Below are 57671 nucleotides of genomic sequence, written 5' to 3'. Positions count from 1 at the left end.
AGTTTTACTAAATTCAGTAAATTTCTTAAGTTTTGTTTTCATTAATCACTTTCTACAAATTCCTGTATGAGCAAGTTAACTTTTTCAGGCTTTTCAAACTGAGCAAAATGCCCACAATTTTCTACATACTTAACAGTAACATTTTTAATTTTATCTACAGCTATATTTCCCACATCTTGAATAGTTAATTCCGGATGTAAATACCTATTCGGAATTAACATATCTTTATTTCCAAAAACAACTAAAGTTTTTTGAGATATTTTCTCCAAATCTTTATGTACAGGATCATCTAACATTCCATACACACTTTTTACAATTGCTTCACAATGTGCATTAAAGTCTGACGCTTGTTTAATTCGAATACGATCTTCAATCATTTTTGAAACCTCTTTTGGTTGCTCATAAAAGTTTAGTGCATAATTTTTCGTTATCTGATCATCTGTCGTGTTTTTAACAACTTTAGCTGTATAAACACTTTTAAGAATATTCCCTTGCGCTTCTGAAAACTGCTCTAATCCTGCTGGGGCTATTAACACTAGTTTTTCAATAACCTCTGGATGCATTAATACTAACTTCATACTTGCTTGTCCTCCCATAGAATGACCAACTAAAATCACATTTTTCAACCTTTTCTTTTTAATAAATTTAAACACTACATCAGCAAAGAATGTAGGTGTATAAGCTTCTTCTGGTTTTGAAGATTTTCCATGACCTGGTAAATCAATAGCCACACAAGTGTAATTTTCTTTTAGAGTTTCTATGTTTTTAAACCAAGCATCAGCATTACTACTTAAGCCATGTAAAAAAAGTAAGGTTTTGTCTCCCTTACCTTCTTTAAGATAAGTCATTTCTATATCATCAACTTTTACACATCGAGTTTTAAATTCATATGCTGAAAGAAGCTTTTTCATTGATTTTTTTGGGTTTTGTGCAAGCACTATAGTACTTGTTAATATGAAAATTAGTGCTAAACCTAACTGTTTCATTTTTTTATATTTTTATTGAGTTATAATAGCGTAACAAGTCTTTTCTTGAAACTTTCCCCACACTGGTTAAAGGTATCTCATCTAAAAAGAAAATATACTTTGGGTGCTTATAAGATGCTAATGTTTTTTTTAGTTGAAGTCTCACTTTTTCTACTGTAATATTTTTATTTATAACAGTAACAAAAGCAATTCCTGTTTCACCCCATTTCTTATCTTTAACACTCAGAACTACTGCTTTTTTTATCTCATTTAAAGACTCTAAGTGCGCTTCTATTTCTTGCGGATAAATATTTTCTCCACCCGATATATACATATCGTTTTTTCTTCCCTTTACATATAAATACCCATCTTCATCCTTATAAACATAATCGCCTGTAAACAACCACCCTTTTTTAATATTATTACTTGTTTTCACTGAGTTATTCCAATAACCTGGGGTCACAATCTCTCCTCGAATACACAATTCACCAACTTCATTTACTCCTACTTCTTTTCCTTTCTCATCAACAATTTTTGTATCTAGGTAAAAATTAGGTTTTCCGATAGAATTAGGTTTTAATGCGGCCATTTTATGATGCAATGAGGTAATACTAGGACCAGCTTCAGTTAAACCATATCCTGGTCGAATATAAATATTCTTTTTTTGCTTCCAATATGACACTAATTCAGGTGGTACTTTTTCTCCTCCTGAAATAATATATCTTAGTTCCTGAAGTCCAACTTTTTTAAAAACAGCTGTTTTTTGCATCATTAACAGCATAGTGGGAAGTGCTAAAAATAGACTCATTTTATTCAACTCTAACAAACATAACACCTTTTCTGCATCAAACTTTTCTAACATACCTATATGTCCTCCTTTATGTAATAGTGGTGTTACAAAAACATTCCACCCTGAAGTATGGTAAGGAGGTAATGTGTTTAGCGTAGAATCTCTAAAAGTAATTCCTAATTGCATAGAGGTGTTCAAGCTATTCCAAAACAACATTTTATTAGTATATACAACACCTTTAGGGTCTCCTGTTGTTCCTGACGTATAAAATATAAAGAGTGGGCTATCTTCTTTAATTTTATATTCTCTTTTTAAAATTTTTATTGTCTTACTCTGATAAAAATATTTTACATCATTCATTAAAAGAGTAGAAGTTTCACCTAATTGCAACCCTTCTACCTTATCTGTAAAACTCTTACTATATATAAATAGACTTGGAGTACAGTCAGACACTAATCTTTGAAGTTCACTTATTGAAAGACGATAGTTTAAAGGCACTAAGACAACTCCCATTCGTTGACAAGCAACAAAAAGCACAATAAATGCTAAACCATGCTCTGCTAAAACAGCAACCCTATCTCCTTCTTCTAACCCCATTTTTGTAAACTTAACAACTAACTTATCAGCATATGTATCTAAGCTACTATATGTATAACTTTCATTAGTGTCATACGATGTCAGCGCCACCTTGTTAGGTGTATAATCTGCCCACTTAGCTATCCAGTTTAACATATTTAAGAGTTTTTTTCAAATCCAATTTATAAAAAATAAAACCAACAATAAGTGATGCTACTATGCCAAAAGCTGCAGATACTCCTGGGTTATTCACTGGTTCTTGCATGTAAGGAGTTATTCTTCCGTAATAAATACCAAAATGCACCACAATAGCAGTTATACTTGCTATAAAAACTGATCTTGTTGACACGTTTTTCAAAAAAGTTCCGAACAAAACAGGTACAAAGGCTGCTGCAAAATAAGCGTACACTCCATTTTGAGCAAAAATAGCTACACTTACATCTGGACTTTTTATTTGCTGCCAACTCAATAAAAAACTTACAACCCCTAAAAGAACAATTACAACCTTATTTATTGTTATTGTATTGTTGTTAATTTGATCTTTAAATATTGGTTTTAGTATATCTGATGTAATTGTTATTGACAACGATTGTATTAGACTCTCCAAAGTAGAAAGTCCTGCAGAAATAAGTCCCACAACTATAATTAGGCCTACTCCTACAGAAAACTTACTCACAACATACGTTGGTATAATTTCATCCATTTTTATTGCCCTCCCATCAACAGTTAAATCAGGGAAACTAATTCTCGCATATAGACCTACAATTACCACTAAAAAAAACACAACCATAAAAACAATTCCACTAAATAAGTATTTATTAACTTTTGAAGCATCTTTAAGTAAAAGTGATTTAGTTATGATATGAGGCTGACAAACAATTGCTACTCCAATAATTACTTGTGCTACTATAATTTCAAAATAATCACGAAATAGAAAACTCGTTGCGTTGGTTGTTTTGGTTAGATTTGGATCTATACTAGATAATTTATCCATAAACCCTCCTATTCCTTCATCAAAAAAATGATATCCCGAACCTATTAAAATCAGAGCTACTATAAACATAATAATAGCCTGAATTGTATTCGTATATACCATAGAGTTGGCTCCTCCAAACATCATATACCCAAAAACAAATATTGTGATTGCCATTAACACATAAAAAGGGTCAGTATTTAAAGCTTTTGAAATAACTTGTGTAAGCCCTACATTAATCAACACAATAAACGTAATTAACAACAGCGCTATAATTCCGAAGAAAAAAGCATAACTTTTACTATCATACCGCTTTCCTATCCATTGAGCCATGGTAGTTGCTTTTACCGTACTACCATATTTTGCAAATCCTTTTGTAAAAACAATTAACGAAATAAATGCTGCTATTGGCAGAACGATTGCAAAAGAAATTACCCCTGAAACACCATATAATGCAATAAACCCAGGATTAATAATAAAGGTGGCAGCACTCGTCATAGAAGCCGCTAATGACAACCCTACAACCCAAGATGGAAACCCTAAATTACCAACAGCATAATCTTTTATGTTCGTGTTTTTTCGCGCTCCTCTTATTACAAAATATAAAATTACAGCAGCATACACCGCCAACAAAACATACATGTAAGTTACTAACCTTTCTGATGCTATCATAAATTATAAGATCTGTTTAAAAACAAATAAAAAAACTTTAAACTAGTAATGTTGATAAATTTAACTTTATTCAAGTGAGACTTTTAGTTAAAAAACAACTTTAACATTTAATTTTTATTTAAAAATAAGTAAATAAAATAGTGAGACTATTAAAAATAAACATTCTAAGCACAAAACTTTTCTAGCTAAATAGATACAATATTAAAAAAGGCTTCTTTATTTTTACACTATGCAATTTCCTAAGAAACTACAGCAAAAAATTACACAACGAGTAGCACAAAACTCTCTAAGAAAACTTGATAAAGAAAACTCGCTTATCGATTTTTCTTCAAACGATTACTTAGGGTTTGCTAAATCTGAAGTTATTTTTAATAAAACACATCAATTTTTAGTTGATAATAACAGTAAAGTTAATGGTGCAACGGGTTCTCGCCTACTTTCAGGAAATCATAAACTCTATACTGAAGTTGAAAAACAACTAGAAAAACTTCATAATTCTGAAACAGCTTTAGTTTTTAACTCTGGCTATGATGCTAACATTGGCTTTTTTGCTTCGGTACCTCAACGTGGTGATATCATATTATATGATGAGTTTATTCATGCATCTATACGAGATGGCATACAACTGTCTAATGCGAAATCGTTTAAGTTTAAGCATAACGATTTAGTTCATTTAAATGAACTATTAAAAAAATTTCAGCAGAACGACTCAGAAGTTTATGTGGTTACCGAATCTGTTTTTTCAATGGATGGAGATTCTCCCGATTTAGTAACCATATCACAGATAACCAATAAACATACTAATGTACATTTAGTTGTAGACGAAGCACATGCTTTAGGGGTCTTTAATTTTGGATTGATTCAAAAACTACAGCTAGAAAACGACATTTTTGCTAGAATTGTCACCTTTGGAAAAGGCTTAGGTTGCCATGGTGCTGCTATTTTAGGAAGTGAACAACTACAACAATACCTTATTAATTTTGCCCGTAGTTTTATTTACACCACAGGATTATCACCTCACGCCTTAGCTACTATAAAAATTGCTTACGACGAATTATCTATCAGCAATTCCAAAGAACAACTGCAACAAAACATTCAGCATTTCATTTCAGAATCAAACAGACTACAATTAAGTTTTATTGAAAGTTCTTCTGCCATTCATTGTTGTATTATTTCAGGAAATGAACGCGTAAAAAACATTGCCTTACAATTACAAAAAAGCGGTTTTGAAGTAAAACCTATTTTATCGCCTACCATTCCTTTAAATCAAGAACGTTTACGTTTTTGTTTACACGCATATAATTCTAAAGAAGAAATTACCGATGTTTTAGAGAAGCTTGCTACTTTTGTTTAAAAAATTAAAATGCAAGATAATTACACCATTTTGGCAGTTTTCGAATACTCATCTGAAGCACAAGTAGCAAAGGCTAAATTAGATTCGGAAGATATTAGAACTATGTTAATGGATGAAAAAACAATAGATTCTGACCCATTGATTAGTCAAGCTATTGGTGGAGTAAAATTACTGGTACACAACAATGATTTAGAAAAAGCTGCTACTGTTTATAATGAAATAAGAGAATATACAAAGGATGAAAACGGAAATAACATTCATTGTCCTAAATGTAATTCAACAAAAATATTAGTTGCCGATTTACAACGTAAAAACATCTTTTTTATGCTCTTTCCTTTTTTTGAAAGCAAAAAATTAATCTGCAACGATTGTAAAACAATTTTCAAATGAAAAAAAAATATTTTATTACAGGAATTTCAACTGAAGTAGGAAAAACCGTGGCTTCTGCCATCATAACTGAAGCTCTAGAAGCTGATTATTGGAAACCTATTCAGTCGGGAGATTTAGAATTTTCTGACACTCATAAAGTTGAAAAACTCATTTCAAATTCAAAAACTGTTTTTCATCCAAACTCATATGCTTTACAAACACCTATGAGTCCACATGCAGCTGCAGAAATTGATGGAATTACCATTGATGTCGACAACATAAAAGAACCTTCAACAAAAAATCATTTAGTTATTGAAGGTGCGGGTGGACTATTGGTTCCTTTGAATGATAAAAACACCTTGTTAGATGTTATAAAACCAGGTTATAAAGTAATCGTTGTTTCTCGCCATTATTTAGGCAGCATCAATCATACTCTTTTAACAGTTAACTTGTTAAAGGAAAAAGGGTTTGATGTTGCTTTGATTTTTTCTGGAAACGAACACAAAACCACTGAAGATATTATCAAAAAAATGACTAAGGTTCCTGTAATTGGGCGTATTGAAGAAGAACCTTATTTTGATAAAAATGTGATTAAAGAATACGCTGAACTATTTAAAGATAAGCTATAAATGAAATCTGCTACTGCAAAACATCTTTGGTCTTTCCCTCTTATCTTTGGTTTTTTAGGAGCTATCATAGGATTGATTTTGCGGTATGCATTTACAGGTAGTATTACCAACTTTCCATTTAAATTTGTGCTACATTCCCACTCTCACATTATGTTGTTGGGATTTGTTTTCAATGCTTTAATTGTACTACTCTTCACTCGTTTTACTAAAGGAATAGACAAAACCTCGTACTTTCTTTACATTGCTTTACAAGTTTGTATTTCTATTTTATTAGTCGGTTTTATCATTCAAGGATATGCCTTGGTTACTATTACCTTTTCCACCATACATTTATGGATAAGCTATTGGTTACTTATACGATTATGGAAACGTTTACAGGGTAAAAAATCAGATGTAACATTAATTAAAACAGGAATTGTTTTTCATTTCATTTCATCAATTGGCCCTTATGCTTTAGGTCCGCTAATTGCTATGAAAATGCAAACTTCTCCTTGGTATCAACAAGCTATCTTTTTTTATTTACACTTCCAGTATTTTGGTTCATTCTTTCTTTGGATGCTTGCAGTACTTTTTCAAAAAACAACAATTAAGTTTTCAAAAAATCAAATCACCTTAATTATTACCTCTCTAGTACTATTATATACTCATTCATTAAAATACAGTTTCAATTATTTGACCATTCAAATTGCAGGAGGCATTGGTGCAGGAGTTTTAATCTTAACACTTTTCAAGCTTAAAAGTTCATTTTTACAGCAAAAACTACAATACCAACTGTTTTTTGGCATATTATTATTGGTTGGTATTTTAAACTGTTTCGGTAGCATTCCTTATTTTTCAAATTTGGTAATAACCAACAGATTTATGCTCATAGCTTGGTTACATTTCCTTTTTTTAGGAATGTACCTACCTTTTATTTGGATAGAATTAGGTCAGAGTATTCATAAAACCGTCTGGATTTTTTATACCCTTTTTATACTCACTTCAGAACTTTTCTTAGTTTTTCCAGCATTTTTCTCTGAGTTATTTTCAACCTCAATTATGTGGCTATTGTTTATTACCTATTTCGGAGTAGTTTTATGTATTTCTATTGTACATTTGACAGCTCTTTTTCAAAAGAACAAAACGTATGAACTTACAAGAACGTGATAAAAAACATTTGTGGCACCCGCTAAAACAACACCAAACACACCCTGATAGTTTAGGGATTGTAAAAGCAAAAGGCTGCATACTAACCGACGAGCACGGTAACGAGTATATCGATGCTATTTCCTCTTGGTACACTTGCATGTTTGGGCACTGTAACGATTTCATCACCAGTCGTGTTTACCAACAAATGCAAACCTTAGATCAGATTATGTTTAGCGATTTTACCCATGAACCTGCGGTAAAACTATCAGAAGAATTGATTAAAATTCTCCCTGAAAATCAAAATAGAATCTTTTTTAATGACAACGGATCTACTGCTGTAGAAGCAGGAATTAAAATGGCTTTGCAGTACTATTTTAATAAGGGTGAGAAACGTACAACATTCATTGCTTTTGAAGATGGATTTCATGGCGATACATTTGGAGCCATGTCTGTTTCTGGTTTATCTGTGTATAATGGACCTTTTGAAGATTTTTTGATGGATATTCAACGAATTCCTGTTCCTAATGGAGAGAATAATGAGGTTATCGCACAAAAATTACAAGAGATCATTTCAGAAAACAATGTTGCCGGATTCATTTACGAACCTTTAGTTCAAGGAGCAGCTGGGATGAAAGTTCATAAGGCCAAAGACCTAAACAACATCTTGGAAGTTTGCAAAAGCAATGATATTCTTACCATCGCTGATGAAGTAATGACAGGTTTTGGTAAAACAGGAAATAATTTTGCTTCTGATGAAATTACTACTAAACCAGATATTATATGTTTAAGTAAAGCCTTAACAGCTGGTTTAGTTCCAATGTCAATTACTTCTTGTACTGAAGAAATTTACACTGCTTTTTTGGATAATGATATTTCTAAAGGTTTTTTTCATTGCCATACTTATTCTGCAAATCCAATAGCTTGTAGTGCTGCACTAGCGAGTATTGAGCTATTGAAAACTCAAGAAATCCAAGACAATATTCAATTTATTGAAGAGTCTAATAAAACTTTTGCAAAAAAAATAGAAAGTCATCAAAAAGTAAATTCAACAAGAGGTAAAGGCGTTATTTTAGCTATTGATTTAAACACCAATTCTGGTCGCTATGGAACGTTGCGTGACCAGCTTTTAAAATCTTTTATGAATGAAGGAGTTTTTTTACGACCATTAGGAAACACCGTTTACATTCAACCTCCCTATGTTATCACAAAGGAACAACTTAACAAAATATATACAACTATAGAAAAGGTTCTAGATAGTCTCTAGAACTTTTTCCTTTTCTAATAAGTTAATTTCTTCTTGAGTTTCTTTAATGTGAACGTATAAATCTTCATAAATCCATTCACCATCTACTTTAATACCTCTAACAATTAAAGTACCTTCTCCTTTATCGCCTCTTATAGAAATAGAAAAATCTACATTTCCATCGTCGTTAGTAAGGGAAATGTTACCAGAGGGTATTCCATATTGTTCAATCGGTTCTCCTAAGTTCTCTATAACCAATTTGTTTTTAGATGCTTGTTCAATAGCATATTCAACAGGGGTTGAATTTGTCATTATTTTTGACACTCCAAAAAATGCCGCCCCTACACCTAAAACAATTAATAAAATAAAGCCTAAACATCCTGTTAATGGTATAAACCACAACCAATTTCTTCCAAACCAACTTTTTTGTCTTTGTTCACTCATAACCTTAATAATTTTATACCAAGATAAATATTTTTATTTTCTTTAGAATACTTGATTTTACCTTTATTTTTGCTGAAATTTTATCGTGTTGAAAGAACTCATCTCAATAACATCATTTGCTTCTGTTTCTGCCTTAGGAAGTACTCCTGAGAAAATTTGGGAGCACTATCTAAATAATCAACATTTTTTAAGTTTTAAAGACTTTGAAGATTCCAAAGCATGGGTAGCACAATTATCTGATGAAGATAAACGTGCTATTGAAGATGTTAGAAACTCTGACAATAAATATAAAAATTTAGATCCGTCTGTTTTGTACACCCTTTTTGTTGCTAGAAAAGCAATGGAAAAAACCGATTGGAAAGCTTCTGACAACTTCGGAATTAATATAGGTTCTTCTCGAGGGGCAACTTCTTTGTTTGAGAAATATCATAAGGAGTTTTTAGCTACAGGCAAATCATCTACCTTAAGCTCTCCAACAACTACTTTAGGTAATATTTCATCTTGGATAGCACACGATTTACAAACCAATGGTCCTGAAATTTCACATTCTATAACTTGCTCAACTGGACTGCATTCTTTATTAAATGGAGTCGCTTGGTTACAATCGGGAATGTCAGAAAAATTTATGATTGGTGCTAGCGAAGCTTCTCTAACTGATTTTACTATTGCCCAAATGCAGGCATTAAAAGTGTATTCTAAAGAAATTAATGAATACCCTTGTAAAGCTTTCGACCTTAACAAAACTAAAAACACTATGGTCTTGGGAGAAGGTGCTTCGGTATTTTGTTTAGAGAAAGGAACTAAAAAAAATGCTCTAGCTTTTATTGAAGGTGTAGGATATGCTACTGAAGTTTTGAAACATAATACTTCTGTAACAACAGATGCAGAATGTTTTCAAAAATCAATGAAAATGGCTTTAGGAACAACCTCTCCTGATGAAGTGGATGCTATCGTAATGCATGCCCCAGGAACCATTAAAGGAGATCAGTCAGAAATTAATGCGATTCAAAAAGTATTCTGTAACAAAACTCCTTTTTTAACTACTAATAAATGGAAACTTGGTCACACTTTTGGTGCTTCTGGCTTGTTAAGTTTAGAGTTAGCAATGTTAATGATACAACATCAACAAGTAATTGAAGTTCCTTTTGCTGAACCTCAACAAACTCCAAAAAAACTCAATAAAATACTAGTAAATGCTGTTGGTTTTGGAGGAAATGCAGTTTCTGTTTTAATAACAAAATAAAAATTGTCGATTTCAGGCAATTTACATACTTTTAGCACTCATTTAAATAATTGCTTTATGATGGAATGGTTTTCTGAATTAACCTCTTTTCAACAAGTTTATTGGGGAATAGCAGGTATTTTTACACTAATTTTTGTTTTTGTACTTATTGGTAGTTTTATAGGTGCCGATGCTGGTGATATTGGTGACATTGATACTGAAATAGAAGCTGATACTGGTGCTGGGTTTCAATTTTTCACGTTTAAAAATATGGTAGCCTTTTTTACCATCTTTGGATGGAGTGGTATTGCTAGTATGGATGCTGGTTATTCAAATATAGCTACACTTTCCATTTCTATTATATGTGGATTGTTAATGATGACTATAATGGCTACCCTATTCTACTACATTAGTAAACTAACAGATAGTGGTACCCTAAAAATGAAAAATGCACTGAATCAAATAGGTGAAGTATATTTAACCATAGGAGCTAATCGCTCTAAAATGGGTAAAGTACATATTAAAGTACAAAACTCGCTTCGTGAACTAGATGCCTTGACAGATAATGATACTGACTTGACACAAGGAACGGTTGTTAAAGTAATCGAAGTAACCTCAAATGGAATATTAATCGTTGAATCTCAAAAATAAAAATTGACTATGTTAAAATTTACATTATTACAAATTGATGGCTTTGGGTTTGCAGGTCCTATTGGACTTGTTATTGCCATTCTATTTATTTTTATCTTACTAATAACTTTAATAAAACGCTATAAAAGGTGTCCTTCTGACAGAATCTTAGTTGTATATGGTAAAGTTGGCGGCGGACAATCTGCTAAATGTATTCATGGTGGTGCTGCATTTATCTTTCCTGTAATTCAAGACTATGAATTTTTAGACTTAACACCAATTTCTATCGAAGTAAACTTGGTAAATGCACTTTCTAAACAAAATATTCGTGTAAACGTGCCTTCACGTTTTACCATTGGGGTTTCTACAGAGCCAGGAGTAATGCAAAATGCTGCAGAACGTTTACTTGGTTTAGCAATGAACGATGTTCAAGAATTAGCCAAAGAAATTATTTTTGGACAGTTACGTTTAGTGGTTGCTTCAATGGATATTGAAGAAATTAACTCTGATAGAGATAAGTTTTTAACTAACATTTCACAAAGTGTTGAGTCGGAATTAAAAAAGGTTGGTTTAAAATTAATCAACGTAAACATTACTGATATTGTTGACGAATCAGGGTATATCGAAGCATTAGGTAAAGAAGCTGCTGCTCATGCAATCAACGCCGCTCGTAAATCTGTTGCTGAAAAAAACAGAGATGGTTCTATTGGTGAAGCAAATGCTGTACAAGATGAAAGAACTCAAGTAGCTGCCGCTAATGCACAAGCTGTAGACGGAGAAAACACTGCAAAAATTGCTGTTGCAAACTCTGACTCATTACGTCGTCAAAGAGAGGCAGAAGCGGAAAGAGTAGCTATTGCTTCTGAAAAAGTACAGTCAGCAAAAGCTTTAGAAGAATCATATGCTGCCGAGAAAGAAGCTGAAATTGCCAGAGCTGAAAGAGAACGTTCTTCACAAATGGCAGATGTAATCGTTCCTGCTGAGATTGATAAACGAAAAGTAGAAATTGATGCAGAGGCAGAAGCTGAAAGAATTCGTAGAAAAGCAAAAGGAGAGGCAGACGCCATTTTATTCAAAGCACAAGCAGAAGCTAAAGGTTTATACGAAGTATTAACTAAGCAAGCAGCTGGTTTAGATCAAATAGTTCAAGCGGCTGGTAATGACTCTCAAAACGCTGCTTTATTATTAATTGCTGATAAATTACCTGAATTGGTAAAATTACAATCTGAAGCAATTAAAAATATTAAGATTGATAAAGTTACAGTTTGGGAAAATGGTGGAGGTAAAGATGGAAAAACATCTACTTCAAACTTTATTTCTGGAATGTACAATGCAGTACCTCCATTACAGGAAATGTTCAATATGGCAGGTATGCAATTACCCGATTATTTAAAGGGTAAAGAGCTTCCTAATGATGACTCAAAAATAATTGAAGAAGACAATTCTTCTTCCAAAGAAAAATAAGACTCATAAAATTCCGCTTTCGAAGCGGAATTTTTTATTTTTACCACCACAAACAACTCGAATTTATGACTGATATTAGACACGATTGGACGAAAGAGGAAATTCTAGAAGTATACAATAAGCCTTTAATGGAGCTTTTGTACGAGGCTTCAACTATGCATAGAAAATACCACGACCCAAATACAGTACAAGTAAGTACATTAATTTCTATAAAAACTGGTGGGTGTTCTGAAGACTGTGGATACTGTCCGCAAGCAGCACGTTATCACACCAATGTTGAAGGAAATGATTTGATGACTGTAAACCAAGTTAAGGCACAAGCTTTACGTGCTAAAGAAGGTGGATCATCAAGAGTTTGTATGGGTGCAGCTTGGAGAAATGTAAAAGACGGACCAGAATTTGACCAAGTGTTAGAAATGGTGCGCACTATTAACAAACTAGACATGGAAGTTTGTTGTACGTTAGGAATGGTAACTGAAAACCAAGCAAATCGTTTAGCTGAAGCTGGTTTATATGCTTACAACCACAATATTGATACTTCTGAAGATTATTACGATGATGTAATTTCTACACGTGCTTTTAAAGATAGAGTAGACACTATTGAAAACGTGCGTAAAACAAATGTAACTGTTTGTTCTGGAGGTATTATTGGTATGGGAGAATCGTTAGAAGATAGAGCTGGAATGCTTGAAACTTTAACTCGTTTTTCTCCACACCCTGAGTCTGTGCCTATTAACGCATTAGTGGCTGTAGAGGGTACTCCGTTAGAGGAGCAACCTCCTGTTAACATTTTTGAAATGGTTCGTATGGTAGCTACTGCTCGTATTGTATTGCCAGACTCACAAGTACGTTTATCTGCAGGTAGAACGCAAATGAGTAGAGAAGGTCAAGCAATGTGTTTCTTTGCTGGAGCTAACTCAATTTTTGCAGGTGATAAGTTATTAACTACTCCAAATCCTGACATCAACGAGGATATGAAAATGTTTGAAGATTTAGGTTTAAATACACAGAAGCCTTTCTTTAAACATCAACAAAGAGAGTCTGTTGAAGCTAAAGATTCTCAATATGAAGCTTTAGGTGAAAAACCAAAATGGACGAGACCAGATCATAAGATTGAGCGTAACGAACAAAAAAAGCAAGAGGCTAAAGAAGTAAGAGCCTAATTAGATAAAAATAACCGTCAAATTAATTTGACGGTTATTTTTTTATCATTTTAATAAATAGTTCCATTCCTTGTCGGCTTCCATAAGAATTGTGACAAATCTCCATACTTCCTTTAAAATACGGTGTAAAATATTCTTCATATTCTCTTTTACTCCCTCCAAAAGGTGGATGGTCTTCATTTAGTACTGCATCGAACAGCAAACCTATTAACTTTCCTCCATCATTTAGTAATTCATTTACTTTTTGCGCATATTTTGGTCTCAATTCTGGATTGATGGCACAGAAAAAAGTTTGCTCAATTATCACATCAAAAGTTCCCTTTAAATCGAAAAAATCAGCGTGAATTAAATTTTCTTTCGGAAAGTTAGGAACTCTATTTTGTATTCTTTTTAAAGGTTCTTCAGCAATATCAACTACAAAAACATTCTTAAATCCTTTGTTGAATAAATATTCCGCTTCGTATGAATTACCTCCCCCAGGTATTAAAATTCGAAGATTTTTATCTTCTAATTGATTAAAATATTCTTTTAACGGATTTGAAATCTCTCCTAAATCCCATCCTGTTTTATTATGTAGGTACTTATTGTTCCAAAATACTTCTGATAGCTCTATCATTTCTTCTTACTTTCATTTTCACAAATTTAGAAATAATATCATGTTTTATGACAAAAGAGCTTGATTGTAGAAAAAAAGCGATGTTTAAAACATCGCTTTTTATTAGAAGTCAAACCCTATGTAAAACTGCCAGACTCTATTTTTGGGTTTATCTTCATCATAAATATCATTTAATCCTAAATGGTATCTTACTCCTAAACTTACTCCACTATTTGTTTTAAAACCTCCACCAAAATTCAATCCCCAATCAAAATTCCTAGGATCAAACTCTTTTGAAGTATCATACAGAATAAAGCCACTATCAAAAGTTTCTTTGTGTGCTATTGAAAGTCCTATTTGAGGTCCTGCTTCTAAAAAAAAGTTTTCGGAAGGATATAGTTTCATCATTAATGGAAAATTAATATAGTCTAACTCTTGCTTATAAGTACCACTTCCATCTATAATTTTATACCCTTGTTGTGAATACAGTAATTCTAATTGTAGTGAAACATTACTCCCTATGAATGATTCTCCATAAAAACCTATATGGAACCCGTGTAGCTGTTCCGTTTCAGAATCTCCATTAAAACTCACTGCAGACAAGTTATACCCTCCTTTAATACCTGCTTTGGACTTTTTACTACTATCTTGTGCAACTACTGATGCACTAATCATTGCTATAAATAATATTACTAACTGATTTTTTTTCATCTTTAATCGATTTAATTTTACAATCTATCTTCCTCCATTAGCTTGTAAATCTGCTATACATTGACTATCTAGTTTTGGGATTTGATTTGATGAGAATAAGTTTCCAATACCTTGACTAGTTTCTGCTGCCCAATACATTAAACAGCTTTCTTCATTACAATGTTTTGGATGGTCTGCATCTTCATGGTCTGTTTGTAAAGGAGTTCCTAAATTTGTAAGCCCTAAAATATGTCCAAATTCATGATGAATTACACTAGATTCTAATAAGCTTCTTTCTGGTTCAAATGTACCATTACTTAGTTCTCTTATAGTTTCTTCAAAAATTACAAATGACGTATTATAATATGCAGTACCTAAAATAAAAGAAGAATCAGAATCTTTTGAAGATTTACCATTTACAAACAATACCCAAACTGCTATAGTATTTTGTGTATTATAATAAGTTCTGTACTGGTTTTCTATAGCTACAATGTCATTAATTGTATACACCTCTTTTCCTGTTACAGGTATTGATTTTACATGTAACTCTACTCCATTTGATTTAAAAGTTCTTTCTTCAATAAAACTCTTAAAATTGTTCTTTGCTTCCTCTGTAGGTTCAAAGCCTTCTACATAAGCTAGCTCTACAATCGTTTTTTTATAAGTGTTATCTGATAACAAATCATTTGCTGAAGCTCCCGTAGACTTCCTGTTCTCTTTTACAACCTCAACATCATTATTAATTATTGATTCACTTTCTGTAGAACATGCCCAAAATAGAACACTTAATAGTAAAACTGTAAAAAGCTCTTTTCTCATTATTATTCCTTTATCTTACTTACGTAATTTTAATATCAATGGTTTTTAAAACCTTAGGCCACTACTAGAGCAGCCATAAAGTTTCAAAATCAACGAATTTAAGAGGTCTTTATATCTTTTTAAATGTTAACGTTACTGAACTGTCTGTTTTACTTTGTAGTATTAGTAAAGTACTTGTATAAGTGGTTACTACCCACTCATTATTTAAAGCACTTATAGCTGTTCCGGTTCCAAACTGAACCTCTAAAAGAACTCTTGTATCTGATTCTACATCATACTCCCCTTCAATGTTTTCTAAAGTTGTGTTTACAATATTTCTTGCTATTAATTTCCCTTCATTTGTAAACTCTATAGTATATGCAGCGTATTCTTCTGCCTTTTCTACTCCAGCTTCAACAAAGCTTTCTACCTTAAATTTAGCTTTACTGATAATGGTTTCTAATTCGTCAGCTGCTTCTTCTGCTGCTTCCTCTTCCTCTTCATAAGTAGTACACTCTTCAACAGCATCTTCAAATTCAGAATCACTATTTATTTCAATAGAACTACCGTTGCTTAGAGTTACAATTATTGGGTATTTCACAGAGAATAACTCATTTGAGTCTAAATCATCTACAAAATTGTACAATTGTTTTTCTGATTCAATTACAACAGTACCTGTTTGCTCTAAACTAATATCGTAGGTTAACATTGATATTGGAAATTCGATTTTTGCACAAGAAATAGCATCTTCCATTTCATCTGAGGCTTCATCACATTTTTTATTTAATTCTTCCAATTCTGTTTGAGAAGTAATAGTTACTTCTGTATAATTATTCAACTTTACTGTAATTGGAAAATTAAAAACTACTGTATCATCATCATCATTAAATTCGTCCATTATTTCAAGAACCAAATTATAATCTAGTTCATTTATTATAGTTACCTCTTTTCCGTTTATGGTTGCTGTTATAGGAAACAATAACTCAGCACATGAATTTCCATCTAAAAAATCATCTTCTGATCCATCATTCATACCTGTTCTTTTATACTTCTTTGCGGTTTCAGAAGTTGGGGTATTTGCATTTGGATTTGTACCTATTTGTTCGTTTTCTTCAGATTGACATGAAGTAAAAATTGTCAAAGTAGTTAATGCTATTATGGTTAATATTTTTATCGTTTTCATCTTAATTAGTTTTAATTTTTTAAACATTTATTTTTTGAGCTCTTTCTGTCCTTTAGAAAACTATAAATCGTTTTACCCTACCTTTGTTTTCGATTTTTTTTCTATTTTAACTCTATAAAAGCATTCATATGACTAAAAAATCACTGTGTAACGAGGAAGACTTTAACGAGTTTTACAAATCTAATATTCAATTCGTTACCAACTTCTCATCTTATAAATCTAACGATAAAGATACTGCCCTAGATTTAATACAAGAAGCTTTTTTAAAAATGTGGGAAAAATGTTCAGAAATATCATATGAAAAAGCAAAATCGTACTTATTTACCAGTGTAAACAACCTTTTTTTAAATAAATTAAAGCATGAAAAAGTTGTTTTAAACTATGCTAAAAACTCTCCTTATTTAGATATAAATAATCAAAACCCGGAATACTTACTAGAAGAGGAAGAATTTAAAAATAAACTAAAAAATGCTATTGAAAATTTAACAGAGGCTGAACGAGAGGTTTTTTTAATGAATAGAATAGACGGTAAAAAATATAGAGAAATTGCTGAGTTACTAAATATCTCACAAAAAGCCGTTGAAAAAAGGATGTCTTCAGCTTTAAAAAAATTAAGGTCAAAAATAGAATTATTGTAAGGGTAGGGAAATTTACTTCTTTATTGTCTAAAAGTTAGTTAAGCATAAAATGAAAGATGAACAATACATATTAAAATGGTTAAACGGAGAAATCTCTGATGAAGAGCTGTCTCTATTAAAACAAGATAAAAGTTTTAAAAATCTTGAAAAAATAGCACATTATTCTTCTCACATAAAAACTCCTAAAGTAGATATTGATAAAGCTCTTAAAGAGTTTGAACTAAAAAAAGCTACTTCTAAAAAAAGCAAGGTTATTCCATTAAGTTATAAGAATTTTTATAAGTATGCAGCAGCTATTATTGTTTTATTGGTTTCTTCTTATTTTTTATTCTTTAATAACGCAGTGAACTTTAGTACGCAATATGCGGAAACAAAAACCTTTAATTTACCAGATGATTCTGAAGTTGTTTTAAACGCTAACTCTACCATATCTTTCAACAAAAAGGATTGGAAAAGTAGTAGAAATTTACAACTTAAAGGAGAAGCATTTTTTAAAGTTAAAAAAGGAGAGTCTTTTACCGTAAACACTTCTGTTGGAAAAGTTACAGTTTTAGGAACTCAATTTAACGTTAAAGAAAGAAAGAATTATTTTGAAGTAAAAACCTACGAAGGTTTAGTTAGTGTAAACTATAACAACTCACTTATTAAATTAGCTAAAGGAAAAATATTTAAAGTTACAAATGGTAAAATTGACACTGTAAACACCTTTAACATTAATAATAAATCTTGGTTACAAGATGAGTCTAATTTTAAAAGTACTCCTTTACAATTTGTGCTAAACGACATACAAAACCAATATGGTTATGTTATAAAAACTAAAGATGTTAATTTAGAGCAGCTTTATACTGGTGGTTTTACTCATAAAGACATAAATGTAGCTCTGCAAGCAGTTACAATTCCTTTGCAATTATCGTATAAAATAGAAGGAAAAAACATTACTATATACAAGAATGGTCAATAAAAAAACTACTTTTTTATTTCTTTTCCTATTTACCTTTGCTATCAAAGCACAGGATGTTATTACCAAAACTTTATTGAAAGACGTCTTAATTGAAATTGAAAAAAAACATCGGGTAACTTTTACTTATTCCGATAAGGATTTAGAAAGTGTATACATTACAAAACCTGATAATGCTTTATCATTATCTGAAACTATAAGTTACTTAGAGTCTGTTACCATCTTTAATTTTAAAATTTTAGATAATCGGTTTATTACTATATCATACTTAGAAAAGAAAATTCCTATTTGTGGAACAATAGTAGACAGTAACACACTTGAACCATTAGTTTTAGCAACTATTTTAGTTAATAATACTCATAATGGAACTACATCTAATAGTAACGGAAAATTCAATATCAACTCAGTTTCTGTAAATGCAAATGTTTCTATTTCTTACGTTGGATACAAATCTATTATACTACCAGCAAAAGATTTATTCTCTCAAAACTTATGTAAAGAAATACACCTAGAAAGTTTGTCAGAAGAGTTATCAGAAGTAATTATTCCTAACTTTTTAACCACTGGTCTCCAAAAAAACATTGATGGAAGTACTGTTTTAAAAACTAAAAAATTCGGAATTCTTCCAGGTTTAATAGAACCTGATATTTTAAAAACGATTAAAGTACTTCCTGGTGTGGAAAGTGTTAATGAAAGTGTATCGAACATTAATGTTCGAGGTGGAACAAACGATCAAAATTTAATGCTTTGGGATGGAATTAAGATGTACCACACAAGTCATTTTTTTGGTCTAATCTCTGCATATAACCCGTATTTAACAGAAAAAGCTACTGTAACTAAAAACGGTACTAGTACAAAGTTTAGCGACGGTGTTTCTAGTACTGTTAATATGCAAACAAACAATAAAGTTACTGATACGTTTTCCGGCGGCGCTGGTTTTAATTTATTAAGTGCTGATGCTTTTGTACAAATTCCTTTAACTAAAAAACTTGGAGTTCACGCTTCGGTAAGAAGGTCTTATACAGATTTTTTTGATACCCCTACCTATGACAAGTATTTTAGTAGAAGCTTTCAAGAAAACTCTATAGCTTCCAACAAAGAAAATGAAGCCTCAACTGATTTCTATTTCTATGATTATTCTTTTAAAGTCTTATACGATATTAATCAAAATCATTTATTAAGAGCTAACTTAATAAATATAAAAAACAATTTAGAATACACAGAAGAATACACTAACAATGGAACTACAATAGAAGAAAACAGTAATTTAAAACAAGAGAATCTTGGTGCTAATATTAGCTGGAATGCCACTTGGTCACCCGAATTTTCTACAGAACTCTCTACTTTTATTTCTGATTATAAAATAAATTCGGCAGATTTTAACAAAGAGACTGATCAATTTCAAACACAGTTTAACAATGTTTTGGAAACTGAAATTAAATTTATTATAAATCATTATTTTTCAGACACTTTTCAACTTACTAATGGTGCTATTTTTAATGAAATAGGTATTACTAATAAAACAACTGTTAATGCTCCTGACTTTTCTAAATCTGTAAAAGAAGTTTTACTTAAATCTGCATTTTTTTCTGAAATAACGTATAATAAAAATAACACTTATGCTAGAGTTGGTTTTCGTGCCAATTATTTTCACGATTTCAATAAACTCATCATTGAACCAAGAATTAATCTGAGACAACAGCTTAGTAATAGTATTTTTTTTAAGTTGGAAGGAGAATTCAAAAACCAAACAACTACGCAAAAAATAGATTTTCAAGATAATTTTTTAGGTATTGAAAAAAGAAGATGGGTACTGGCTGACAATGATAAAACTCCTATAATTAAAAGTAAACAATTATCTTTTGGAACTGAGTACTCTAAAAACAACCTACAAATTGATGTTACAGGGTTTTATAAATTTGTTAATGGTATAACTGTTGCCAATCAAGGTTTTTATAACAATGTGCAAACACTAAACTCTATAGGAGACTACAAAATAAAAGGCGTTGAATTTTTAATTAATAAAAAAACTAAAAAGTTTAGCAGCTGGCTGAGTTACACCTTTGCTGAAAACAACTATACTTTTAAAACCTTTACTCCTGATACTTTTCCTAGTAGTTTAGATATTACACACTCTTTTAGTAGTGCTATAAACTATGATATTACAAATAACATCAAACTATCTTTAGGTGCTGTTTTACGATCTGGCACACCATATACAAAACCTGTTGTAGATAATGAAACCATACAAGATGGAAATAGAATTATAGTAAATTACAATACTCCAAATAAAGAAAGACACTCAAACTTCTTTAGGGTTAATGCTTCTGGAAGTTATAATTTTAATATTTCAAAAGGCCTAAAATCAACTGTAAGAATTGGCTTTACCAATATTACCAACAGAAGAAACATTATAAACACCTACTATGTTGTTGATGAAAATAATACTGATAATGCTAAAGAGATAAATACCTATTCATTACCTTTTACACCAAATATTAGCTTCAGAATTAACTTTTAAAACCCACTCAGGTTTGAGTTAATTTTTTAACACTGTTAACTCAAAAAAACATCATAACATTTTCTTAACTTTGCTTCTCGAAAAAATTGAATGTATGGGATTACAGTTGCAACAAATAGACAGAGTAGAAACCATTACTAAAGAAGACTTTATTAAAAATTACTTCAAACCTCAAAAGCCTGTAGTTATTGAGCGTTTTATTGAGGATTGGCCAGCATACTCTAAATGGTCTTTAGAATATATGAAAGAAATAGCAGGTGATAAAACTGTTCCTTTATATGATGACAGACCTGTGGATTATAAAGATGGATTTAATGAGCCTCATGCAACCATGAAAATGAGTGAATATGTAGATTTACTAAAACGTGAGCCTACTAAGTTCAGAATTTTCTTGTGGAATATTTTAAAGGAAGTTCCTCAATTACAGAAAGACTTTACTTTTCCTGACTTTGGTTTGCGCTTAATGAAAGGATTACCAATGTTATTTTTTGGTGGACGTGATTCATATACATTTATGCATTATGATATTGATTTAGCCAATATTTTCCACTTTCATTTTGAAGGAAAAAAGAAATGTATTTTGTTTGACCAAAAACAAAATAAATTCTTGTATAAAATTCCGCATTCGTTAATTACTCGTGAAGATATTGATTTTAACGACCCAGATTTTGAAAAGTGGCCTGCACTAAAAAATGCAAAAGGTCATGTTGCTGAGCTTGAACATGGTAATGTTTTGTATATGCCTGAAGGTTATTGGCACTATATGCGTTATGTTACTCCTGGTTTTTCAATGAGTTTACGTGCTATTGCTCGTAATCCTAAAAATTTAGGAAAGGCCGTTTACAATGTTTTTATTATGCGTACGATAGATAATGTTATGCGCCGTATTAAAGGTCAAAAATGGATTGACTGGAAAAACGAACAAGCTGTTGTTAGAACAAATAAAGCTAATAATATAGCTTCATAAAAAAAGCGCCGACTGGCGCTTTTCTTTTATCTTTATTTTCCAAAGAGTCTTTGAAAAAAACTTTTTGTTTTGGTTTTAGTCTCTTGAAATTCTTCGTTAGCATCTTCTGCAAAATCGGCTATATGTTCACCAGCTTCTCCTGCAACTTCTGAAGCTTTTTCAGTTATCTTTTCTAATACTTCTTTAGCTTCGTTAGTTAATTTGTTCGCCTTTTCCTTACCTTTTTGAATTGATTCGTCGGAAATAATTTCTTCAACTTTTTCTTTTACATCTTCAACTATATCTACCAAGTGTTCACTTGTTTCTCCAGCCAACTCACTAGCTTTCTCTGTTATGTTATCCATAACTTCTTTAGCTTTATCTAAGTTATCCTTTGAGTTTCTATCGTTAGACATAGTGTAAGTATTAAAAAAGAATGTTTAGAACCAACCTTTTTGATTTACTTGATAAGTTTCAATAAACTCTTCGTCAGATTTTGTTAAATAGATGATTCCTTCAATAAAAGGAATAATTCCTGCTAATCCACAAGTTATAAAAGTAGCTACAATTTGTATGATTCCTTCTTTTGTATAACCTAAAATAAACTTGTGTATTCCTATCGAACCTATTAAAATTGCTAAAATACCTGCTAATACACGTTTACTTTCTTGATTAGGAACAGTATTCCCATTTTCATCAATTACATTCATTTTTTTATTTTTTATTTATTAGACGGTGCTAAATTTATAAAAAAGCTTCGTCTTTTGGCTCCCATAACTCAATTTTATTTCCGTCTAAATCTACAATCCATCCAAACTTTCCATAATCGTACTCTTCTACTTTGTCCATAACCGTAACACCACTTTCTTTTAACTCTTCCAACAATTCTTCTAAATTTTCTACTCGATAGTTAAACATAAAGTCTTTTTTAGACGGTTCAAAATAGTTAGTATCTTCTGCAAACGGACTCCATTGGGTAGACGCTTTTTTTCCTTCATTATCTTTCCACCAAAAGGTACAACCCCAATCATCTGTATTAAAACCTAGGTTATTTTTATACCATTCTTTTGTTGCTTTTGGATCTTCTGTTTTAAAAAAAACACCTCCTATTCCTAGTACTTTACCTTTTTTCTTCATTTTATTTCTTTTTTACGACTGATTCATAAATAGAAATCCATTCATCTACAGTCATTTTTGTACATAATTCAGTAATTAATTCATACGGAATATCATCTAACTTTTTAAAACGAATACAGCTCTTCCCCATATCTAGTTTTCTTTTTGAATATTTAGGATATTCAGATACAAACCAATCGTGTAACTCTTTTTTAGCATAAATCCCGCTATGATATAAGTTGATTGAGTTTTTTTGTGAGGCTAAATTTATAAAAGGAAGTGGTAATTTAGGATTGCAATGATAACCTTCAGGATATTTTGAATGTGGAACATAATACCCAATCATATTATAATTGATTCCTTCTTCAAATCCTTCTGGTAAGTTTTCCTTAATAAGCTTACTAAGCTTTTGTAAAATTTCTTGGCGTTCTTCAGGAACTTGAGAAATGTATTCTTTTATTGATGATGCTTCATATTTCATGTAACATGAATTTGAAGCATCAAGTTAGCAAAATTTTTCTCGATAATCGAGTATTAAAAACCTTTAGCTATTATAACTTATAAAAACATTAAGTTCTTATTCTCTTTTTTAAAATTTCTCAATGCGATAGTTTTCTTTGATTTTATCTACAATAGTTTGCGCTAGCTTTTCTTTACTTTCTACGGTCCAACCAGCAACGTGTGGAGAAAGCAATACATTTTCTGCATTTATTAAATACTGAAATGCCTCAGGCATTTTTTGATTAGTAAATAGGTTTTCGAACGATTTTTTCTCATACTCCAATACATCTAAACCTGCTCCTAAAACTTTCTCTGATTGTAAGGCTAATACTAAATCTTTTGTCACTACTGATTTTCCTCTGGCTGTATTTAACAACCAAAAAGGTTTAGAAAAATTATTGATAAATTCTGAATTTACCATTTTCATGGTAAGTTCTGTTTGTGGGGTATGTAAACTTAAAACATCAACCCTTTTTTGAAGCTCATTTAAAGAAACTTGTTGAGCATTTTCATTACCTACATTTGGTTTAATATCGTAACAGATTACTTCTACATCAAAGCCTCTAAGTTTTTTAGCAAAGGCTTTCCCCATATTCCCATAACCTATGATTCCAACAGTTTTCCCATCTAATTCTATTCCTCTGTTTTCTTCTCGTAACCATTTACCTTCTCGTACTTCTTTATCTGCTTTATTAAGCTTATTAAATAAAGAAAGTAGCATTCCTAATGTATGTTCTCCGACTGCATTTCGATTTCCCTCTGGTGCTGATATTAAACGTACTCCTTTCTTTTCAGCATAATCACAATCAATATTTTCTAAACCAGCTCCTACTCGCCCTATAAACTTAAGGTTTGCTGCTTTATCTAAAAATTGTTTATCTATAGTAAATCGACTACGAATAACAATTCCGTCATACTCGTGAATTTTATCTTCAATTTCTGATTTTGAAGAAGTATAGTCCTCATAATTTTCAAAACCTAAACTCTTTAGTTGGTTCATTAAAAGAGGATGATTCGTATCTAAATGAAGTATTTTCATTAAAATAGATTATTAGATGGTTGGATATTTAGAATTTTTGATAGTTATATTTAGCTTAATGTGGAATTGAATTTAGACATTATTTTCACTACACTCATTAAAGTTTCTGTATAATTTTCTAAATCAGTTTTAGAGATAAAACCCAAATCATAACTAAGTAATAATTGAGTTTCAACCTCATAGCATGAGCCTAATGCAATTACCAGAAACCTAGCAAAATCTTTATTGGATGTTCTTGAGCAACCTTCAGCTATATTTGAAGGAATAGATACTGAAGCTCTTCTCAATTGAGAAACTAATCCGTACTTTTCATCTTCAGGAAATTTTGATGTGAGTAAATAAATGTCTTTGCAAAAAGATCTACTCACTTGCCAAAATTTAAAATCCTTATATCTATGCATCTCTTAACTTCTAGAAATCGAATAATCCAACTATCTAAAAATCTAAATTAATATTGTTCTTCTTCGTTTGGAAAGTCTTGACTTTTTACATCAGCAATATACTGTTCAAATGCATTTGTCATTCCAGTATATAAATCTAAGTACCTACGTAAAAAACGAGGGTTGAACTCATGCGTCATTCCTAACATATCGTGAGTTACCAATACTTGTCCATCTACACCTGCTCCTGCTCCAATTCCTATAACTGGAATCGTTAAAGCTTCAGCAACTTTTTGTGCTAACTTCGCTGGAACTTTTTCTAATACAATGGCAAAGCATCCTAGTTTTTCTAACATTAAAGCATCTTTCATTAACTTTTCTGCTTCTTCTTCCTCTTTTGCTCTTACTGTGTAAGTTCCGAACTTATAAATGGATTGAGGTGTTAATCCTAAATGTCCCATCACAGGGATACCTGCATTTAAAATTCGTTTGATAGAGTCTTTTATCTCTTTACCTCCTTCTAATTTTATTGAGTGCGCTCCACTTTCTTTCATGATTCGAATAGCTGAGCGTAATGCTTCTTTAGGGTCTGATTGATAACTACCAAAAGGTAAATCAACCACTACTAAGCAACGATCAATTCCTCTTACTACAGAACTTGCATGATAAATCATTTGGTCTAATGTAATAGGTAATGTAGTTTCATGACCCGCCATTACATTTGATGCTGAATCTCCCACTAAAATTACATCTATTCCTGCACCATCAACAATTTTTGCCATGGTATAGTCATAAGCTGTAAGCATTGAGATTTTCTCTCCATTTGCTTTCATTTCAACAAGAGATTTAGTGGTAATTCTTTTATATTGTTTTTTTGCTACTGACATTTCTTTTGTTTTATGGATTGTAAAAATACATAATTATTCAGTGGTTTTATTTATTATAAACCTTTAAGCCTTTCGTTTTTTACTTTTTTAACCTCGTTAATCTTCTGTTAATTAAACTTTATCCGTTTATTTTTTTTATAGTTTTACCTAGCTAAACTAAACTAACATGCAAAAGATTTTTACTTTACTAATCGTTTTTGTTCTTACAACTATGGTAAGTGCACAAGAAAACTCAGAAAAAAAAGCCATTAAAAATACTATTGAAACCTTTTTTGAAGGATTACATAAAGGTGACAGTACATTAGTAAGTTCTACTCTTAATTCTACAATTAACATTCAAACTACTTTTACAAATAAAGAAGGCAAAAAAGTTTTAGTTACCGAAAGTAAAGCCAAACTACTTACTAATATTGCTAATAAAAAACCTGAACATACTTATTTAGAAAAATTATTATCATGGGATATTAAAGTAGATGGTAATTTAGCTTCTGTTTGGACACCTTATGAGTTTTATTTAAACGATAAGTTTAGTCATTGTGGAGCAAATTCTTTTCAGCTTTTCAATAATAATGGAAAATGGGAAATCATATACTTAGTTGATATGAGACGTAAAGATAATTGTGAAGCTCTTAAGCAGTAATCTTTATGAAAAAAATTGGATTTCTTTTTTTATTTATTTCCTGTTTTGGTTTTGCACAAAAACCTGAATTATTCCTTCCTGAATTATTTAATGGACTACCTAATATCAGGGATTTTTCGATGAATAAAAACCAAAATGAATTTTATTTTACTGTTGAAAGTTATTTAAAAGAATACTCTTTTATAGCCTATTCAAAAAAAGTAAATGGAGAATGGAAAAAACCCGAGGTGGTTAGTTTTTCCGGACAATACAAGGACTTAGAACCATTTTTATCTCCTGACGGATTAAAACTTTTTTTTGCTTCTAATAGAAAGAACAATGATTCAGGAGAGGTAAAAAAAGATATGGATATTTGGTATGTAACACGAAAATCTTTCTCTGATAATTGGTCTAAACCTATAAGTGTTGGCCCAATAATTAATACTTCTGCCAATGAGTTTTACCCTTCAGTAACAGAAAAAGGTGATTTATTCTTCACAGCAGAGTATGAAAATTCTAAAGGCAAAGAAGATATTTATGTAAGTAGGCTTGTAGATGGAAAATATACTGCGCCTGTTTCTCTTGGCTATGGAGTAAACTCTGATAAATATGAGTTTAATGCCTTCGTCGCTCCAGATGAAAGCTTTATAATTTTTACTTCTTACGGAAGAAAAGACGATTTAGGTAGAGGTGATTTATACTTAAGTAAAAAAGGAAATAATAACGAATGGTTGCCTGCTAAACACTTAATTAACCTCAATTCAAAAAAACTGGATTATTGTCCTTTTGTAGATTTTACAAATAATAAAATTTACTATACAACTAGCAAAAGTGCTATCACTAATAAATTAAATGAAAAGAAAAACTTTGAAGAAATAATTGATTTTATTAAAAACGCCCCCAATGGACTAAGTAGAATTTACGTTACTTATTTCCCCAAAAAATAACTTATCTTTGATTTAATGAATCTAACAAATCCATCAAATACTTTATCTCCTGATAAATGGGTAGACAATTATGCTGATTACCTGTTTAATTATGCTGTTGTACGTGTAAATAACTCTAATATTGCTAAAGATTTAGTACAAGAAACTTTTTTTGCAGGTTTAAAGTCTGCAAAAAATTTTGAAGGAAAATCTACTGAACGAACATGGTTAGTTTCAATTTTAAAAAGAAAAATAATAGATTACTATCGAAAAATAAACTCAAAAAAGGGACAAGCTGAAGTTAGAATGAGTTTTTATGATAGTGGTGAAAATGAGGGAAGTTGGATTGAAGAACGAGTACCACAAACTTGGGGTAATGATGCTGATAAGGATATTGAAAATGAAGAATTAAAAGATCAATTAGATAAATGTATTGATAACCTTCCTGAAAAATATGCTATGGTTTTTAAAATGAAAACCATACAACAGTTTGAAACTGAAGATATTTGTAAGGAGCTAAATATTTCTCCGTCAAACCTATGGGTTATCATTCATAGAGCTAGAACACAATTAAGAGGCTGTATGGAAAAAAATTGGTTTAATAAGTAAAAATACAATGTTTAAATTTTTTAAAATTACATGTGATGAAGCCACAACCATTTGCGATAAAAGTCAATATGGAGAAGCCTCAGTATATGAAAAATTACAACTTAATTGGCATTTGTTTGTGTGTAAAGTATGTGCTTTATACTCTAAACAAAACAAGAAGATGTCACAAATTTTGAAAGTAAAAACTAATAACTGTAATAAAGATAAAGCTTGCTTGTCAAGCAAAGACAAGCAGGAATTAAAAGAACAATTAAGTAAACTTAATTAAACAATTTTGGTTTTTTTTAAAAACCATTTTTTGATTTTTTGTTAGATTGAAACGGAATTTATTATAGCAATAAATTCCGTTTTTTTAATTTTGCCCATTAAAAACAACCCACATGCATTTTTTACCTGAAGAATTAGATAATTATGTTGTTAAACATTCTCAAGCTGAACCAAAAATACTACAAGAATTAGGTAGAGAGACTTGGCAAAAGGTTTTAAACCCTCGTATGTTAAGTGGAGCTTTTCAAGGAAGGGTTTTATCTATGATTTCAAAATTAATTCAGCCCAAATCAATTTTAGAAATTGGTACTTACACTGGGTATTCTGCTTTATGTTTAGCTGAAGGGTTATCTAAAGAAGGAAAACTTTATACAATTGATAAAAATGAAGAATTGGAAGAACTTCAATATAAGTACTTTCAAAAATCTGATTACAAAGACCAAATAACACAATATGTTGGTAATGCTATAGATATTATTCCCACTATCGATTCTAAATTTGATTTAGTATTTATAGATGCTGACAAGTCTAATTATGTAAATTATTTTCATCTAATTATTGAAAAAATGAATAAAGGAGGAGTAATTTTATCTGACAATGTCTTATGGAGTGGAAAAGTTGTTGAAGAACTAGACCCTAAAGATACAGATACTAAAATTCTTTTAGAGTATAATAGACTTTTAAATGAAGATAGTCGCTTAGAAACAGTATTACTACCCATACGAGACGGATTAACTATTAGTAGAGTTATTTAAAAAGAAAGAGTAAACCAAAAAGGTTTACTCTTTCTTTTTAAAATATGTTTTTAATTATAAGTTAATCTTTCAGCTACAAATAATTCTTTTTCGTAATCTTTAATAAAAGCATCTATTTGTTCTTTTTTTGTACCAGGAACACAAATAATATGTGCCATTTTGTTTTCTGATGCTAATTGATACTTTTTACATAAAGCTTCAGAAGGTTTCTCTAAAACTATTGTAAGCGCCTCATTATTTCTCCATGTTTTAACTCCTATCTCTTTTAACCTTTGCTCTGTATACGCTGCTAATTCTTGAGACTTTCTAGCTCTTGTAATTAGACCTTCTTTCCCGTATTTTTCAATAAAAGACCATAATAATAATGGAGTTAAACCATTTCTTGATCCTGTTATCGTTGTGTCTAAAGTTCCAACATAAGAAACTGAGTTTACAATTCTATCTCTATGCTTTCTTTTTGCTAAAACAATTCCACAGGGTATTGGTCCACCAATAAATTTATGTCCAGAAATAGAAATACTATCAATTCCCTCAGCAAAATCAAACTTTGGCTTAGGGTCGACAAAAGGAGCAATACATCCTAAAAATGCCGCATCACAATGGATATAATAATCTTTAATAGCATATTTTTTGATAATACCTTTAATTTTATCTAAATCATCTACAGCTTCTGTCATCGTTGTACCTATATTTAAAAAGAAAACTGCTGGTTTATCTCTATGAAGAGTTATAAGACTTTCTAGATCATCATAATCAATCTCACCATTATCTTGACTTCTCACTACTATATTCTTTAAATTTAGTAGGTGTAAATTCTTTTTAACACTATAATGTGTAGACTCACTATAATATACTACAGGATTATTAAAACTCTCTCTAGCTAAATACAGGCCATAAAGATTTCCTTCTGTTCCTCCATTGGTAACATACCCCCACACATCATTAGTTGAAGATGATAATATATCAGCAAAAAAACTGATAACTTCTCTTTCTATATCTTTCGTATCTATTGATAAGGTTGAAGGAGATTCTGGATCCCCAACATTATTGATACATAAATTTAAAAAAGGTGCAAATTCACTGTAGTTAAAATCTTTTGCTAGAGGGTATCCTAAAAAATTAGATGAAGCCTCACTAATTCTGTTATAAATTTCATTTATTCTACTCATATCTACCTGTTTTAAATGTTATTAAATCACTTAACAAATATAGTTTTAAAGAATAAAAACCTATTTAAAACACTTAAACAAAAAAAAAAACTATTTTTAACTACTAAACAGCAATTAAAACTATTAACAACATTAAAAGTGTTTTAAAACAGAAAAACTTACCATGGAACAACTAGATAATGTGGATAAAAAACTATTAGATGAGCTGCAAAAAGACTGCAAACAATCCATAAAACAACTAGCAAGTAAAGTAAACCTATCTATTACTCCAACTCATGAGCGAATAAAAAAGATGGAATTAAATGGGATTATAGATAAGTATGTTGCCTTATTAAATTTAGAAACTATTGATAAAAATTTAATTGTGTATTGTCAAGTAACACTTGTTAAACATCAAGAAACTGCTTTTAAAGAGTTTGAGGATTATATGTCTAAAATAGATGAAATAGTAGAAGTATCTTATATAGCTGGAGTCTATGATTTTTTACTAAAAGTTGTTTTAAAAGATATGAACGAATATCAAGATTTTGTATTAAAAAAATTATCGCAATTAGAAGTTATTTCGAATATTCAAAGTTCATTTGTCATGAAACAGGTAAAGAACACTACAAAAATAAAAATGGTGTAGTTTGTAAACTACACCATTTTTATTTTTTAACGATTCCTTTTTATAGGACCTGTAAAATCATCAATATTGTCTTTAACTTCATTCACTTCCTTATTAATATCTCTCACAAAATCCGTATCTATACCTTGATTTTTTGCACTATCATTAATTTCTTTTTTAATGTCATTAGTAGCATCTTTAATTTGACGCATACCTTTTCCAAGCCCTCTTGCTATTTCCGGAATTTTATCCGCTCCAAATAACATAACTACTATCAACAGGATTACAAAAATCTCTGGTCCTCCAATAAATAAAAATATTCCATTCATCACTGCAAAGATAATTAAATTCAATCTGGTATTCTTTACTGAATAAAAAAAAGCCAAACAATATTTGTTTGGCTTTTTGTTTTTATGCTTAAAACGAATTAATCTGCAAGAATAATCGCCTTATTGTCTTTCATTTCTATGGTTCCAGACTTAATTTTTAAAGTCAAAATTTTATCATCTTCTGGTAACCTTTCGATGCTTCCATGTAAATCATCAAAAACTAAATGCTCTTGAGTATGTACATGTACTTTTACTCTTCCTTCATTTAAAATAGACACCACTGGTGCGTGATTATTTAACATTTGGAATTCTCCATTTACACCTGGCACTACTACAGAATCAACTTCTGATGAAAATAAGATAGCTTCTGGTGTTACAATTTCTAAATACATACTTTAATGCTTTAGGCTTTAAGCTTTTGCTTAAGGCAATTAATTACGCTTCTGCTAACATTTTCTCTCCAGCATCAATTGCTTCTTGAATTGATCCTTTTAAGTTGAATGCAGCTTCAGGATACTTGTCTAATTCTCCATCCATAATCATGTTGAATCCTTTGATAGTATCTTTAATATCTACTAATACACCTGGTATTCCTGTAAACTGCTCTGCTACGTGGAATGGTTGAGATAAGAAACGTTGTACACGACGAGCTCTGTGAACTACTAATTTATCTTCTTCAGATAATTCTTCCATACCTAAAATTGCGATAATATCTTGTAATTCTTTATAACGTTGTAAAATTTCTTTTACTCTTTGTGCACAGTTATAGTGCTCATCTCCTAAAATATCAGCAGTTAAAATTCTTGAAGTAGAATCTAATGGATCTACTGCTGGGTAAATACCTAACTCAGCAATTTTACGAGATAATACTGTAGTAGCATCTAAGTGAGCAAACGTTGTTGCTGGTGCTGGATCCGTTAAATCATCCGCAGGTACATATACCGCTTGTACAGATGTAATAGATCCCTTCTTAGTAGAAGTAATACGCTCTTGCATTGCTCCCATCTCTGTTGCTAATGTCGGTTGGTAACCTACTGCTGATGGCATACGACCTAATAAAGCCGATACCTCAGAACCTGCTTGAGTAAAACGGAAGATATTATCAACAAAGAATAATACGTCTTTTCCTTGAGCTTCACCAGCTCCATCACGGAAATACTCAGCAATTGTTAATCCAGATAAAGCTACACGAGCACGTGCTCCAGGTGGCTCATTCATCTGACCGAATACGAAAGTTGCCTTTGAATCTCTCATTCCTGGTTTATCTACTTTAGATAAATCCCATCCACCATCTTCCATAGAGTGCATGAAATCATCACCATATTTGATAATTCCAGACTCTAACATCTCACGTAATAAATCGTTTCCTTCACGAGTTCTTTCTCCAACTCCTGCAAACACAGATAAACCTCCGTGTCCTTTTGCAATATTGTTAATTAACTCCTGAATTAATACTGTTTTTCCTACTCCTGCTCCACCAAATAATCCAATTTTACCTCCTTTTGCATAAGGCTCAATTAAATCGATTACTTTAATTCCAGTAAATAACACTTCGGTAGAAGTTGATAATTCTTCAAATTTTGGAGCTTGACGGTGAATTGGCAAACCAGCTTCACCTTCTTTAGGTAAATCTCCTAATCCATCAATAGCATCACCTGTTACATTAAATAAACGACCGTAGATATCATTACCTATTGGCATTTGAATTGGGTTACCAGTAGCAACTACTTCTTGCCCTCTTTGTAAACCATCAGTTGCATCCATAGAAATGGTACGAACTGTATCTTCACCAATGTGTTGTTGAACTTCTAAAACTAAAGTTGAACCGTCTGCTTTTTTAATTTCTAACGAATCATAAATCTTTGGTAATTCAGCATTTTCTGTATTAAACTCAACATCGATTACTGGACCAATAATTTGAGAAACTTTACCTGTTATTGTAGACATTACTATATGTAATTAAAGTTATTTTATTTACTATATGAGTTTTAACTCATTTTTTCAAGGTGCAAAGGTAATTTTTTTAGTGGAATTTAAAAAACCTTTCGAAGTATTTTTCCATAAAAAAAAGCCTCACGAATGTGAGGCCTTTATTGATGTTATAATTGTAATTAAATTACTTTACTAATTTAATCTCAACACGTCTGTTTTCAGCTCTACCAGCTCTTGTCTTGTTATCAGCAATTGGGTAGTCTTCACCAAATCCAGCAGAAGTTAATCTTTTTGAATCGATTCCTCCTTTAGTGATTAAGTAATCTAAAACAGCTTTAGCTCTTTTTTCAGATAATCTTTGGTTTAAAGAATTAGATCCTGAACTATCAGTGTGTCCTTGAATGCTAAAGTTAGCTTTAGGATACTCCTTCATGATTCCAGCAATTAAATCTAATTTACCAGTAACTCCTTTTCTGAATGAAGTTTTACCTGAGTTAAAGTAGATAGCTCTTGCAAACTCGTTTAATTTCTTAACAGCTTCTTCTTTGATTACTACTTCAGGACATCCGTTGTTAGATGCTACACCTGCTTCGTTTGGACATTTATCATCTTTGTCTAATACTCCGTCTCCGTCAGTATCTGGCCAAGGACATCCGTTGTTAGCAGCTGGACCAGCTTCGTTTGGACACTTATCTTTTCCGTCTACAACACCGTCTCCGTCAGCATCAGGACATCCGTTGTTAGCTTTAGTTCCTTTTTCAGTTGGACAAGCATCATCTTTATCAGCGATACCATCACCATCAGCATCAGGACAACCATTTAAAGCAGCTAAACCAGCAACTTCAGGACAAGCATCGTCAGAATCTTTGATTCCGTCTCCGTCAGTATCAGGACATCCGTTGAATTCTTTTAATCCAGCAACTTCTGGACAAGCATCATCTTTATCATATACTCCGTCTCCGTCAGTATCTTTTCCTCCGAACTTAAATACTAAACCAATTGAGTGTTGGAAGTGATCTTGAACTTTATCAGCAAATTCTTTCTTTCCTCCAGTTTGGAAGTTCATTCCTAAATTATCGTTGAACCAAACGTTGAATCCAGCACCAGCATTTAACATACCTTCACCTTCATCAGCTAAAGAAGTATAACCTCCACCAACATATACATAAGGATCCCACCAACCAGTGTTACCAATTAAGTTGTTTAAGTCATACTTTACGTTAGCATCGATAGCCCAGTAAAGCTCATCCATATCATCTTCTGTACGGAAAGTCTCAATCTTGTTTAAAGACCCTGCTAATTGTAACGTAAAACCATCATTTAAGTATCTATCAACAGTTACTCTTGAAATTGATGGTAAGATATTCCAGTCACTAGTACCGATATAATCTTTAGCATAATCTCCAAAATCTGAAGGGATCCTAACGTCTACTGCGTTAACCCCGAAACCAACCGCCCAAGGGTTGTCTGAATCCTGTGCGCTAACGTTTACAGCAGCAAACGCAAATAAAGCCATCACAGCTAATTTTAATTGTTTCATTATTAAAAATTTAAATTAAAAGTTCGTTTATATATTACGCAAATGTAAGTTGTTCAAACTTATTTACAAAAACAAATCTACAAAAACTTACAATAAAAGCAAGTTTTTGAACGACTATTTTATATCACTTTCAACTCTTTTCCAACCTTGATAAATGCGTTTATTGCCTTATCTAAATGTTCTTTTTCATGAGCTGCTGATAATTGAACTCGAATTCTTGCTTGCTCTTTTGGAACTACAGGATAAAAGAAACCTATTACATAAATTCCTTCTTCTAATAACTTATTTGCCATAGTTTGCGACAGTTTTGCATCATACAACATCACTGGCACAATTGCTGCATCAGCTCCTACTAAATCAAAACCTGCTTTTTCCATTTCTTCACGGAAATAGTTTGTATTCCATTCTAATTTATCACGTAATGTAGTATCATTAGATAATAAATCAAATACTTTTAATGAAGCTCCTACAATTGCTGGTGCTAATGAGTTTGAAAATAAATACGGACGTGAACGTTGACGTAAAATTTCAATAATTTCTTTTTTACCTGTAGTATATCCTCCCATGGCTCCTCCAAGTGCTTTACCTAAGGTTCCTGTAACAATATCTACACGATCCATTACATTTTTCAATTCTACAGTTCCACGCCCAGTTTTTCCGATAAACCCAGCCGCATGACATTCATCCACCATCACCATAGCATCATATTTATCTGCTAAATCACAAATTTCATCAAGCTTTGCTACAATTCCGTCCATAGAAAAAACACCATCAGTTACAATTATCTTAAAACGATGCCCTTGTTTGTTTGCTTCAATTAACTGTTCCTCTAAAGAAGCCATGTCATTGTTATTATAACGATAACGTGCTGCCTTACACAAACGAACTCCATCAATGATAGATGCATGATTTAAACTATCAGAAATAATAGCATCCTCTTTAGTTAACAAAGGCTCAAAAACTCCTCCGTTTGCATCAAAAGCTGCAGCATATAAAATAGTATCTTCTGTAGTATAGAAATCAGCTATTTTTTGCTCTAATTGCTTATGAATATCTTGTGTTCCACAAATGAAACGTACTGATGACATACCAAAACCATGTGTATCCATGGTATCTTTTGCCGCTTGAATTACTTCTGGGTGATTTGATAACCCTAAATAATTATTAGCACAAAAGTTAATTACTTCTTCTCCTGTAGAAATTTTTATCACAGCATCTTGTGATGAAGTAATTACACGTTCTGACTTATATAATCCAGCATCTTTTATATCCTGAATTTCTTGTTGTAATTGTTCTTTTATTTTTCCGTACATAATTTATGTTTGAAAGTTGTTTGCTATAAAAGTTCAAAGTTAGTTGTTATACTTCTTCAACCAAAATTTCTTCGTCAATATATATAAGTAGTTTTTTCAACACCTTAAAATTCAACGTTTGTAATACTTTTCCATATCGCAATAATTGCTGATGATATGCTTTAGACGGTTTTCCTGTTTTATAATCAATAATTACTGCTTCGTTATCTTGATTAAAGACTAACCTGTCTGGGATTACTATCTGCCCATCAACATCTACAATTTCTCTCTCGTTAAACACTACAACTTCTTCAGAAAAGTATTCTTTTAATTTAGAATGATTTACTATTTGCTGTATGCTTTTTATTACTTCAGATGATTTTTCTTGAGGCAAAATCCCTTGCTGTTCATAACGATAAACAACCTTTTCAATATCATCTTTTGTAATAATTTCTGCCATCATTTCATGAATCAAATTACCAAACTCAATAGCTTTACCTTGCTCGGTATCCCACAATTTTGATGCACTTGCTAACATGTGAATATTATGCTCTTTCCACGGTGTGGATATAAAACCTTCTTGTATTTGAACTCCTGATGTTTTCTCCTTTAAAACACTTACCCTTTCTTTATTCCCAAAGGAATATTCTAAAACCTCATCACTCCATTCACCAACCTTTTTTAGGTAGTTGATAAATACTCCCGAGTAAAAATTCGTGTTTTCTTCACCTTTGGATGAAATTTTCTTTTCTGTTACAATATACAATTGCTCCACAGATCTTGTAAGTGCTACATATAATAAGTTGAAATTATCTAGCTCTAACTCTTCTCTTTGTTGCTGGTAAATCTCAGAACCTCTATTATTCACATAATTCAAATCTTTATTAAAGGGGACGAGTAATTCTTTAAATCCGTCGTAATTCTCTGGCAATTCATTTAACCAAACTTTAGGATTTATTTGTCTATAAACATCTAAATCATACGGAAAAATAACTACTGGAAATTCTAGCCCTTTTGATTTATGAATTGTCATTACTTGTACCGCATTCCCACTTTCTGGAGCTACAATACTTAATTTATCTTTTTTCTCTGACCAGTAATCTAAAAATTCTTGAATACTTGTTCCTTTTCGTTGTTGTTCCAGAACTACATCTAAAAAGAATTGTACATAAGCATCTGAAGAAGTGGCTAATTGAAACCCTCTAATAATTTCCTCTATTTTTTCATAAAAAGGTAACTGATGAAACATTGACAATTCAAAGGATGTTTCATAACCTTTTAATTCTTGAAAAATAGCTTTATTAGGCTGATGTATTAACTTAGCTATAAACGAATGTTTATCTTCTAAGACCCTTAAATGTTCATGCAAAAAGTACAACATTTCTAAACAGGTCTCTTTATCATTTGGATGCTGAATTACCTGTAGCACGTTTACTATAAAGTTAACTTTTGAACTATTTTCTAATAGTAATGTTTCTGAAGAAACTATATCAATTCCATTTTCAGATAAATAATTCGCTACTGCAATTCCATCTTTCTTTTTACGAACTAGAATACAAATTTCATCTAGCGAAAATTCAGTCTCTAAACTTTTAACAAGTTCTAAAATCTTTTTCGGATACTTTATTTTTTCTTCCTCCTTATCTTCTTCTTTTTCTAAAAAAGATAGTGAGACAAAGCCTCCTTTTTTAGTTGTTGTTAACTGTTTATTTCCTTCAACAAACAATTGTTTGTAAGAGTCATTCTGTAAGAAGTTTGCAGTATGTTGAAAAAACTGATTATTAAAGTTAATCACCTCTGCATAACTTCTAAAATTAGTTTCTAAAGTCTTTACTTCTTTAGAAATTTGAAATGGGTTATCTTTTTCTGAACCTAACCCTATAAATTGTTCTGATTTACCTCCACGCCAACGATAAATTGCTTGTTTTCCATCACCTACCAATAACAAATTACTATTTTCTTGTGCTAATGCATTATCTATTAGCGGAATTAAATTTTGCCATTGCAAGGTTGATGTGTCTTGCATTTCATCAATAAAATAATGCATAAACCGCTGCCCAATTCGCTCATAAATAAAAGGTGCCGGTTGGTCTTTAATATTATCAGAAATTAGTTGATTAAATTCAGCATTCAATCTTAAATTATTTTCTTCTTTTAAATGGGTTAATTCTTGATTAATATTGTTCAAAACCGCTAACGGAATAATACTTTTCAATGCTAGCTTATTCATTGAAAACTGTTGATATAATTGTTCCGATTCTGTATACAGCTTCAGTAGTTCTGGTAAAACTCCTTCAATAGCAGATTTTACATCTTCTGGTTTTGACTTGGAATAAAAGTTACTATCCTCAATTCGCTCTCTTAATTTGCTTTGATCAAAAAACTTTGCTTTTTCAGGATTACTGGCTAGTGCTACAAAATGATTTGGCAACATCGATCGATAAAAATCTTTATGATCTAACTTTACTGATTCAATCACTCTCAATGCCTCATTTCCAACCTCTTTCCATCTATTTTTTATATGTATTTGGCGTTTTGAAAGCTTGGTTTTTAAATCGATAAAATCAGTAAGTTGTTTATCAGCTAGTTTTTTAAAATGCTTAGTATCATCTTCATTCAACAAAATTTTGGAAAACTCATTTAGTTCACGAGAAATATCCCAAGATTTATCATCATCTGCCTTATCAAGCGAAAAATCTATCAATAATTTAGTCAATATTTCATCACTTCCTATTTTTGAAATTAGCACATCTACCGCTTCATTCAATAAAGAAACAGCATCCATTTCCACTTCAAAATTTAAAGGCAATCCTAAATCGTAGGCAAAACTTTTAATTATTTTATGTGTAAAACTATCAATTGTTGTGATTGAAAACGCAGAATAATTCCGAAGAATTTCATCCAATATCTTCTTACTTCGATCTTTTACAACGGTTCTATCAAGCGAAGTTTCTTCTAAGATAATTTCTAGCAAGTCATTGCTTTTTCCATCAGCAAAATCTTGTAAATTGTCCAACACACGCTCTTTCATTTCTCCTGCTGCCTTGTTGGTAAACGTAATTGCCAATATTTTTTGAAAACGGAAAATATCTTCAGACCTTAGTAAAACTTTTAAGTACTCTTTTACTAGAGTAAATGTTTTACCACTACCCGCAGAGGCGTTGTATACTTGAAAAATAGATGGTTGCTGCACTAATTAAATTTTATGCAAAATACAAAAAGCTAAACATGATTTGTTTAGCTTTTTAAGTTTATTATTATTTAATCTCTACCCTAAACCAACGTCTAAAGACATCATTACTATAAATCCACCTATAAAACCTAGAGTTGCAATGTCGGTATATTTGTCTCGTTGGGTTTCTGGAATTACTTCTTCTACCACTACAAAAATCATTGCTCCTGCAGCAAACGCCAAAGCATATGGTAAAATAGGTGTAAAAAACGATACTGCTACTGCTCCTAAAACTGCTGCTACTGGCTCTACAACAGCAGACAATTGTCCGAACCAAAAACTTTTAAAACGACTTATTCCCTGTCTTCTCAAAGGCATAGCTACTGCAAATCCTTCTGGAAAATTTTGAATTCCGATACCAATAGCTAATGAAATGGCTGCAATAATCATTTCTGTTTGCTCAACTCCTACCATTGTTGAAGCAGCTCCAAACAAAACACCTACAGCTAATCCTTCTGGAATGTTGTGTAAAGTTATTGCCAAAACTAGCAAAGTGGTTTTATGCCAATCTGTTTTTACACCTTCCACTTCATGCTCTTTAAAGTTTATATGCAAGTGAGGCAACAACTTATCCATCCCAAATAAAGCCAACGCTCCCAGAGCAAAACCTATTGCTGAAGGTAATACTTTTACAAATCCTTCTCCTGGACTGTTATCAATTGCTGGTGCTAACAAACTCCAAAAACTTGCCGCAACCATCACTCCTCCTGTAAAACCAAGCATTCCATCTAAAACGGCTCGGTTCATTTTTTTAAAAAAGAAAACTAATGCTGCTCCTAAAGCAGTTAAACCCCAAGTAAATAATGAAGCATATAACGCTGCTTGAATAGGGTGTTCTTTCCCAAAACTAACTAATTGATTAAATAAATCCATTTATAAAAATACTGTCTTTTTAACGTGGTTTTTGAATATATAAGTTACTTGCTATTTTGTTAGACACAGAAAGTGTTTTACCATCCATCTCTATGACTAAAGAACCATCAAAAGGTTCTTTTTCCACTACTTTTATTTGTTTTCCTAAGGCGATTTCTTGCTTATCTAGAAAACGCAAAAACTCTGAAGAGCTATCGTCAACTCCAACACAAACTCCCATTTCATTTTTCTTTAAAGTAGACAACAAGCTTTTTTCTATTATTTGCAGGTTTCCTTCTTTATCTGGAATAGGGTCTCCATGTGGATCTCTTTTTGGATAATCTAAAAAAGCATCCAGCTCATTAATTAATTTTGGAGACTTTATATGCTCTAATTGTTCCGCTACTTCATGCACTTCATCCCAAGAAAAGTTTAGTTTATCTACTAAAAAAACTTCCCATAATCTATGCTTACGAACAATATTCGCAGCTGTTTTTTTTCCAAAATCAGTTAATGTTACTCCCTGATACTTTTTATAACTAACTACATTTTTCTCTGATAGTTTTTTAACCATATCGGTTACTGAAGATGCTTTTGTTTCTAGCTTTTTTGCTATTGCATTTGTACTGATTCCTTTTTTATAATCAGCCGCTAAATGATACATTGTTTTTATGTAGTTTTCTTCAGATTGACTAAACATTATGATTTTTTTAGGTATGCAAATATATAGTTTTTGATTTAATTAAACATATTTTTAGTCTAGACTAAAAATTAATTTATATTTGCATAAAATTTTAATTTAAAAACTGTTCAACAGGAAACCATTTTCAACATGAGAAATCATATTGCCATAGCAATTATATTACTATCAAGCATTGTAAACGGACAAGTAATTAAAGGAAAAGTTACTTCTTCTTCAGGAGAAACCATTCCCTTTGTTAATGTATTTATAAAAGGAACAGATATTGGGACCACCACAGATGAGTCTGGAAACTACACATTAGAAACAACGAAAAATAAATTCGTTTTAGTTTCTTCAATGATTGGTTTTATATCAGAAAGAAAAACTGTTACCCTACACTCTTCTCAAGAAAAAATAGTCAATTTCACATTGATTGAAACTGCAGAAATTTTAGATCAAGTTACTGTCACCGGGACTCGTACCGATAAACGCAGAACTAATAGCCCAGTTATAGTTAATGTAATTAATAGTCAAACCTTGGCTGATGTACAAGCATGTAATTTATCAGAAGGTTTAAAGTTTCAAACTGGTTTACGTGTAGAAACCGATTGTCAGACTTGTAACTATACGCAACTTCGTATGAATGGTTTAGCTGGTGGATATTCTCAAATTTTAATTAACGGTCGTCCTATCTTCAGTCCACTAACTGGATTATACGGATTAGAACAAGTCCCTACAAATATGATTGAACGAATAGAAGTTGTTCGTGGTGGTGGGTCTGCCTTATATGGTTCAAGCGCTATTGGTGGTACAGTAAATGTTATTACGAAAATTCCGAAAAAAAACAATTACAGTATCGGCTACACCTATCAAAACATTAAAGGGGCTTCAGATCACATAATTTCTGGAAATGCTACTATAGTAAATGAAGACAGAAACGCTGGTGCTTCATTTTTTATTAATAATAGAAAAAGAGAATTGTACGATGCTAACGGTGATAACTTTTCTGAATTACCTGAATTAAAGAATAATTCATTTGGAACTAACTTATTTTTCCTTCCGACAGATAATCAAAAAATAGAAGTGAATTTTAGTAAAATGAATGAATACCGTTATGGTGGAGAAATGGTTGATAAAGCCCCTCATTTTGCAATGCAATCAGAAGAACGTGTTCATGATGTTTATGTAGGAAATATTGATTATCAAATTAACTTTAACGATGACAAAAGCTCTATAATTTCTTATTTCGCTACACAATATACCGACAGAGAACACTATACTGGAATTCGACCAGACGTTGGCACTGATGAAGATACTAAGCACTTGGCTAAACCTCCTTATGGTAACTCGACAACTACTACTTTTCAAGGAGGGTTACAATTCAATCATCAATTAGAGAAGTTTTTAGGAGGAAACAATGTACTAACTTTAGGTGGTGAATTTGTACAAGATGATGTTTTTGATGTTATTGATGCATACGAATACAAAGTGGATCAATTAACTCAAAACTTTGGATTCTTTTTCCAAAGCGATTGGGAAATAAACAAACAATTAAATTTACTAACAGGTATTCGTTACGATAATCACAAATTAAATGCTTTGAAGCAAAACGGGACTGAAAAAGCTATTGTAAATAATGTTGCTAGTCCACGAGTATCTTTACTGTTTAAACCTTTTGAAAACACACAAATTAGAGGAACTTGGGGAACTGGCTTTAGAGCTCCACAAGCTTTTGACACTGATTTACATATTGCTTTTGCTGGTGGTGGAATTTCACGGGTACTACTATCTGACGACTTAAAAAGAGAACGTTCTAATAGTTATACCTTATCTTTTAATTATGATAAACCTACCGAACATTATATTTACGGGTTCACTTTTGAGAGTTTTTACACTAACCTAAAGGATGCTTTTTACTTAGAATCTATTGGAGAGGATGAATTTGGTGAAGTTTTTGAAAAAAGAAATGGTGATGGCGCCGTAGTTAAAGGAATTACTTTAGAAACACGCTTCAACTATGATGGTATTTTACAATTAGATGCAGGTTTCACCTATCAGTCTAGTAAGTACAATTCGGCTGTTAACAATTCTGACGAACTTCCTTTAAAAGAAGAGTTTTTACGCACTCCTAACACCTATGGATATGCTACAGCAACCTATACACCAAACCAAAAATTTAAGACAGCTTTAAATTTAGTATATACAGGTAGTATGGAAGTACTGCATTTAGCTTCTCCCCAAAACCTAACAGCAGATGAATACTTCAACTCTCCTTCTTTTTTTAATTTAGGGATTAACAGTAGCTATACTTTTAATATAGAAAAATTAAATACTAACATAGAGTTTACCGCTGGTATTAAAAATATTTTTGATGCATATCAATCAAGTTTTGACGTAGGTAAAGAACGTGACAGTAATTTTATCTACGGTCCCGCTACACCAAGAACCTTCGTTTTCGGCTTAAAACTCTCTAGTAATTAATATTTAGGTAACATACATTTCTTTGGTTAACATTTAAGAAACATTCTAATAATACAATAGTAATTTCTAACTAACATTAGGTTTACAATACCACATCACTTTTGCAGGGTATTTAAGAACACAAGTTAGTTAGAATGAAAAAAATAATAATTATTACTCTTTTAAGCCTTTGCAACTTTGCTTTTTCGCAAAGTAAAGGAACTGTAACGGGGACTGTAACAGATAAAGAGATGAGTGGCGAGGCATTACCTTTTGCTAATGTCTTTATTAAAGGAACTTCAATCGGGGGGACAACCGATATGGACGGTAAGTACACGCTTAGTGTACCTGCAGGAAATCAAACTATTGTTTTTAGTTTTGTTGGTTATCAAACAGTTGAAAAATCAATATTAGTAAAAGCAAATGAAACAATTACAATTAATCAGGACTTAGGTGCAAATGAAGGGGTTGCATTAGATGAAGTTGAGATTAAGGCTTCTACTAGTAAAGATAAGGCTAGTGCTTTATTATTAGAACAAAAGAAGGCAACAGTAATCAAAGAAAGTATAGGAGCAGAAGAACTTTCTTCAAAAGGTATTTCTGATGCCGCAGGCGCTGTTTCAAAAATATCTGGTGTTTCTAAACAAGAAGGTTCAAGTAATGTATATGTACGTGGTTTAGGAGATAGGTATTTAAACACAACGATGAACGGTCTTTCATTACCTTCTAATGATATTGCCAAGAAAAATATAGACCTAAACTTATTTCCATCTGACATCATTCAAAACGTATCAATTAGCAAAGCATATTCGTCAAACTTTTACGGAGACTTTGCTGCTGGTAATATTGACATTTCTTCTAAAGAATATAGAGGTAATGGATTTGTAGAAGTTAGCATTGGATCTGGTGTTAATTCTAGAGCTATGGGAGAAGACTTCAGAAAAAGTGAAGGGACTGGTAATTTTGGTTATTACAATCGTTTTAAGCATAATCCTTTTGCTGTAGTTCTTTCACACGGTGTTGACCCTGTAAATGCGGGGAGCCCAATTAACAATTCTATTGGTCTGAACGCTGGTAAGTCATTCGATTTTGAAAACGGTAGTAGATTAAGTCTTTTTGGTACTGCTTCATTCAGCAGAGACTTTGAATACAGAGAAGGACCTGTCGTAGACTTTACAAATGTATTTAAGAAAGAATATCCTAATGCAAAAGAATACGAGTATTCTACTTCAACAACTGCAATGCTAAGTGCTTTATATAGAATTGACGACAATAATAAAGTTAAGTTTACATCTTTATTTTTAAATAACTCTGGCGATGAAGTAGGTTATTATGGGTTTAAAGGCTTAGGTAAAAACAGGGACGCTTTGAATAATACTGATGAAGGTTTTTATCAAATGAACGTTCAATACAATCAGGACTTAGTTTTTGTTAACCAATTAACTGGAGAACATAAGTTCGAAGACAATAAACTTAAGTTAAGTTGGGGGGTTGGTTACAACAATGTATTTGCTCATGAACCAGACAGAAAGAGAATTAGTTTAGAAAATTTCCAAAACACTTTAGATAACGATCCAAATACAAATGCTGTATTTTATACAAATAACTCATTTGACAACCAACGTTACTTCCAAAAAATTATCGATGAAGAGTTAAATAGTAGAATCGATTTAGCTTACCAAGCTAATGACAATTTAACTTTTAATTTTGGTTATAATGGAAGAATTAAAGAAAGAGACTTTAACAATATTAGATATGGTTATGATATTTTAGATTCAAAATATGAAGTTTCAGATGTAAATAATTTCAACAGTATTTTTAACATCAACAATGCTCAAATATTCAAAAACCAAACAGGAAAAATATTTAAACTAGATGTTTTCAGAAAGTTACCAGGTTTTGAAAATAGTAACATTGCTAGTTTACCAGGCTTATACGAAAACACGTACAATGGTGTATTAAAAATACACGCGGGATATGTTTCAGGAGAAATTAAAACTGGTGAAAAATGGGTATTCGTTCCTGGTATTAGAGTGGAATCATTCAATCAAGAAGTTACTTATGATGTAATTAATATTAATCCTAATGATCCTGGCTTTAGAAATGCATCAGAAACATTTTTCTTACCTAGTTTAAACGTAAAATACGCTGTAAACGAAGATCAAAACTTACGTTTTAACTTCAGCCAAACTGTATCTGTACCAGAATTTAAAGAAGTTGCTCCTTTTATTTACGAAGGAATTGGACAAAGAATTGGAGGTAACCCAGATTTATTAGACAATCCTTCTTTCTCTAAAATCTTCAACTTAGATTTAAAATACGAATGGTTTATTTCAAGAGATGAATTATTATCCATCGGAGCTTTCGGTAAACAAATCAATGACCCAGTAAATTTAGTAATTGCAAATAGTGCTGCAGGTAACCAGCGTTATTTCAGAACAGGAGATAAAGCAACAGTAGCGGGTATTGAAATTGAAATGCGTAAAAACTTAGTAAAAGACGAAGATGATGATACGGTAATGTCTGCAGGTGTTAACTTTACTTATATGCATACTGATCAGGACTTAAAAAAAGAAATCAAAGGAGTATCAGGATACGCTACAACATTTAACAGAGATAGTGATGAATTACAAGGAGCCTCTCCTTTCTTAGTTAATGCTAACTTAAACTACACTCCAACTCAATTTAAAAACTACAAACCTATTACATCATTAGTATTTTCTTACTTCTCAGACAGAATTCATGCTTTAGGTGCTGGTGAATTAGGAAATATTATTGAAAAAGGGGTACCAACTGTGGATTTTGTTTGGAAAAACAAATTCGGTGAAAACTGGGAAGTTGACTTAAAGGCTAAAAACTTACTAGATCCATCTATAAAAAGAGTTAGAGAAAATACTTCAATTGGAGATGTAACTCTATCTGAATACAAAAGAGGAACAAATATAAGCTTAGGACTTAAATACAAATTTTAACAAAAATAAACTCAATAAAAGAATACAATTAAACTTTAAAACAATGAAAAATAATTTTTTATTAGGATTAGCTTTAGCAGCTACGTTATTTGCTTCATGTGGGGATGATGATACAGCAGATATTATTATTAACGATAACAGTGTTACAAATAACACAAATAATAGTGGAGGTGATTCAGACAATGACAATGTTGTTGAATTGAAAGGAAACTATACTACTGATTTAACATTAGATGCTTCTAAATCATACACAATAACAGGACCAACTATATTTGAAGATGGTACTACTTTAACAATTCCTGCTGGAACAGTTATTAAAGCTGCAGCTACTGGTGCAGATGTTTATTTAGCTATTTCTCAAGGAGCAAAGATTATGGCCGATGGAACTTCTAGCCAACCAATTATCTTTACTTCTAGCGCTACTACTCCTAATGCAGGTGACTGGGGAGGATTAATCTTATTAGGTAAAGCTCCTATTAACTCTGTAGCTGGTGGTACTGCTACTTCAACTTCTGAAATCGCAAGTTTACCTTACGGTGGTGATACAGCTGATGACAACTCTGGAACTTTACGTTATGTAAGAGTTGAATATTCAGGAGGAAAAGCTGATGGACAATCAGAAAACAATGGATTCTCTTTCTACGGAGTTGGTAATGGTACAACTGTAGAGTACATCCAAATGTTTGAAGGAAAGGATGATGGTGTAGAATTCTTTGGAGGAACTGTAAACGTAAATAATGTATCTATTGTTAATGCTGAAGACGATTCTATCGACTGGACTGAAGGATACTCTGGTACTATTACAGACGCCTATGTAAAGCATGGTACTGACCACGATAAAGGAATTGAAGCGGACGGTTACAATACTGATATAGGAAACTTATCTAACCCTAAGTTTTTCTCTAAGCCAACAGTAACAAACTTAACTATTGAAGGATTAGGTTCTGGAACTGCAAATGAAGCTATACGTTTAAGAGCAGGTACTCAAGGTATTTTTAATAATATTTTATTAATCGGTTTTGCTGAAGGATTTGATTTAGATGGTGATGCTGCTGACAACCCAACTGGTAATGGTGTTACTTCTGGTGACTTAAAAGCTACTGATGTAAAGTTTGAAGATGTTACTGTTAAAATAAAAAATGATACAGGTGTTGCTTTTACTGATGCTGATTTCGTTACTGAAAATGCTGCTGCAACTGGTACAGACTATGCTACCTGGGGAGCTGGATGGACTAGACAATAAAACTTACATCCCCTAACAATAAAAAAACCGAGCATGTTGCTCGGTTTTTTGTTTTATAGTTTATTTACTTTTTAGTAATCTGTTGTTAACTCATAAACAAGGAAAAATCTTGATTTTTATAAGTGATTAATTATAAAATATATAAACTATGAAAAAAAAATTATTCCTTTTAGCATGCTTATTGTCACTACAAGTTTTTTCTCAATCTTATAATTCTCACGTTTTCTATTCAAGCTCTAGAGCTTTAGGAGATTTCAATAAAGAAATGGTTGAAAACATTCCTTGTGAAGAGACATTTGATTTTCAAGATTTAATTGGTAGGTTTTATGTGAACATTCAAGACTCAACACCTTTAGAACCTAACAAGTTCTACTTTTTAGATTTCGGTCAGGGCTTCAATTACTATTATTTAACATCTTCAAGAGTTGGTGAACATTCAGATGAAGATTACAGATTAAGCCTTCCTCATTCAATAACTCAAGTATCATGTAGAAGCATTCCTTTACCAAAACAAATAAAAAGTTTTAAAGTAAATCAAGCACACTATAAAAATTTTTCAAGAAATACTACTTTTGAATACGAATACGAAATTCAAGGTGATTATAGAGGTAAAAATAATAGTGGTAGTAATGATATTACTATCTCTATATACTACAACAGTGTCAATCAAAGTAACCTGATAACAAAAACTGTATGGGAAATGGATGAAGAGTTCTTCCCCATTTTAACCAAAAGAGAACCATGGGGAACTAGCTTTATTGACTATGACACCGACCCTGAAAGAAAATTTTATTTGAAATTTGAATATGCTGGTAATTCAGAGATACTTACTTATACGGTTCCTAAAGATACTAGAGATTTTGATGGTGATGGGGTACAAAACTGGCAAGACAACTGCCCTAACCAAGCAGGTCCTTCTTCTAACAATGGATGTCCTCTTGGTAATCCTGATTTTGTAATTGTAAGCATATCTATTGATGCAGGTGGTTTAACCACAAATACCAACGATGATAATTCATTAACTCTTAGAGAAAATCAAGACCATAAATTCTGTGTGAATATTAAAAACACAGGTGCTGTAACTGGCACAATCAACAATACAGCTTTAATCTTAACAAATAATTCCGACTTAAGTAAAGCTAGTATTGTATCAAACCTCCCATATCCTAATTCATCTTTAACTATCTCTCCTAACCAAACAAGAGAAATGTGTTCAGAAACATATATAACAGATACTTATTTAGGAAATAATCTCACCAATTTTTATTATTTACATGCTATAGCTGACTATGATAATAACACCTCTGAATCTAATGAAGACAACAACCAAGTCTATGCTAGTGTTAACTCCTCTTCTTCTAAATCCCCTACCCAGTTGACTATCCATGATGTAAACGGGAATAAGGTTAAAGAAACTACTATCAACAACAAAACAGAAGAAACTGATGTTATTAAAAACTTACCTGAAGGTTTCTATTTTATTGATAAAAACGGTAAAAAAAGTAAAATTTATAAAAAGAATTAATATTCTTTCTTTTAACAAAAAAACCGAGCAAATTGCTCGGTTTTTTTGTTTATTCTTTTAAATCAGAAAGACTGTATAATAAATCTTCTAGTTTTTTTAATTCTTTTGGCGGATTACCAGCATCGAATATGCTCGATTTATATTCCTTATCAGCTATTTTAATAGTGAATTCCGCATGCAACGCCCCATCTGTTATTCTTTTTTCGCTTGGAGCCTTCAAATCGCTTATTTCATCTAAATTTAACTCGCTAACTATCCTTTTTAGCTCTTCTAACTGTTCTTTATTTACTTCTTTAGTTCCTTCCTTTTGATGCGTTTTGTATGATAATTTATTTCCTTCAATAGTTAACTGCACCAAACTTCCTCTTGTTTGAGCTTCATAAGCTATTTTATCAAACTCTTTTGTTTTATTCTGTGCTGCACAATTCATCATTAATAAAAACACTACAGGTACTATTATTCTTAAGTATTTCATCTATTCTTACTCTTTAGTTTATGATAATAAAAAGACGCTCTTTTAAATAAAGAACGTCTTAATATATGAATTTCGTATTAAAACAGACTAGTCTGCCATAGTAGCTCTAAATCCTCCTGGAGCAAATACTGCATCCATTCTAGCTTTTTGACCTTCTGTAAACATATACATACAGCTATCGTCAGAATAATCCATAAAGTTCATCGTCATGTTAGCACTACCACACTCAATTACTGGGTAAGTAGGGCATCCTCTACTATTTCCGTCAGCGTCTGGAGTATCAGCAACAAAATCGCTAGCACCACATCCACCATCACCCCAAATGTGACGTAAGTTTAAATAGTGACCAACTTCATGCGTTGCAGTTCTTTGGTTACGACCAACAAAACTATGTGCTAAAACTACACCGTCTGTAGACCAACTACCTCCTGGAAACTGTGCGTATCCTAAAATTTGTCCTCCTCTATATGGCATAACGTTTACAATCCAGATATTTAAAAATTCTTGTGGATTAACAACATCACTACCTCCTGAAGAAGTAAATTTCATTGAATCATCTGGTCTCCAACTTCTCTTTTTTGTATTTTGAACTCTAATTACATCCTCAATAACAAAATCGATATTTACATTTGCTTCAACTCCTGCAAACTCAGCAGGCATTGCTCCTCTGTTAGGATTCTGCATATTAAAGTCTTCGTTCAATGCATCAATTTGGTCTTGCAATACCGATAATGATAAGTTTTCACTTGCTTGACGATAAATTACATGATAAACTACTGGTATTTGTATTTTTCCATTTACTAACCTAGCTTGAACATCTCCAGATTTAACTTTTTGTAAGTAAGATGCTGTAAAGTTTTCAATGTTTTCCATTTTGCTCTTTAAACCAGGGTCATTAGCCATATTTGCTTCTAGAACATCGTTAGCAAAACATTGCTTTTCTGCTTTTTGCAGCGTTGTTACATCTGCTTCAGGTTCTAAATCTGGGTTTTGTTCATTTGTTTGACAACCTACTAAAATTCCAGCAGCGATTGCCATGGTAAGAAAAATTCTTTTCATGTTGTGAATGTTTAAAAATTAGTATTAGAAACACTAAAAAGTGTTGTTTGTTTTGTTAAAAAACTACAAACAAAATTCTTTTAAAGAAGATAAATTGTTAATATTTTATTATTTAAATAATAATTTGAAGGTTTTTTTAACGATACGCAATATATAATTTTCAACACACAATCAAATTTTTTTTTCTTACTCATTTACAACACCTTAGTCCCTTTAAACATCACTTGCGAGATATAAAAGACAATGCTCTCTTTTTTTAAACACCTAATAATGAAAACAGTAAAAAAAGTCATTTTTAATCATCAAGTACAAAAAAAGGTGCCCAATTGGGCACCTTTTTATTTTATATTTAAAGTAAGCGATTACTTAAGTTTCTTCTTAACTGCAACTTCAGTATAAGCTTCTAATGTATCCCCTTCTTTAATATCGTTATATCCTTTTATTTGAAGACCACAATCGTATCCTTTAGTTACTTCCTTAACATCGTCTTTAAAACGCTTTAATGAAGCTAATACACCATCATGAACTACAATTCCGTCTCTAATTACACGAACTTTAGAATCTCTTGTAATTTTTCCTGTCATTACCATACACCCTGCAATGTTACCAATCTTAGAAATTTTATAAACTTCTCTTATTTCTACATTACCAAGAACTTCTTCTTTCATTTCAGGAGATAACATACCTTCCATTGCATCTTTCAGGTCATTGATAGCATCATAGATGATTGAATAAGTTCTGATATCAACTTCCTCTCTATCTGCTACCGAACGTGCATTTCCTTGCGGACGTACATTAAATCCAACGATAATTGCATCTGAAGCTGTTGCTAATAACACATCAGATTCTGTAATTGCACCAACTCCTTTATGAATTATATTTACTTGAATTTCTTCTGTAGATAATTTTTGGAATGAATCTGTTAAAGCTTCTACCGAACCATCCACATCTCCTTTTAAGATAATATTTAATTCTTTGAAGTCTCCTAACGCAATACGACGACCAATTTCTGCAAGTGTTAGTGTTTTTTGTGTTCTAACTGATTGCTCACGTTGTAATTGAGAACGTTTAGCTGCTATTTGCTTAGCTTCACGCTCATCTTCAAATACATTGAACTTATCACCTGCTTGTGGTGCTCCATCTAATCCTAAAATTGATACTGGTGTAGAAGGTCCTGCTTCTTTTACTTTTCTTCCTTTATCATCAAACATAGCTCTTACTTTACCACTATGCTTTCCTGCTAAGATATAATCTCCAATTTTTAATGTACCTGCTTGTACTAATATTGTAGATACATATCCTCTACCTTTATCTAATAAAGCTTCTACAACAGCCCCGTTTGCATTCTTATTAGGGTTTGCTTTTAACTCTAATACTTCAGCTTCTAATAATACTTTTTCTAATAATTCATCAACCCCTTGTCCTGTTTTAGCAGAAATTTCTTGTGATTGAATATTACCACCCCAATCTTCAACTAATAAGTTCATAGAAGAAAGTTGTGTTTTAATATTATCTGGATTTGCGTTAGGCTTATCTATCTTGTTTATTGCGAAAATAATTGGAACTCCTGCTGCTTGTGCGTGAGAAATTGCCTCTTTTGTTTGTGGCATTACATCATCATCGGCAGCTACTACGATAATTACTAAATCGGTTACTTGAGCTCCACGAGCACGCATTGCTGTAAAGGCTTCGTGACCTGGTGTATCTAAGAAGGCAATTTTTTGATCTCCAACATTTACAGCATAAGCTCCAATGTGCTGAGTAATACCTCCTGATTCCCCTTCAATTACATTCGCATTACGAATATAATCTAATAATGATGTTTTACCGTGATCTACGTGACCCATTACTGTAATAATTGGAGCACGAGTAACTAAATCTTCTGGTTTATCTTCTGTTTCTTCAATAGATTCCTCTACTTCAGCTCCAACAAACTCTACTGTATAATTAAACTCTTCGGCAACAATTTGTAATGTTTCAGCATCTAAACGTTGGTTCATTGTTACCATCATTCCTAGCATCATACAACTAGAAATAATTTGAGTAACAGGAACATCCATCATCGTAGCTACTTCACTTACTGTAACAAATTCTGTTACTTTTAACACCTTGCTTTCAGCTTGTGCTGCTTGTAATTCGGCTTCACTTTGCTGACGGTGAGCATCTCTTTTATCTCTACGGTATTTTGCACCTTTTCCTTTTTTAGATTTTCCTTGAAGTTTTTCTAGGGTTTCTCTAACTTGTTTTTGGATTTGTGCTTCTGTTAGCTCTTCTTTTGGAGCGGTATTTTGTCTTCTACCTCTTTGACCTCCTCGGTTTCCACCTCTTTGGCCTCCGCGGTTTTGACCTCCTCTATTATTTCCTTGAGGTTTTGCTCCTGAACCTGGGGCTCCTGGTTTGCTAATTCTCTTACGTTTCTTCTTATCTCCGTCTGTCTTAGCTTCTGGTTTTTTCTTTTTTGGTCTTTCGAATTGTTTTAAATCAATTTTTTGACCTGTAAAGTTAGGACCATCTAATTTCTTGTACTGAGTTTTAATTTTCTCAGCATTTTCTGGAGTAACCTCAGTTTCTTTTTCTGATTGCTTCACCTCTTTAACCTTTTTTTCAACAGTCTTTTTTACTTCTTTAGGCTGTTCTTTTTTCTCTTCCTTTTTAGGAGTATTAACTGTTTTTGCTTTTGGCTTTTCTATTTTTGGAGGCTCTGGCTTTTTCTCTTCTACCTTTACTGGTTCTTCAACTTTTTTAGTTTCTTGAACTGGTTGAACAGGTTCTTCTTTCTTAGGCTCTTCTACCTTTTGCTCCTCTTTTTTTGCAGGTTCAGGTTTTGCTTCTTCTGGTTTTTCTTCTACAGCTTTACCAGTTTCAACATCTATTTTACCTACAGTTTTAAGTTCTAACTTTTCTGCTTTGGCTTTTAAAACTTCTTGTTTTTTAGCTTCTTCTTCTAATCGTTTTCTTTCTTGCTCTTGCTCTAATTGCTGACGAATTGCCTCTTTCTCTTTTTTCTTTTCTTCGCTAACTTCTTTAGAGGCCACCTTTTTAGATTTATCAGTTTGAAAACCATCAAATAAAATTTGATATTCTTTATCTGATATTTTGGTAGTAGGGCGAGCTTCTATCTCATAGCCATTTTTAGCTAGGTGTTCTACAGCTCTATCTAAAGAAATGTTTAGTTCTCTTAAAACCTTATTTAGTCTTAATTTTTTGCCTTCAGCCATATATTGTTTTATACTTTTTATTGAAAAAACACACTTTACACGTAATACGCATAGTTATGCTTTTTTTCTACTTTTTGCTAGATTTTATATGGATTTCCCACAAAGGAAACTAGCTTCCTTACTATATTTAGTCTTCGAATTCTTCTCTTAAAATTCGTTGAACATCTAAAATTGTTTCTTCTTCTAAATCGGTTCTCTGTACTAGCATTGACACGTCTTTTTCTAAAACACTCTTTGCTGTATCTAAACCAATCTTCTTGAATTCTTCAATTACCCAAGCTTCGATTTCATCTGAGAATTCTGTTAACTCTACATCTTCTTCTTCTATTCCTTCTCTTTGAACATCTATTTCGTAACCTGTTAATTCACTTGCTAAACGAATATTAACACCAGCTCTACCAATTGCTTTTGATACTTCTTCTGGTTTTAATAAAACATTTACACGTCCTTTTTTACCATTCTTCTCTTCTTCATACATTTCAATGTCTACAGAAGTTACTTTTGCTGGACTTAATGCTCTTGCTACAAATAACTGCTCGTTCTTCGTATAATTGATTACATCAATATTTTCGTTTCCTAATTCACGAACAATACCGTGAATACGAGAACCTTTTACACCAACACAAGCTCCAACAGGGTCAATTCTATCATCATAAGAATCTACTGCTATTTTTGCTTTGTCTCCAGGAATTCTTGCAACACCTTCAATAGTAATTAAACCGTCGAAAACTTCAGGAATTTCTTGTTCAAATAATTTTACTAAGAACGCTGGCGAAGTTCTTGATAAAATAATAGCTGGTTTATTACCTCTTAGCTCTACTGATTTTATCACTCCTCTAACTGCATCTCCTTTTCTAAAGAAGTCAGAACGAATTTGTTCACTCTTAGGTAAAACAATCTCATTTCCTTCGTCATCCAACAAAATTACAGCATTATGACGAATATGGTGCACTTCTGCACTATAAATTTCTCCTTCTAAGTCTTTAAATTGCTTGAAAACGTTTGTACTATCGTGTTCATGAATTTTAGAAATTAGGTTTTGACGCAATGCTAAGATAGCACGTCTACCTAAATCTACAAGCTTTACTTCTTCAGAAACATCTTCACCAATTTCAAAATCTGGCTCTATTTTTCTTGCTTCTGATAGTTCAATTTCCTCATTATCGTCTTCAGACATTCCATCTGCTACCACCACTCGGTTTCTCCAAATCTCTAAATCTCCTTTATCTGGGTTGATAATGATATCAAAGTTTTCGTCAGACCCAAACCTACGTTTTAAGGCTGCACGAAATACTTCTTCTAAGATAGACATTAATGTTACTCTGTCTATGCTTTTATTATCTTTAAACTCCGAAAATGATTCTATTAACGCAATATTTTCCATTTCATTCTCTAATTAAAATATGATCTTCACTTTTGCTTCTTTAATATCTTGATACGCTAGTGTCTTTGTTTTCTCTACCGTATGCTTCCCTTTACCTATCGGTTTAGGTTCTCTTGCTTTCCAAAACAAGGTAATAGTATCTTCTGTTACCTCTGTTAGGGTTCCTTCAAATTCTTCAGTTGCTGTCTTAACTTTTAGAATTCTGTTTATGTTCTTTTTATACTGACGCTTAACTGTTAATGGTTGAGCTATATCAGGGGTTGTAACTTCTAACGAAAAATCTTCTTCTCTATCTAAATTATGCTCTATATTTCTACTAATACGAATACACTCACTTAGAGGTACACCTGAGTCACCATCTACTATTACTTTTATTTTATTGTCTGCCAAAAACTGTAAATCTATTAAATATAATGATTCGTTTTCTTGTAAGGCTTCTTGTAATAATTCTTTAACTCGTTCTTGATTCATCTTAGGTATAAAAAGAGGGGACTCTCGTCCCCTTCATCTATCTGATTAATAAATTTGCTGCAAATATAGTAAGTTATTCATTAACACACAAATATCTTTTATTTGTTAATTGTTTTTTCGTATATTTAAGAAACTATCTCTCTTTAAATCTTCTTATTATGAAAAAAATACTAGTCCCAATCGATTTTTCAAAACCTTCGGAATACGCTTCGAAGCTAGCCTCGACAATAGCTAAAAAAGCTAATAGCGAAGTTCATCTACTTCATATGGTTGAACTCCCTACTGGATTTGTAGACATGGGCTCAGGAACTAACTTTAGTATTCCTGAAAGCATGTTGTATATTAGAAAAGTTCGTGACAGAATGCTTGATTACAAAAAGCAGTTTTTTCCAAAAAACAACAATATCAAGCATGCTATCAGATTTCAAACTCCCTTTGATGGAATTCAAGATTACTCTAAAAAAATTGGAACAGATCTTATTATTATGGGAGCCAAAGGCCACACAAACTTAGAAGAGATTCTTATAGGTTCTAACACTGAAAAAGTTGTAAGAAATTCTGAAGCCCCTGTTATTGTTACTAAAAAAAACGGGGATCATTTCGTTCCTAAGAATCTTGTTTTTGCTTCAAGCTTTAAACCTGATAAAACCAAAGCTTTTGAACGGTTTTTAGACTTTGCTCAAAATTTTGATAGTAAAATTAACTTATTAAAAGTAAACACACCTCAAAAATTTGAAAACACTCAAGAAACCAATAAACGAATTAAAAAATTTATCGAAAAGTATGATTTAAAAAACTACACTATTAATGTTTATAACGATTCTTCAATCGAAAAAGGAATTTTAAATTTTTCAAACAAAATAAATGCAGATATTATTGCTTTAGCTACTCATGGAAGAAGTGGTTTGTCTCATATTTTTAATGGAAGTATTACAAAGCATTTGTCTAAAAAGTCAATAAAGCCAATGCTTACTTTCAAGGTTTAAAAAACTTTTAATAAAGAAGAAACGCTAAGATAATTATCTTAGCGTTTCTTTTGTTTGGTTAGTTCAAGTTTCAAAAGGTATGTTTAGAGAAGCCTTTTAGTCAACCTCTCTAAACAATTCCTACTCATAATTCAGATTACTTTCTTTTCTTAGGTCGCATTGCTATAATTTTCTTATTAACAACACCTCTACTTGTAATCATTCTTACAATTAAAGCTTGATTTTGAACATTTGACAAGTCAATGATCATTTGCTCTTTAGTTCCTTTGATATAAGAATTATTTTCAACTCTTTTTATCATAATACCATTCATAGTATAAATCTCGATAGCCACATTGGTATCAAACTTATAACTATACTCTACTGTTAGCTCATTTTCAAATGGTACTGGGTAAGCACTAAAGCTTAGTGGCTCCTGAATTTGCTCTTCAACAGGTGCATCACATGGTGCTACAGAACCACCTGGAGTATAAGTTCCTCCATCATCTTCAGATGGAACACATCTACAAACTTCTTCACAAGTTACCGCATGTGCAATTACATATATTGGTCCACTAGCTTCTATAGGTCCTACTCTATAATTGGATACATAATCTAACTTTTTAGTATTAAAATTATATTGTCCAGGCGCTACAGTTTCTTTACCATTCTTCGCAGGATATTTCTCACACCCTATATACACATGTGCTACACTCATTACATAACCTTCAAATAGATTATACTCCACCGATACATAACCATCTAAGTAAGTAACCGTTACTTCTCCTGTTTGATCACCTTTTGATGGATCACATTGTGCTGCTCCAGTATATAACGGTATAGTGTATATACCTTCTTCAGCAAAATAATTTGTCCAACCCCAACGATTAAAGCCATCATCTAAGAAACATGTATAATTATCAGCTCTCGCAAACGCAGTTCCACAATTTTCAAACAGATCTGTTTTGTTTGACATTGTAACGGTTTCCGTAACTTTATTACCACAATCGTCTGTAGCAGTAAATACATAATCTGCATATGTAACACAACTTTCTTCTCTTATATTAGTCGGATACGCTACTAAATCACCACCAGCTGAACAATTGTCTGTCCATCTCGCATTCAACACTTCTGGTAATTCACCATTACATAACTCCAAGCTTTCTGGTAAATCAACTATTACAGGAGCAGTCTCATCGTACATTCTGGTGACG

At 31.9% G+C, this 57671-nt stretch carries 54 protein-coding genes and 1 pseudogene (1 of these 55 running past the window's edge); 24 read left to right on the top strand and 31 right to left on the bottom strand.

Going from position 1 to position 57671, the window contains the following annotated elements:
• The 4 genes in view from LCI24_RS13710 to LCI24_RS13695 are tightly spaced (at most 4 nt apart) and all read right to left on the bottom strand, a layout consistent with a single transcriptional unit that may run on beyond the window.
• Positions 1-42, bottom strand: partial view of a hypothetical protein gene (locus tag LCI24_RS13710; RefSeq protein ID WP_274640886.1) — the beginning only. The gene continues 1377 nt to the left of window position 1, outside the view; the window shows 42 of its 1419 coding nt (coding positions 1-42); it begins with the start codon at positions 40-42; its stop codon lies off the left edge, out of view.
• Positions 42-986, bottom strand: a complete 945-nt coding sequence (locus LCI24_RS13705; RefSeq protein ID WP_274640885.1) for an alpha/beta fold hydrolase — start codon at positions 984-986, stop codon at positions 42-44. Before LCI24_RS13705 ends, LCI24_RS13710 begins: the two co-directional genes overlap by 1 nt.
• A 4-nt stretch (positions 987-990) precedes the next feature.
• The gene (locus LCI24_RS13700) at positions 991-2487 is read right to left on the bottom strand and encodes a class I adenylate-forming enzyme family protein (protein WP_274640884.1); all 1497 of its coding nucleotides are present in this window, start codon (positions 2485-2487) and stop codon (positions 991-993) included.
• The gene (locus LCI24_RS13695) at positions 2468-3976 is read right to left on the bottom strand and encodes a sodium/pantothenate symporter (protein ID WP_274640883.1); all 1509 of its coding nucleotides are present in this window, start codon (positions 3974-3976) and stop codon (positions 2468-2470) included. The genes LCI24_RS13700 and LCI24_RS13695 overlap by 20 nt, the downstream gene beginning before the upstream one ends.
• A 229-nt stretch (positions 3977-4205) precedes the next feature.
• On the opposite strand from LCI24_RS13695, the gene LCI24_RS13690 reads away from it, so the two are divergent.
• Genes LCI24_RS13690 through bioA form a run of 5 tightly spaced genes read left to right on the top strand, consistent with a single transcriptional unit; the run spans position 4206 to position 8720 of the window.
• Positions 4206-5330, top strand: coding sequence for an aminotransferase class I/II-fold pyridoxal phosphate-dependent enzyme (locus LCI24_RS13690; protein ID WP_274640882.1), 1125 nt, complete (start codon positions 4206-4208; stop codon positions 5328-5330).
• 9 nt (positions 5331-5339) lie between these two features.
• Positions 5340-5720 carry a putative signal transducing protein gene (locus LCI24_RS13685; RefSeq protein ID WP_274640881.1) on the top strand — a complete coding sequence of 127 codons (381 nt, stop codon included), beginning with the start codon at positions 5340-5342 and terminating at the stop codon, positions 5718-5720.
• The gene (gene bioD, locus LCI24_RS13680; protein WP_274640880.1) at positions 5717-6328 is read left to right on the top strand and encodes a dethiobiotin synthase; all 612 of its coding nucleotides are present in this window, start codon (positions 5717-5719) and stop codon (positions 6326-6328) included. The genes LCI24_RS13685 and bioD overlap by 4 nt, the downstream gene beginning before the upstream one ends.
• The gene (locus LCI24_RS13675) at positions 6329-7474 is read left to right on the top strand and encodes a hypothetical protein (protein WP_274640879.1); all 1146 of its coding nucleotides are present in this window, start codon (positions 6329-6331) and stop codon (positions 7472-7474) included. It abuts the gene before it with no gap.
• Positions 7455-8720, top strand: coding sequence for an adenosylmethionine--8-amino-7-oxononanoate transaminase (gene bioA / locus LCI24_RS13670; RefSeq protein ID WP_274640878.1), 1266 nt, complete (start codon positions 7455-7457; stop codon positions 8718-8720). The genes LCI24_RS13675 and bioA overlap by 20 nt, the downstream gene beginning before the upstream one ends.
• Here the strand turns inward: bioA and LCI24_RS13665 are convergent.
• On the bottom strand, positions 8706-9143 hold the full coding sequence (locus tag LCI24_RS13665) for a cytochrome c oxidase assembly factor Coa1 family protein (RefSeq protein WP_274640877.1): 438 nt from the start codon (positions 9141-9143) through the stop codon (positions 8706-8708). The two genes, bioA and LCI24_RS13665, sit on opposite strands and share 15 nt — an antisense overlap.
• Positions 9144-9231: 88 nt before the next feature.
• On the opposite strand from LCI24_RS13665, the gene LCI24_RS13660 reads away from it, so the two are divergent.
• The 4 genes from LCI24_RS13660 to bioB all read left to right on the top strand — a co-directional run bounded on the left by LCI24_RS13660 (position 9232) and on the right by bioB (position 13622).
• Positions 9232-10386, top strand: coding sequence for a beta-ketoacyl synthase N-terminal-like domain-containing protein (locus tag LCI24_RS13660; protein WP_274640876.1), 1155 nt, complete (start codon positions 9232-9234; stop codon positions 10384-10386).
• A 57-nt stretch (positions 10387-10443) separates the two neighbouring features.
• The gene (locus tag LCI24_RS13655) at positions 10444-11016 is read left to right on the top strand and encodes a hypothetical protein (protein ID WP_274640875.1); all 573 of its coding nucleotides are present in this window, start codon (positions 10444-10446) and stop codon (positions 11014-11016) included.
• 9 nt (positions 11017-11025) lie between these two features.
• The gene (locus LCI24_RS13650; protein WP_274640874.1) at positions 11026-12459 is read left to right on the top strand and encodes a flotillin family protein; all 1434 of its coding nucleotides are present in this window, start codon (positions 11026-11028) and stop codon (positions 12457-12459) included.
• Between the two features lie 65 nt (positions 12460-12524).
• Positions 12525-13622 (top strand): biotin synthase BioB, encoded by a 1098-nt coding sequence (gene bioB, locus LCI24_RS13645; protein WP_274640873.1) that lies wholly within the window; start codon positions 12525-12527, stop codon positions 13620-13622.
• 34 nt (positions 13623-13656) lie between these two features.
• Here the strand turns inward: bioB and LCI24_RS13640 are convergent, their stop codons facing one another.
• From LCI24_RS13640 to LCI24_RS13625, 4 genes are all read right to left on the bottom strand, one after another.
• A complete protein-coding gene (locus LCI24_RS13640) occupies positions 13657-14238 on the bottom strand; it encodes a methyltransferase domain-containing protein (protein ID WP_274640872.1) in 582 nt (193 codons plus the stop codon).
• A 102-nt stretch (positions 14239-14340) separates the two neighbouring features.
• Positions 14341-14928 carry a porin family protein gene (locus tag LCI24_RS13635; protein ID WP_274640871.1) on the bottom strand — a complete coding sequence of 196 codons (588 nt, stop codon included), beginning with the start codon at positions 14926-14928 and terminating at the stop codon, positions 14341-14343.
• Between the two features lie 24 nt (positions 14929-14952).
• Complete coding sequence (locus LCI24_RS13630; RefSeq protein WP_274640870.1) at positions 14953-15726, bottom strand: membrane metalloprotease; 774 nt, start codon at positions 15724-15726, stop codon at positions 14953-14955.
• A gap of 109 nt (positions 15727-15835) precedes the next feature.
• Positions 15836-16888, bottom strand: a complete 1053-nt coding sequence (locus tag LCI24_RS13625; RefSeq protein ID WP_274640869.1) for a hypothetical protein — start codon at positions 16886-16888, stop codon at positions 15836-15838.
• A gap of 128 nt (positions 16889-17016) precedes the next feature.
• Here LCI24_RS13625 and LCI24_RS13620 point away from each other — a divergent pair, with 128 nt between their 5' ends.
• The 4 genes from LCI24_RS13620 (at position 17017) to LCI24_RS13605 (ending at position 21972) form a co-directional block, all read left to right on the top strand.
• Complete coding sequence (locus LCI24_RS13620) at positions 17017-17526, top strand: RNA polymerase sigma factor (protein WP_274640868.1); 510 nt, start codon at positions 17017-17019, stop codon at positions 17524-17526.
• Between the two features lie 49 nt (positions 17527-17575).
• Positions 17576-18487, top strand: coding sequence for a FecR family protein (locus tag LCI24_RS13615; protein WP_274640867.1), 912 nt, complete (start codon positions 17576-17578; stop codon positions 18485-18487).
• On the top strand, positions 18477-21005 hold the full coding sequence (locus tag LCI24_RS13610) for a TonB-dependent receptor (protein ID WP_274640866.1): 2529 nt from the start codon (positions 18477-18479) through the stop codon (positions 21003-21005). The genes LCI24_RS13615 and LCI24_RS13610 overlap by 11 nt, the downstream gene beginning before the upstream one ends.
• A gap of 94 nt (positions 21006-21099) precedes the next feature.
• Positions 21100-21972: a cupin-like domain-containing protein gene (locus LCI24_RS13605; RefSeq protein WP_274640865.1), complete on the top strand. Its 873-nt coding sequence runs from the start codon at positions 21100-21102 to the stop codon at positions 21970-21972.
• A 32-nt stretch (positions 21973-22004) separates the two neighbouring features.
• On the opposite strand, the gene LCI24_RS13600 is transcribed toward LCI24_RS13605, so the two are convergent.
• From LCI24_RS13600 to panB, 7 genes are all read right to left on the bottom strand, one after another.
• Positions 22005-22367, bottom strand: a complete 363-nt coding sequence (locus LCI24_RS13600; RefSeq protein WP_274640864.1) for a hypothetical protein — start codon at positions 22365-22367, stop codon at positions 22005-22007.
• Positions 22368-22391: 24 nt separating this feature from the next.
• Positions 22392-22661, bottom strand: a complete 270-nt coding sequence (locus LCI24_RS13595) for a TM2 domain-containing protein (RefSeq protein WP_121148530.1) — start codon at positions 22659-22661, stop codon at positions 22392-22394.
• Positions 22662-22695: 34 nt separating this feature from the next.
• The gene (locus LCI24_RS13590; RefSeq protein WP_274640863.1) at positions 22696-23088 is read right to left on the bottom strand and encodes a VOC family protein; all 393 of its coding nucleotides are present in this window, start codon (positions 23086-23088) and stop codon (positions 22696-22698) included.
• A 1-nt stretch (position 23089) separates the two neighbouring features.
• Positions 23090-23548, bottom strand: coding sequence for a DUF1801 domain-containing protein (locus tag LCI24_RS13585; protein ID WP_274640862.1), 459 nt, complete (start codon positions 23546-23548; stop codon positions 23090-23092).
• Between the two features lie 108 nt (positions 23549-23656).
• Positions 23657-24607, bottom strand: coding sequence for a 2-hydroxyacid dehydrogenase (locus LCI24_RS13580; protein WP_274640861.1), 951 nt, complete (start codon positions 24605-24607; stop codon positions 23657-23659).
• 50 nt (positions 24608-24657) lie between these two features.
• Positions 24658-24975, bottom strand: coding sequence for a four helix bundle protein (locus LCI24_RS13575; protein ID WP_420802994.1), 318 nt, complete (start codon positions 24973-24975; stop codon positions 24658-24660).
• A gap of 80 nt (positions 24976-25055) precedes the next feature.
• Complete coding sequence (gene panB / locus LCI24_RS13570; protein WP_274640859.1) at positions 25056-25874, bottom strand: 3-methyl-2-oxobutanoate hydroxymethyltransferase; 819 nt, start codon at positions 25872-25874, stop codon at positions 25056-25058.
• A 166-nt stretch (positions 25875-26040) separates the two neighbouring features.
• Here panB and LCI24_RS13565 point away from each other — a divergent pair, with 166 nt between their 5' ends.
• The 5 genes from LCI24_RS13565 (at position 26041) to LCI24_RS13545 (ending at position 29050) form a co-directional block, all read left to right on the top strand.
• Positions 26041-26514, top strand: coding sequence for a nuclear transport factor 2 family protein (locus LCI24_RS13565; protein WP_274640858.1), 474 nt, complete (start codon positions 26041-26043; stop codon positions 26512-26514).
• A 5-nt stretch (positions 26515-26519) separates the two neighbouring features.
• Positions 26520-27440 (top strand): TolB family protein, encoded by a 921-nt coding sequence (locus LCI24_RS13560; RefSeq protein WP_274640857.1) that lies wholly within the window; start codon positions 26520-26522, stop codon positions 27438-27440.
• 15 nt (positions 27441-27455) lie between these two features.
• Entirely contained in the window at positions 27456-28028 is a 573-nt protein-coding gene (locus tag LCI24_RS13555) for a sigma-70 family RNA polymerase sigma factor (protein WP_274640856.1), read from the top strand.
• Positions 28029-28035: 7 nt separating this feature from the next.
• Positions 28036-28296: a hypothetical protein gene (locus LCI24_RS13550; protein ID WP_274640855.1), complete on the top strand. Its 261-nt coding sequence runs from the start codon at positions 28036-28038 to the stop codon at positions 28294-28296.
• A gap of 112 nt (positions 28297-28408) precedes the next feature.
• Positions 28409-29050 (top strand): O-methyltransferase, encoded by a 642-nt coding sequence (locus tag LCI24_RS13545; protein ID WP_274640854.1) that lies wholly within the window; start codon positions 28409-28411, stop codon positions 29048-29050.
• Between the two features lie 50 nt (positions 29051-29100).
• Here LCI24_RS13545 and LCI24_RS13540 read toward each other — a convergent pair.
• Positions 29101-30222: pseudogene (locus LCI24_RS13540) on the bottom strand (histidine decarboxylase); the annotation flags it as partial.
• Positions 30223-30382: 160 nt separating this feature from the next.
• Between LCI24_RS13540 and LCI24_RS13535 the strand changes: the two are divergent.
• Positions 30383-30847, top strand: a complete 465-nt coding sequence (locus LCI24_RS13535) for an Lrp/AsnC family transcriptional regulator (RefSeq protein WP_274640852.1) — start codon at positions 30383-30385, stop codon at positions 30845-30847.
• Between the two features lie 26 nt (positions 30848-30873).
• On the opposite strand, the gene LCI24_RS13530 is transcribed toward LCI24_RS13535, so the two are convergent.
• From LCI24_RS13530 to LCI24_RS13495, 8 genes are all read right to left on the bottom strand, one after another.
• Positions 30874-31155, bottom strand: a complete 282-nt coding sequence (locus tag LCI24_RS13530) for a Sec-independent protein translocase subunit TatA/TatB (RefSeq protein WP_274640964.1) — start codon at positions 31153-31155, stop codon at positions 30874-30876.
• A 98-nt stretch (positions 31156-31253) separates the two neighbouring features.
• Positions 31254-31547 (bottom strand): FoF1 ATP synthase subunit delta/epsilon, encoded by a 294-nt coding sequence (locus LCI24_RS13525; protein ID WP_274640851.1) that lies wholly within the window; start codon positions 31545-31547, stop codon positions 31254-31256.
• Positions 31548-31590: 43 nt separating this feature from the next.
• The gene (gene atpD / locus LCI24_RS13520) at positions 31591-33102 is read right to left on the bottom strand and encodes a F0F1 ATP synthase subunit beta (protein ID WP_274640850.1); all 1512 of its coding nucleotides are present in this window, start codon (positions 33100-33102) and stop codon (positions 31591-31593) included.
• A 169-nt stretch (positions 33103-33271) separates the two neighbouring features.
• Complete coding sequence (locus LCI24_RS13515) at positions 33272-34627, bottom strand: OmpA family protein (RefSeq protein ID WP_274640849.1); 1356 nt, start codon at positions 34625-34627, stop codon at positions 33272-33274.
• Between the two features lie 119 nt (positions 34628-34746).
• Complete coding sequence (gene kbl, locus LCI24_RS13510) at positions 34747-35940, bottom strand: glycine C-acetyltransferase (protein ID WP_274640848.1); 1194 nt, start codon at positions 35938-35940, stop codon at positions 34747-34749.
• A gap of 46 nt (positions 35941-35986) precedes the next feature.
• Positions 35987-39112, bottom strand: a complete 3126-nt coding sequence (locus LCI24_RS13505) for a UvrD-helicase domain-containing protein (RefSeq protein ID WP_274640847.1) — start codon at positions 39110-39112, stop codon at positions 35987-35989.
• Positions 39113-39187: 75 nt separating this feature from the next.
• A complete protein-coding gene (locus LCI24_RS13500) occupies positions 39188-40024 on the bottom strand; it encodes a ZIP family metal transporter (protein ID WP_274640846.1) in 837 nt (278 codons plus the stop codon).
• A 19-nt stretch (positions 40025-40043) separates the two neighbouring features.
• Positions 40044-40703 (bottom strand): metal-dependent transcriptional regulator, encoded by a 660-nt coding sequence (locus tag LCI24_RS13495; protein WP_274640845.1) that lies wholly within the window; start codon positions 40701-40703, stop codon positions 40044-40046.
• 132 nt (positions 40704-40835) lie between these two features.
• Between LCI24_RS13495 and LCI24_RS13490 the strand changes: the two genes are divergently transcribed.
• The 4 genes from LCI24_RS13490 to LCI24_RS13475 all read left to right on the top strand — a co-directional run bounded on the left by LCI24_RS13490 (position 40836) and on the right by LCI24_RS13475 (position 48885).
• Positions 40836-43166 carry a TonB-dependent receptor gene (locus tag LCI24_RS13490; protein WP_274640844.1) on the top strand — a complete coding sequence of 777 codons (2331 nt, stop codon included), beginning with the start codon at positions 40836-40838 and terminating at the stop codon, positions 43164-43166.
• Between the two features lie 134 nt (positions 43167-43300).
• Positions 43301-46117 (top strand): TonB-dependent receptor, encoded by a 2817-nt coding sequence (locus tag LCI24_RS13485; protein WP_274640843.1) that lies wholly within the window; start codon positions 43301-43303, stop codon positions 46115-46117.
• A gap of 43 nt (positions 46118-46160) precedes the next feature.
• Positions 46161-47360: a multidrug transporter gene (locus LCI24_RS13480; RefSeq protein ID WP_274640842.1), complete on the top strand. Its 1200-nt coding sequence runs from the start codon at positions 46161-46163 to the stop codon at positions 47358-47360.
• 148 nt (positions 47361-47508) lie between these two features.
• Positions 47509-48885, top strand: a complete 1377-nt coding sequence (locus LCI24_RS13475) for a thrombospondin type 3 repeat-containing protein (RefSeq protein ID WP_274640841.1) — start codon at positions 47509-47511, stop codon at positions 48883-48885.
• A gap of 49 nt (positions 48886-48934) precedes the next feature.
• Here LCI24_RS13475 and LCI24_RS13470 read toward each other — a convergent pair whose 3' ends face one another.
• The 5 genes from LCI24_RS13470 to rimP all read right to left on the bottom strand — a co-directional run bounded on the left by LCI24_RS13470 (position 48935) and on the right by rimP (position 55492).
• Positions 48935-49360, bottom strand: a complete 426-nt coding sequence (locus LCI24_RS13470) for a hypothetical protein (protein WP_274640840.1) — start codon at positions 49358-49360, stop codon at positions 48935-48937.
• A gap of 87 nt (positions 49361-49447) precedes the next feature.
• Positions 49448-50419 (bottom strand): zinc metalloprotease, encoded by a 972-nt coding sequence (locus tag LCI24_RS13465; protein ID WP_274640839.1) that lies wholly within the window; start codon positions 50417-50419, stop codon positions 49448-49450.
• A gap of 362 nt (positions 50420-50781) precedes the next feature.
• A complete protein-coding gene (gene infB / locus LCI24_RS13460; RefSeq protein ID WP_274640838.1) occupies positions 50782-53637 on the bottom strand; it encodes a translation initiation factor IF-2 in 2856 nt (951 codons plus the stop codon).
• A gap of 127 nt (positions 53638-53764) precedes the next feature.
• Positions 53765-55021 carry a transcription termination factor NusA gene (gene nusA, locus LCI24_RS13455; protein ID WP_274640837.1) on the bottom strand — a complete coding sequence of 419 codons (1257 nt, stop codon included), beginning with the start codon at positions 55019-55021 and terminating at the stop codon, positions 53765-53767.
• Between the two features lie 12 nt (positions 55022-55033).
• Positions 55034-55492 carry a ribosome assembly cofactor RimP gene (gene rimP / locus LCI24_RS13450; RefSeq protein WP_274640836.1) on the bottom strand — a complete coding sequence of 153 codons (459 nt, stop codon included), beginning with the start codon at positions 55490-55492 and terminating at the stop codon, positions 55034-55036.
• Between the two features lie 158 nt (positions 55493-55650).
• On the opposite strand from rimP, the gene LCI24_RS13445 reads away from it, so the two are divergent.
• Positions 55651-56478, top strand: a complete 828-nt coding sequence (locus LCI24_RS13445) for a universal stress protein (protein WP_274640835.1) — start codon at positions 55651-55653, stop codon at positions 56476-56478.
• 136 nt (positions 56479-56614) lie between these two features.
• Here the strand turns inward: LCI24_RS13445 and LCI24_RS13440 are convergent.
• Positions 56615-57671, bottom strand: a 1057-nt coding sequence (locus LCI24_RS13440; protein ID WP_274640834.1) for a T9SS type A sorting domain-containing protein, incomplete at its 5' end; no start/stop codon positions are given.

It is taken from the genome of Tenacibaculum larymnensis, assembly GCF_028829235.1.
Lineage (GTDB): Bacteria > Bacteroidota > Bacteroidia > Flavobacteriales > Flavobacteriaceae > Polaribacter > Polaribacter larymnensis.
Note: the sequence above shows the minus strand (reverse complement) of the source record. Positions and strands in the feature narration are given on the sequence as shown.

What these genes read in the sequence shown, in the direction of transcription:
- LCI24_RS13465 (WP_274640839.1), bottom strand. Translation starts at nt 50,419, where the DNA reads ATGAAAAGAATTTTTCTTACCATGGCAATCGCTGCTGGAATTTTAGTA.
- LCI24_RS13545 (WP_274640854.1), top strand. Translation starts at nt 28,409, where the DNA reads ATGCATTTTTTACCTGAAGAATTAGATAATTATGTTGTTAAACATTCT.
- bioA (WP_274640878.1), top strand. Translation starts at nt 7,455, where the DNA reads ATGAACTTACAAGAACGTGATAAAAAACATTTGTGGCACCCGCTAAAA.
- kbl (WP_274640848.1), bottom strand. Translation starts at nt 35,940, where the DNA reads ATGTACGGAAAAATAAAAGAACAATTACAACAAGAAATTCAGGATATA.
- LCI24_RS13675 (WP_274640879.1), top strand. Translation starts at nt 6,329, where the DNA reads ATGAAATCTGCTACTGCAAAACATCTTTGGTCTTTCCCTCTTATCTTT.
- LCI24_RS13615 (WP_274640867.1), top strand. Translation starts at nt 17,576, where the DNA reads ATGAAAGATGAACAATACATATTAAAATGGTTAAACGGAGAAATCTCT.
- infB (WP_274640838.1), bottom strand. Translation starts at nt 53,637, where the DNA reads ATGGCTGAAGGCAAAAAATTAAGACTAAATAAGGTTTTAAGAGAACTA.
- bioB (WP_274640873.1), top strand. Translation starts at nt 12,525, where the DNA reads ATGACTGATATTAGACACGATTGGACGAAAGAGGAAATTCTAGAAGTA.
- LCI24_RS13640 (WP_274640872.1), bottom strand. Translation starts at nt 14,238, where the DNA reads ATGATAGAGCTATCAGAAGTATTTTGGAACAATAAGTACCTACATAAT.
- LCI24_RS13565 (WP_274640858.1), top strand. Translation starts at nt 26,041, where the DNA reads ATGCAAAAGATTTTTACTTTACTAATCGTTTTTGTTCTTACAACTATG.
- LCI24_RS13490 (WP_274640844.1), top strand. Translation starts at nt 40,836, where the DNA reads ATGAGAAATCATATTGCCATAGCAATTATATTACTATCAAGCATTGTA.
- LCI24_RS13635 (WP_274640871.1), bottom strand. Translation starts at nt 14,928, where the DNA reads ATGAAAAAAAATCAGTTAGTAATATTATTTATAGCAATGATTAGTGCA.
- LCI24_RS13630 (WP_274640870.1), bottom strand. Translation starts at nt 15,726, where the DNA reads ATGAGAAAAGAGCTTTTTACAGTTTTACTATTAAGTGTTCTATTTTGG.
- LCI24_RS13445 (WP_274640835.1), top strand. Translation starts at nt 55,651, where the DNA reads ATGAAAAAAATACTAGTCCCAATCGATTTTTCAAAACCTTCGGAATAC.
- atpD (WP_274640850.1), bottom strand. Translation starts at nt 33,102, where the DNA reads ATGTCTACAATAACAGGTAAAGTTTCTCAAATTATTGGTCCAGTAATC.
- nusA (WP_274640837.1), bottom strand. Translation starts at nt 55,021, where the DNA reads ATGGAAAATATTGCGTTAATAGAATCATTTTCGGAGTTTAAAGATAAT.
- LCI24_RS13625 (WP_274640869.1), bottom strand. Translation starts at nt 16,888, where the DNA reads ATGAAAACGATAAAAATATTAACCATAATAGCATTAACTACTTTGACA.
- LCI24_RS13605 (WP_274640865.1), top strand. Translation starts at nt 21,100, where the DNA reads ATGGGATTACAGTTGCAACAAATAGACAGAGTAGAAACCATTACTAAA.
- rimP (WP_274640836.1), bottom strand. Translation starts at nt 55,492, where the DNA reads ATGAATCAAGAACGAGTTAAAGAATTATTACAAGAAGCCTTACAAGAA.
- LCI24_RS13475 (WP_274640841.1), top strand. Translation starts at nt 47,509, where the DNA reads ATGAAAAAAAAATTATTCCTTTTAGCATGCTTATTGTCACTACAAGTT.
- LCI24_RS13655 (WP_274640875.1), top strand. Translation starts at nt 10,444, where the DNA reads ATGATGGAATGGTTTTCTGAATTAACCTCTTTTCAACAAGTTTATTGG.
- LCI24_RS13525 (WP_274640851.1), bottom strand. Translation starts at nt 31,547, where the DNA reads ATGTATTTAGAAATTGTAACACCAGAAGCTATCTTATTTTCATCAGAA.
- LCI24_RS13500 (WP_274640846.1), bottom strand. Translation starts at nt 40,024, where the DNA reads ATGGATTTATTTAATCAATTAGTTAGTTTTGGGAAAGAACACCCTATT.
- LCI24_RS13560 (WP_274640857.1), top strand. Translation starts at nt 26,520, where the DNA reads ATGAAAAAAATTGGATTTCTTTTTTTATTTATTTCCTGTTTTGGTTTT.
- panB (WP_274640859.1), bottom strand. Translation starts at nt 25,874, where the DNA reads ATGTCAGTAGCAAAAAAACAATATAAAAGAATTACCACTAAATCTCTT.
- LCI24_RS13535 (WP_274640852.1), top strand. Translation starts at nt 30,383, where the DNA reads ATGGAACAACTAGATAATGTGGATAAAAAACTATTAGATGAGCTGCAA.
- LCI24_RS13495 (WP_274640845.1), bottom strand. Translation starts at nt 40,703, where the DNA reads ATGTTTAGTCAATCTGAAGAAAACTACATAAAAACAATGTATCATTTA.
- LCI24_RS13705 (WP_274640885.1), bottom strand. Translation starts at nt 986, where the DNA reads ATGAAACAGTTAGGTTTAGCACTAATTTTCATATTAACAAGTACTATA.
- LCI24_RS13485 (WP_274640843.1), top strand. Translation starts at nt 43,301, where the DNA reads ATGAAAAAAATAATAATTATTACTCTTTTAAGCCTTTGCAACTTTGCT.
- LCI24_RS13650 (WP_274640874.1), top strand. Translation starts at nt 11,026, where the DNA reads ATGTTAAAATTTACATTATTACAAATTGATGGCTTTGGGTTTGCAGGT.
- LCI24_RS13695 (WP_274640883.1), bottom strand. Translation starts at nt 3,976, where the DNA reads ATGATAGCATCAGAAAGGTTAGTAACTTACATGTATGTTTTGTTGGCG.
- LCI24_RS13595 (WP_121148530.1), bottom strand. Translation starts at nt 22,661, where the DNA reads ATGAATGTAATTGATGAAAATGGGAATACTGTTCCTAATCAAGAAAGT.
- LCI24_RS13665 (WP_274640877.1), bottom strand. Translation starts at nt 9,143, where the DNA reads ATGAGTGAACAAAGACAAAAAAGTTGGTTTGGAAGAAATTGGTTGTGG.
- LCI24_RS13620 (WP_274640868.1), top strand. Translation starts at nt 17,017, where the DNA reads ATGACTAAAAAATCACTGTGTAACGAGGAAGACTTTAACGAGTTTTAC.
- LCI24_RS13590 (WP_274640863.1), bottom strand. Translation starts at nt 23,088, where the DNA reads ATGAAGAAAAAAGGTAAAGTACTAGGAATAGGAGGTGTTTTTTTTAAA.
- bioD (WP_274640880.1), top strand. Translation starts at nt 5,717, where the DNA reads ATGAAAAAAAAATATTTTATTACAGGAATTTCAACTGAAGTAGGAAAA.
- LCI24_RS13585 (WP_274640862.1), bottom strand. Translation starts at nt 23,548, where the DNA reads ATGAAATATGAAGCATCATCAATAAAAGAATACATTTCTCAAGTTCCT.
- LCI24_RS13580 (WP_274640861.1), bottom strand. Translation starts at nt 24,607, where the DNA reads ATGAAAATACTTCATTTAGATACGAATCATCCTCTTTTAATGAACCAA.
- LCI24_RS13555 (WP_274640856.1), top strand. Translation starts at nt 27,456, where the DNA reads ATGAATCTAACAAATCCATCAAATACTTTATCTCCTGATAAATGGGTA.
- LCI24_RS13700 (WP_274640884.1), bottom strand. Translation starts at nt 2,487, where the DNA reads ATGTTAAACTGGATAGCTAAGTGGGCAGATTATACACCTAACAAGGTG.
- LCI24_RS13470 (WP_274640840.1), bottom strand. Translation starts at nt 49,360, where the DNA reads ATGAAATACTTAAGAATAATAGTACCTGTAGTGTTTTTATTAATGATG.
- LCI24_RS13480 (WP_274640842.1), top strand. Translation starts at nt 46,161, where the DNA reads ATGAAAAATAATTTTTTATTAGGATTAGCTTTAGCAGCTACGTTATTT.
- LCI24_RS13685 (WP_274640881.1), top strand. Translation starts at nt 5,340, where the DNA reads ATGCAAGATAATTACACCATTTTGGCAGTTTTCGAATACTCATCTGAA.
- LCI24_RS13690 (WP_274640882.1), top strand. Translation starts at nt 4,206, where the DNA reads ATGCAATTTCCTAAGAAACTACAGCAAAAAATTACACAACGAGTAGCA.
- LCI24_RS13610 (WP_274640866.1), top strand. Translation starts at nt 18,477, where the DNA reads ATGGTCAATAAAAAAACTACTTTTTTATTTCTTTTCCTATTTACCTTT.
- LCI24_RS13550 (WP_274640855.1), top strand. Translation starts at nt 28,036, where the DNA reads ATGTTTAAATTTTTTAAAATTACATGTGATGAAGCCACAACCATTTGC.
- LCI24_RS13530 (WP_274640964.1), bottom strand. Translation starts at nt 31,155, where the DNA reads ATGAATGGAATATTTTTATTTATTGGAGGACCAGAGATTTTTGTAATC.
- LCI24_RS13600 (WP_274640864.1), bottom strand. Translation starts at nt 22,367, where the DNA reads ATGTCTAACGATAGAAACTCAAAGGATAACTTAGATAAAGCTAAAGAA.
- LCI24_RS13515 (WP_274640849.1), bottom strand. Translation starts at nt 34,627, where the DNA reads ATGAAACAATTAAAATTAGCTGTGATGGCTTTATTTGCGTTTGCTGCT.